The 57,671-nt window shown below is 27.7% G+C and carries 59 protein-coding genes, 1 other RNA gene, 2 pseudogenes and 1 riboswitch (2 of these 63 cut by a window edge); of the genes and pseudogenes, 48 read left to right on the forward strand and 14 right to left on the reverse strand.

Features of this window, described 5'->3' with window-relative positions:
• On the forward strand, positions 1–832 hold the 3' portion of the coding sequence (locus tag BN1865_RS09460) for an L-lactate dehydrogenase (protein ID WP_050637014.1). The gene continues 122 nt to the left of window position 1, outside the view; only the last 832 of its 954 coding nucleotides appear in the window; its start codon lies off the left edge, out of view; the stop codon is at positions 830–832.
• Between the two features lie 11 nt (positions 833–843).
• Here BN1865_RS09460 and BN1865_RS09465 read toward each other — a convergent pair whose 3' ends face one another.
• Positions 844–2,031: a C40 family peptidase gene (locus BN1865_RS09465; protein WP_050637015.1), complete on the reverse strand. Its 1,188-nt coding sequence runs from the start codon at positions 2,029–2,031 to the stop codon at positions 844–846.
• 60 nt (positions 2,032–2,091) lie between these two features.
• Positions 2,092–3,015, reverse strand: coding sequence for an NAD(P)-dependent oxidoreductase (locus BN1865_RS09470; protein ID WP_050637016.1), 924 nt, complete (start codon positions 3,013–3,015; stop codon positions 2,092–2,094).
• A gap of 104 nt (positions 3,016–3,119) precedes the next feature.
• Here BN1865_RS09470 and BN1865_RS09475 point away from each other — a divergent pair, with 104 nt between their 5' ends.
• Positions 3,120–4,133, forward strand: coding sequence for a glycoside hydrolase family 25 protein (locus BN1865_RS09475; protein ID WP_050637017.1), 1,014 nt, complete (start codon positions 3,120–3,122; stop codon positions 4,131–4,133).
• A 173-nt stretch (positions 4,134–4,306) separates the two neighbouring features.
• Positions 4,307–5,188 carry a YitT family protein gene (locus tag BN1865_RS09480; RefSeq protein ID WP_050637018.1) on the forward strand — a complete coding sequence of 294 codons (882 nt, stop codon included), beginning with the start codon at positions 4,307–4,309 and terminating at the stop codon, positions 5,186–5,188.
• Positions 5,189–5,199: 11 nt separating this feature from the next.
• Here the strand turns inward: BN1865_RS09480 and BN1865_RS09485 are convergent, their stop codons facing one another.
• From BN1865_RS09485 to BN1865_RS09520, 8 genes are all read right to left on the reverse strand, one after another.
• Positions 5,200–5,949, reverse strand: coding sequence for a nucleotidyltransferase domain-containing protein (locus BN1865_RS09485; protein WP_050637019.1), 750 nt, complete (start codon positions 5,947–5,949; stop codon positions 5,200–5,202).
• Positions 5,950–5,962: 13 nt separating this feature from the next.
• Complete coding sequence (locus BN1865_RS09490) at positions 5,963–7,180, reverse strand: RNA-splicing ligase RtcB (protein WP_050637020.1); 1,218 nt, start codon at positions 7,178–7,180, stop codon at positions 5,963–5,965.
• Between the two features lie 77 nt (positions 7,181–7,257).
• Entirely contained in the window at positions 7,258–8,151 is an 894-nt protein-coding gene (locus tag BN1865_RS09495; protein WP_050637021.1) for a WYL domain-containing protein, read from the reverse strand.
• Positions 8,151–9,383, reverse strand: coding sequence for a WYL domain-containing protein (locus BN1865_RS09500; RefSeq protein ID WP_050637022.1), 1,233 nt, complete (start codon positions 9,381–9,383; stop codon positions 8,151–8,153). The genes BN1865_RS09495 and BN1865_RS09500 overlap by 1 nt, the downstream gene beginning before the upstream one ends.
• A gap of 150 nt (positions 9,384–9,533) precedes the next feature.
• A complete protein-coding gene (locus tag BN1865_RS09505; RefSeq protein ID WP_050637023.1) occupies positions 9,534–10,046 on the reverse strand; it encodes a ferritin-like domain-containing protein in 513 nt (170 codons plus the stop codon).
• 40 nt (positions 10,047–10,086) lie between these two features.
• Positions 10,087–10,596 (reverse strand): GNAT family N-acetyltransferase, encoded by a 510-nt coding sequence (locus BN1865_RS09510; RefSeq protein WP_050637024.1) that lies wholly within the window; start codon positions 10,594–10,596, stop codon positions 10,087–10,089.
• Complete coding sequence (locus BN1865_RS09515) at positions 10,586–11,095, reverse strand: GNAT family N-acetyltransferase (RefSeq protein ID WP_050637025.1); 510 nt, start codon at positions 11,093–11,095, stop codon at positions 10,586–10,588. Before BN1865_RS09515 ends, BN1865_RS09510 begins: the two co-directional genes overlap by 11 nt.
• An 11-nt stretch (positions 11,096–11,106) precedes the next feature.
• Positions 11,107–12,027 (reverse strand): aldo/keto reductase, encoded by a 921-nt coding sequence (locus BN1865_RS09520; protein WP_050637026.1) that lies wholly within the window; start codon positions 12,025–12,027, stop codon positions 11,107–11,109.
• A gap of 87 nt (positions 12,028–12,114) precedes the next feature.
• Here BN1865_RS09520 and BN1865_RS09525 point away from each other — a divergent pair, with 87 nt between their 5' ends.
• From BN1865_RS09525 to BN1865_RS09570, 10 genes are all read left to right on the forward strand, one after another.
• On the forward strand, positions 12,115–12,321 hold the full coding sequence (locus BN1865_RS09525; RefSeq protein ID WP_050637027.1) for a DUF1146 domain-containing protein: 207 nt from the start codon (positions 12,115–12,117) through the stop codon (positions 12,319–12,321).
• Between the two features lie 27 nt (positions 12,322–12,348).
• Entirely contained in the window at positions 12,349–13,254 is a 906-nt protein-coding gene (gene spoIID, locus BN1865_RS09530; RefSeq protein WP_050637028.1) for a stage II sporulation protein D, read from the forward strand.
• Positions 13,255–13,285: 31 nt separating this feature from the next.
• Complete coding sequence (locus BN1865_RS09535; RefSeq protein WP_050637029.1) at positions 13,286–13,921, forward strand: M23 family metallopeptidase; 636 nt, start codon at positions 13,286–13,288, stop codon at positions 13,919–13,921.
• Positions 13,922–14,426: 505 nt separating this feature from the next.
• Positions 14,427–17,567, forward strand: a complete 3,141-nt coding sequence (locus tag BN1865_RS09540) for a carboxypeptidase regulatory-like domain-containing protein (protein WP_050637030.1) — start codon at positions 14,427–14,429, stop codon at positions 17,565–17,567.
• 50 nt (positions 17,568–17,617) lie between these two features.
• Complete coding sequence (locus BN1865_RS09545) at positions 17,618–17,809, forward strand: hypothetical protein (RefSeq protein ID WP_050637031.1); 192 nt, start codon at positions 17,618–17,620, stop codon at positions 17,807–17,809.
• 224 nt (positions 17,810–18,033) lie between these two features.
• Positions 18,034–19,023 carry a rod shape-determining protein gene (locus tag BN1865_RS09550; protein ID WP_050637032.1) on the forward strand — a complete coding sequence of 330 codons (990 nt, stop codon included), beginning with the start codon at positions 18,034–18,036 and terminating at the stop codon, positions 19,021–19,023.
• A 112-nt stretch (positions 19,024–19,135) separates the two neighbouring features.
• The gene (locus tag BN1865_RS09555; RefSeq protein WP_050637033.1) at positions 19,136–19,915 is read left to right on the forward strand and encodes an HAD-IIB family hydrolase; all 780 of its coding nucleotides are present in this window, start codon (positions 19,136–19,138) and stop codon (positions 19,913–19,915) included.
• 1 nt (position 19,916) lies between these two features.
• Positions 19,917–20,705 carry a Cof-type HAD-IIB family hydrolase gene (locus BN1865_RS09560; protein ID WP_050637034.1) on the forward strand — a complete coding sequence of 263 codons (789 nt, stop codon included), beginning with the start codon at positions 19,917–19,919 and terminating at the stop codon, positions 20,703–20,705.
• 73 nt (positions 20,706–20,778) lie between these two features.
• Positions 20,779–21,174, forward strand: a complete 396-nt coding sequence (locus BN1865_RS09565; protein ID WP_017144022.1) for a hypothetical protein — start codon at positions 20,779–20,781, stop codon at positions 21,172–21,174.
• Positions 21,171–21,875 carry a DNA/RNA non-specific endonuclease gene (locus BN1865_RS09570; protein WP_050637035.1) on the forward strand — a complete coding sequence of 235 codons (705 nt, stop codon included), beginning with the start codon at positions 21,171–21,173 and terminating at the stop codon, positions 21,873–21,875. The genes BN1865_RS09565 and BN1865_RS09570 overlap by 4 nt, the downstream gene beginning before the upstream one ends.
• A gap of 34 nt (positions 21,876–21,909) precedes the next feature.
• Here the strand turns inward: BN1865_RS09570 and BN1865_RS09575 are convergent, their stop codons facing one another.
• Positions 21,910–23,061, reverse strand: coding sequence for a DUF871 domain-containing protein (locus BN1865_RS09575; RefSeq protein ID WP_050637036.1), 1,152 nt, complete (start codon positions 23,059–23,061; stop codon positions 21,910–21,912).
• A 124-nt stretch (positions 23,062–23,185) separates the two neighbouring features.
• Between BN1865_RS09575 and BN1865_RS09580 the strand changes: the two genes are divergently transcribed.
• The 13 genes and pseudogenes from BN1865_RS09580 (at position 23,186) to BN1865_RS18410 (ending at position 33,719) form a co-directional block, all read left to right on the forward strand.
• Positions 23,186–24,889: an MraY family glycosyltransferase gene (locus tag BN1865_RS09580; protein WP_050637037.1), complete on the forward strand. Its 1,704-nt coding sequence runs from the start codon at positions 23,186–23,188 to the stop codon at positions 24,887–24,889.
• A 1-nt stretch (position 24,890) separates the two neighbouring features.
• Positions 24,891–25,253, forward strand: coding sequence for a fluoride efflux transporter CrcB (gene crcB, locus BN1865_RS09585; RefSeq protein ID WP_198527268.1), 363 nt, complete (start codon positions 24,891–24,893; stop codon positions 25,251–25,253).
• Positions 25,254–25,326: 73 nt separating this feature from the next.
• Positions 25,327–25,508: riboswitch (cobalamin riboswitch) on the forward strand.
• Between the two features lie 80 nt (positions 25,509–25,588).
• A complete protein-coding gene (locus tag BN1865_RS09590) occupies positions 25,589–26,671 on the forward strand; it encodes a prenyltransferase/squalene oxidase repeat-containing protein (RefSeq protein ID WP_050637038.1) in 1,083 nt (360 codons plus the stop codon).
• Positions 26,664–27,323, forward strand: coding sequence for a DUF4430 domain-containing protein (locus BN1865_RS09595; protein ID WP_050637039.1), 660 nt, complete (start codon positions 26,664–26,666; stop codon positions 27,321–27,323). Before BN1865_RS09590 ends, BN1865_RS09595 begins: the two co-directional genes overlap by 8 nt.
• Positions 27,316–27,846: a hypothetical protein gene (locus BN1865_RS09600; protein WP_232780366.1), complete on the forward strand. Its 531-nt coding sequence runs from the start codon at positions 27,316–27,318 to the stop codon at positions 27,844–27,846. The genes BN1865_RS09595 and BN1865_RS09600 overlap by 8 nt, the downstream gene beginning before the upstream one ends.
• Before the next feature lie 80 nt (positions 27,847–27,926).
• Complete coding sequence (gene secG, locus BN1865_RS09605) at positions 27,927–28,148, forward strand: preprotein translocase subunit SecG (RefSeq protein WP_050637040.1); 222 nt, start codon at positions 27,927–27,929, stop codon at positions 28,146–28,148.
• 65 nt (positions 28,149–28,213) lie between these two features.
• Positions 28,214–30,421: a ribonuclease R gene (gene rnr, locus BN1865_RS09610; RefSeq protein WP_050637041.1), complete on the forward strand. Its 2,208-nt coding sequence runs from the start codon at positions 28,214–28,216 to the stop codon at positions 30,419–30,421.
• 15 nt (positions 30,422–30,436) lie between these two features.
• Positions 30,437–30,883, forward strand: a complete 447-nt coding sequence (gene smpB / locus BN1865_RS09615; protein WP_050637042.1) for an SsrA-binding protein SmpB — start codon at positions 30,437–30,439, stop codon at positions 30,881–30,883.
• A gap of 1 nt (position 30,884) precedes the next feature.
• Positions 30,885–31,236, forward strand: a transfer-messenger RNA (tmRNA) gene (ssrA, locus tag BN1865_RS18045).
• 284 nt (positions 31,237–31,520) lie between these two features.
• A complete protein-coding gene (locus BN1865_RS09620) occupies positions 31,521–31,841 on the forward strand; it encodes a PadR family transcriptional regulator (RefSeq protein ID WP_050637043.1) in 321 nt (106 codons plus the stop codon).
• Between the two features lie 2 nt (positions 31,842–31,843).
• Complete coding sequence (locus BN1865_RS09625) at positions 31,844–32,449, forward strand: DUF2812 domain-containing protein (protein WP_102134067.1); 606 nt, start codon at positions 31,844–31,846, stop codon at positions 32,447–32,449.
• 765 nt (positions 32,450–33,214) lie between these two features.
• A pseudogene (locus BN1865_RS09630) lies at positions 33,215–33,613 on the forward strand (type IV secretory system conjugative DNA transfer family protein); the annotation flags it as partial.
• The gene (locus BN1865_RS18410) at positions 33,606–33,719 is read left to right on the forward strand and encodes a helix-turn-helix domain-containing protein (protein WP_157844111.1); all 114 of its coding nucleotides are present in this window, start codon (positions 33,606–33,608) and stop codon (positions 33,717–33,719) included. The pseudogene BN1865_RS09630 and the gene BN1865_RS18410, both read left to right, overlap by 8 nt.
• 232 nt (positions 33,720–33,951) lie before the next feature.
• Here the strand turns inward: BN1865_RS18410 and BN1865_RS09635 are convergent, their stop codons facing one another.
• From BN1865_RS09635 to BN1865_RS09645, 3 genes are all read right to left on the reverse strand, one after another.
• A complete protein-coding gene (locus BN1865_RS09635) occupies positions 33,952–34,377 on the reverse strand; it encodes a hypothetical protein (protein WP_050637045.1) in 426 nt (141 codons plus the stop codon).
• A 123-nt stretch (positions 34,378–34,500) separates the two neighbouring features.
• The gene (locus tag BN1865_RS09640; RefSeq protein ID WP_050637046.1) at positions 34,501–35,034 is read right to left on the reverse strand and encodes an accessory gene regulator B family protein; all 534 of its coding nucleotides are present in this window, start codon (positions 35,032–35,034) and stop codon (positions 34,501–34,503) included.
• Positions 35,015–35,311, reverse strand: a complete 297-nt coding sequence (locus BN1865_RS09645; protein WP_050637047.1) for a helix-turn-helix domain-containing protein — start codon at positions 35,309–35,311, stop codon at positions 35,015–35,017. The genes BN1865_RS09640 and BN1865_RS09645 overlap by 20 nt, the downstream gene beginning before the upstream one ends.
• Before the next feature lie 170 nt (positions 35,312–35,481).
• Between BN1865_RS09645 and BN1865_RS19105 the strand changes: the two genes are divergently transcribed.
• The 22 genes and pseudogenes from BN1865_RS19105 to BN1865_RS09740 form a co-directional block, all read left to right on the forward strand.
• Positions 35,482–35,595, forward strand: a complete 114-nt coding sequence (locus tag BN1865_RS19105; protein WP_082189958.1) for an AgrD family cyclic lactone autoinducer peptide — start codon at positions 35,482–35,484, stop codon at positions 35,593–35,595.
• A 94-nt stretch (positions 35,596–35,689) separates the two neighbouring features.
• Complete coding sequence (locus tag BN1865_RS09650; RefSeq protein WP_050637048.1) at positions 35,690–36,391, forward strand: LytR/AlgR family response regulator transcription factor; 702 nt, start codon at positions 35,690–35,692, stop codon at positions 36,389–36,391.
• A 530-nt stretch (positions 36,392–36,921) separates the two neighbouring features.
• Positions 36,922–37,614, forward strand: a complete 693-nt coding sequence (locus BN1865_RS09655) for a hypothetical protein (protein ID WP_198527269.1) — start codon at positions 36,922–36,924, stop codon at positions 37,612–37,614.
• 211 nt (positions 37,615–37,825) lie between these two features.
• A complete protein-coding gene (locus tag BN1865_RS09660) occupies positions 37,826–38,020 on the forward strand; it encodes a hypothetical protein (RefSeq protein WP_050637050.1) in 195 nt (64 codons plus the stop codon).
• Positions 38,021–38,100: 80 nt separating this feature from the next.
• A complete protein-coding gene (locus tag BN1865_RS09665) occupies positions 38,101–38,856 on the forward strand; it encodes a flavodoxin family protein (RefSeq protein ID WP_157844113.1) in 756 nt (251 codons plus the stop codon).
• The gene (locus BN1865_RS09670; RefSeq protein WP_050637052.1) at positions 38,840–41,701 is read left to right on the forward strand and encodes a thiopeptide-type bacteriocin biosynthesis protein; all 2,862 of its coding nucleotides are present in this window, start codon (positions 38,840–38,842) and stop codon (positions 41,699–41,701) included. The genes BN1865_RS09665 and BN1865_RS09670 overlap by 17 nt, the downstream gene beginning before the upstream one ends.
• A gap of 12 nt (positions 41,702–41,713) precedes the next feature.
• A complete protein-coding gene (locus BN1865_RS09675) occupies positions 41,714–43,015 on the forward strand; it encodes a glycosyltransferase (RefSeq protein ID WP_050637053.1) in 1,302 nt (433 codons plus the stop codon).
• Positions 43,008–44,051: a lanthionine synthetase LanC family protein gene (locus BN1865_RS09680; protein ID WP_050637054.1), complete on the forward strand. Its 1,044-nt coding sequence runs from the start codon at positions 43,008–43,010 to the stop codon at positions 44,049–44,051. The genes BN1865_RS09675 and BN1865_RS09680 overlap by 8 nt, the downstream gene beginning before the upstream one ends.
• 16 nt (positions 44,052–44,067) lie before the next feature.
• Entirely contained in the window at positions 44,068–45,828 is a 1,761-nt protein-coding gene (locus BN1865_RS09685) for an ABC transporter ATP-binding protein (RefSeq protein WP_050637055.1), read from the forward strand.
• Between the two features lie 270 nt (positions 45,829–46,098).
• Positions 46,099–46,563 carry a sigma-70 family RNA polymerase sigma factor gene (locus tag BN1865_RS09690; protein ID WP_157844114.1) on the forward strand — a complete coding sequence of 155 codons (465 nt, stop codon included), beginning with the start codon at positions 46,099–46,101 and terminating at the stop codon, positions 46,561–46,563.
• Positions 46,564–47,021: 458 nt separating this feature from the next.
• On the forward strand, positions 47,022–48,344 hold the full coding sequence (locus BN1865_RS09695) for a replication-associated recombination protein A (protein WP_050637057.1): 1,323 nt from the start codon (positions 47,022–47,024) through the stop codon (positions 48,342–48,344).
• A gap of 165 nt (positions 48,345–48,509) precedes the next feature.
• Positions 48,510–48,644, forward strand: a complete 135-nt coding sequence (locus tag BN1865_RS18945; protein ID WP_255351758.1) for a hypothetical protein — start codon at positions 48,510–48,512, stop codon at positions 48,642–48,644.
• A gap of 320 nt (positions 48,645–48,964) precedes the next feature.
• Complete coding sequence (gene fic / locus BN1865_RS09700) at positions 48,965–49,570, forward strand: protein adenylyltransferase Fic (protein WP_102134071.1); 606 nt, start codon at positions 48,965–48,967, stop codon at positions 49,568–49,570.
• A gap of 274 nt (positions 49,571–49,844) precedes the next feature.
• Positions 49,845–50,435, forward strand: coding sequence for a hypothetical protein (locus BN1865_RS09705; protein ID WP_050637058.1), 591 nt, complete (start codon positions 49,845–49,847; stop codon positions 50,433–50,435).
• A 565-nt stretch (positions 50,436–51,000) separates the two neighbouring features.
• Complete coding sequence (locus BN1865_RS09710) at positions 51,001–51,609, forward strand: helix-turn-helix domain-containing protein (RefSeq protein WP_050637059.1); 609 nt, start codon at positions 51,001–51,003, stop codon at positions 51,607–51,609.
• 183 nt (positions 51,610–51,792) lie between these two features.
• Positions 51,793–52,503 (forward strand): ABC transporter ATP-binding protein, encoded by a 711-nt coding sequence (locus tag BN1865_RS09715; RefSeq protein WP_050637060.1) that lies wholly within the window; start codon positions 51,793–51,795, stop codon positions 52,501–52,503.
• Between the two features lie 152 nt (positions 52,504–52,655).
• Entirely contained in the window at positions 52,656–53,801 is a 1,146-nt protein-coding gene (locus tag BN1865_RS09720; RefSeq protein WP_157844115.1) for a hypothetical protein, read from the forward strand.
• Positions 53,802–53,989: 188 nt separating this feature from the next.
• The gene (locus BN1865_RS09725; protein ID WP_050637062.1) at positions 53,990–54,316 is read left to right on the forward strand and encodes a Fic family protein; all 327 of its coding nucleotides are present in this window, start codon (positions 53,990–53,992) and stop codon (positions 54,314–54,316) included.
• Positions 54,291–54,512: pseudogene (locus BN1865_RS19110) on the forward strand (Fic family protein); the annotation flags it as partial. The gene BN1865_RS09725 and the pseudogene BN1865_RS19110, both read left to right, overlap by 26 nt.
• A 3-nt stretch (positions 54,513–54,515) precedes the next feature.
• The gene (locus BN1865_RS18730; protein ID WP_232780367.1) at positions 54,516–54,734 is read left to right on the forward strand and encodes a hypothetical protein; all 219 of its coding nucleotides are present in this window, start codon (positions 54,516–54,518) and stop codon (positions 54,732–54,734) included.
• A gap of 437 nt (positions 54,735–55,171) precedes the next feature.
• Positions 55,172–57,136: an ATP-binding cassette domain-containing protein gene (locus BN1865_RS09735; protein ID WP_050637064.1), complete on the forward strand. Its 1,965-nt coding sequence runs from the start codon at positions 55,172–55,174 to the stop codon at positions 57,134–57,136.
• Positions 57,133–57,671, forward strand: the start of a protein-coding gene (locus BN1865_RS09740; RefSeq protein WP_050637065.1) for an ATP-binding cassette domain-containing protein. It continues 1,228 nt past the right edge of the window; only the first 539 of its 1,767 coding nucleotides appear in the window; its start codon is at positions 57,133–57,135; its stop codon lies off the right edge, out of view. Before BN1865_RS09735 ends, BN1865_RS09740 begins: the two co-directional genes overlap by 4 nt.

Below are 57,671 nucleotides of genomic sequence, written 5' to 3' on the forward strand. Positions count from 1 at the left end.
AGCTAAAGGGGAAGCAATGGATCTTAATCATGGGATACCATATAGTAGACATAAGATAAAAGTGAAAGCGGGAACATATAAAGAGTGTAGAGATAGTGATATTGTTGTTATATGTGCAGGAGCAAATCAAAAAGAGGGACAAACAAGATTAGAATTAACACAAATCAATGCAAGAATTATGAAAGATATTTCATTAAAAGTGAAAGGCAGTGGATTTCAAGGGATTGTTATTGTAGCAAGTAATCCAGTTGATATCATGAGTTATGTAGCATATAAAGTTATGGGAATTGATAAAAGTAGAGTGATTGGAAGTGGAACTTTATTAGATACTGCTAGAATGAGATATCTTCTTAGTGAATATTTAGATGTATCAAGTGATGATATTGAAGCTTATATTTTAGGTGAACATGGGGATTCTTCATTTATTTCATGGATGAATACTTATGTTGGATGTAAAACATTGATTGAATATGTTGATGAAAAGAAATTGGATATGCATGATTTGAATGATATCTATAATGATGTAAAAAATGCTGCTTATGAAATTATTGAAAGAAAAAAAGCAACTTATTATGGAATTGGTTTATCTTTAAATAAACTTGTTTTATCAATATTTGATGATACTCATAAAATCTTATGTGTAAGTGCTTATTTAGATCATGAGTATAAACATAAAGATATTTATATGGGTGTTCCATGTGTTATTGGTAGAGATGGAATTAAAGAAATTATTGAGCTGCCATTGAATGGTGTGGATCAGGCAAAGTTTGATGAAAGTTATGAAATATTAAGAAAAGTAAAGCGAGAAGTAAAAAAAGATTTAGGACTTTAATCCTAAATCTTTTAGTATAATCTTCTATAATTATAAACATAACGTGACCAATATCCATCAAGTTGTGCAGTTTTAACACATTGATTTGGATATTGTCCAACAGTACCAGAACCTTGACCAGCAGCATGAACGAAACTTCCACCACCGATATAAATTCCAATATGAGCAACACCACTACCATAACTAAATGTAATAACATCACCAGGCTGTAACTGTGATTTTGAAATAGCTTTACCACTACGAGAATAACCAGCAGCAGTTGTTCTAGTTATACCTACACCAGCTGTTTTATGTGCCCAATAAACAAGACCAGAACAGTCAAAATATGTTGGTCCACTTGCTCCCCACCAGTAACGTGCACCTTGTTTTGAAAGCGCCTGTTTTGCAATAGCATTACCGACTTCAGATGATCCAGCAACAAATGAACCACCGCCACCACCACCGCTTGGAGCTTGTGACATTAATTCAGTTAAAGCAGCATCTATTTTCTTTTGAGCATCAGATACTTTTTTAGCTTCTTTTTGATTATCAGCAATTTCTTGTTGTTGTGAAGCTTTAAGATTAACAAGTTTTTCTTGTAAATCAACTTGTGCATTCTTTTGAGATTGTAAAGCAGCTTTTGCATTAAGTAATGTTTGCTTTTGGGAATCTAAATTCTTCTTTTGTGTTGTTAAATCATCTACTAATTCTTTTTCATATGAAGTAATATCATTAACACTCGTTAAACGAGAAAAGAATGTTGTAAAATCTTCAGCACCAAATAAGAAGTCAACTAACCAATTAGAATTATATGTTGATTGCATAACATATAATCGTTCTTGCATAAGTTTTTCTTTTTTTGTAATATCTTTTTCAATATTATTAATTGAAGAAAGTAAGTAATTGATTTCTTTTTCTTTAGAATCAATTTGTGAATTGATTGTAGATATTTTAGAAGAAACAGCACTAATATCATTATTCGTTTCTGTTAATTCTTTTTTTGTTTCACTTATTTCTTTTTTTAGATTGCTATTCTTTTTACTTAAATATTCATTAAATTGCTGACAAACCTTCTTATTTGAATTTGTCAAAGAAGAAGAACACAATTTTATGTACTTTGATTCATTGCCTTCAAAATCAACAGCATTAACATGATTGTTAGGAACACTCATAGCAAATACTGAACAGAAGGTTAAGAGACTTATTAATATTTTTTTCATTTTATCACCTCTGCCAAAATATTATAACATAAATAATGAGTAATGAGCCACCAATATTTGTTAAAACAATAAATCTTCCCACATTTCCCCATTATTATACCTATTAATAGATTGAATTACTGCATTTCCAACTCTTAAAAGTGCTTCATCTGTAGAACCACCAATATGTGGCGTATAAATAACATTATCTAAATGAATAAGTGGATATGTTGCATCAACAGGTTCATTCTCTAAAACATCTAATGCAGCTCCCGCAATTCTTTTCTCTTTTAAAAAAGTATAAAGATCATGTTCATCAATAAGTGCACCTCTAGCAGTATTAATAAGATAGGCAGTTGGTTTCATTAATGATAATTGCTTAGCTGTAATCATATGATATGTTTCAGGAGTTAAAGATGTACCTAAAGATATAAAATTAGCTTTTTGAAAGACTTCTTCCATTGTTTTACAATGTTCAATATGAAGATCATTTGCTTTAGTGAAAGTTAAAGAACGAGAATATCCAATAACTTTCATTTGAAAACCATCACGAAGAATTTGAGCAGCTTTTAGTGCTATCTGTCCAGTTCCAACTAACCCCAATGTTTTCCCAGTAATTTCATGACCTAAGTATTTTATTGGAGCCACTTCATGTATTTGATCTGTTAAATAATCATGTTGCAATTGTGTTGTTTGACGAGATAACTGTAAAATCATTGTTACAATTAATTCAGCAACACTTAAAGCATTTTGACCAGGAGTATTGCAGAGATGAATATGTTTGGATTTTAAATATTCTACATCCACATCATCATATCCAGTCCCATGAATAACAACTAACTCTAAAGCAACACATTGATCAATAAAATGACGATCAATTTTTAAATTACGACTAATCACAATTTGACACTCGGATAAATAGTCCTTATTATCAATAACCTCATATTCTTCAATTAACTTTTGATATGCTTTTTCATGAATTGGTTCACATAAAAAGACTTTCATGAATATCACCCCACTAACATATATTATAAAGTGTCTTAAAATTGTGTCAAATGTAAAGACATTATTTGAAAAGAAACATATAGTATCTTGAAGGAGGTGAATTCATGGTAAGAGATGGTGTAGATGTGTCACAGTATCAGGGAGAAATCAATTGGGAACTTGCTAAAAAGCATATTGATTTTGCAATTCTAAGATGTGGCTATGGACAAGATATACCTGGACAAGATGATCCTACGTTTAAAAGAAATGCAGATGAATGTACAAGATTAGGCATTCCTTTTGGTGTTTATCTTTATTCATATGCAACAAATGAAAGAGATGCTCTATCAGAAGCAAGACATGTTCTCAGATTAGTTGCTAATTACAAAATGGAATATCCAGTGTATCTTGATTTAGAAGATCCACGTGTAGGAAGATTATCAAATGATCAAATCGAAAGAAATGCTCGTGTGTGGGCAGATGAAATGGCCAGACATAATTATTTTCCAGGATTTTATGCATCATATTATTGGTGGAGAACAAAATTAACAGGAGCATTTTTTACAAGATATACAAAATGGGTTGCAAGATATGCAGATGAATTAGGTGCAGAAGGTTTTGATATGTGGCAATATACTGATAAAGGATTTGTTGAAGGAATTAATGCACCTGTTGATCGTAATTATGCATATCGTGATTTTCCAGCTGAAATTAGAGAAGGCGGATTTAACAATTTTGAAAAAGAAGAACCAGAAGTGCCAACAGATGAATATCAAGTAGGCGATCATGTGACTTTTGATCATGTTTATATTTCTTCAGATAGCAGTATACCATTGATTCCTTATATGAATCATGGAACAATCACAAGAATTGTTAGAGATGCAAGAAACCCATATTTGATTGGTAATGGTTTAGGATGGGTTAATGATGAAAGTATTACAGGGACAATGAAATATTTATCAAATCCAACTTATCGTGGTGATTCATTAGTTGATGCTTTAACACAAATTGGTGTTGATGCTTCATTCTCATCGCGTCGAGAACTTGCAAAGAAAAATGGTATCAACGATTATACGGGAAGTGCTAGACAGAATTTAGAATTATTACGTTTATTAAAAGATGGAAAGTTGAGACAATAAGAAGTTGATTTAATCAACTTCTTTTTCATTTAATGTTTTTATGTTTAAACAATTTAATTTTGTATAAATATACGTAAAAAAACGTTAATAAAATTATAGAAAATATTAATAAAAAAGATATTGTATTCATGTTTATACAAGCGTATAATAAGTGCGTATTTTAGGAGGGGACTATGGTTTACGCAAAAACAAAAGAAAAAGAAGAATGGCAAAAGCATGTGACATCGCTTATATGTGTTTTGATTGCTTCTTTGATTATGTCAGTCAATATCAAGTCATTTGTTCGTGCTGGCAATTTAATTCCAGGGGGATTTACTGGATTATCATTATTAATTCAAAGATCTACTAGTGTATTTTGGGGAATAAGCTTACCTTATTCTATCATAAATATTGCTTTAAATGCTTTACCAGCTTTTATTGGTTTTAAAATGATTGGTAAAAAGTTTACCAGTTATTCTGTGATTATGATTATACTTAATTCATTTCTTGTTGATATGATACCAGTGACACCTATTACATATGATCCATTATTAGTTTCTGTTTTTGGTGGAATCTTAAATGGTATTGCTATTGTTATTGCATTATATGGAAAAGCATCAAGTGGAGGAACAGATTTTATAGCTGTTTATCTATCAAATAAATTAAAAAAACCTTCATGGAACTTTGTTTTTGGTATTAATGTTGTTATTTTATTAACTGCTGGAATGTTATTTGGTTTTGAAGAAGCAATGTATTCAATTATATTTCAATTTGTTTCTACTCAAATTATAGAAAGATTCCATCAAAGAGATCAAAAAGTTACATTATTTATTGTTACAAATGAACCAGATCATTTAGAACAAGAATTAATGAACTATACTCATCATGGAGTCACACATATAGAGGGGAAAGGTTGTTATTTAAAAGAAAATAAAGCTATGTTATATACTGTTGTTGGAGCTGATGAAGTCAAAGATGTTATTCATCTGGTAAAAGAATTGGATCCACAAGTCTTTATAAATATTGTTAAATCAGAAGGGATTACAGGTCGTTTTTATCAAGAACCGATAGAATAAAAGAAACATCGTTAGGATGTTTCTTTTAAAATATGCAAAAACATAGAATTTAAATCTTCTTGATTGACTTCATTAAAATCATATTGATCATCAAGATGCTGTTTAATAAAGTGTAATTGTTCTTCAATATAAGTATTCATTTTACTGAAATCTTCAGAAACATAAGTTTCTTCTTTTGACTTTTTTGTATTCATCATTTTATGAATAAGTTCATGATAAGTTGGATCTAATTGTGCTTCTACAAGTTGCATGAATGGTACAGGTGGAAGTGTCTGAGATCGAATAATCCATAAACAACATAGCATCGTACGTAAAACATAAAAATATTTTTTACTAGTGAGGAATTGAGAGTCATAATGATTGAAAGTCATATAATAGTAATGTTTAATGAGTTTTGATAATTGAACAGTACTATCAAAAAATGGAAGCAAGTCATTCCATAAAGGTAATGCGTAATAAACGATAGGTGAATGAATCCATTCATAAAGGGTAGGGTTAGATTTTTGAGCAAGTTTTAAAACTTTTTGAATATCCCAACCACTAATATCAAAAATACTGTTTAATTCATATTCAATAACATCTTTTTTAGGAAAAAGACTAAGATAATCTTTTTCTTTTCTTACATAGATGAAGCGGACATCATAATCACTATCTTGTGACTCAAAACCCCAAGCACGACTTCCTGATTCTACTGCATAAAGGATAGTTACATCTTCTTTTTTCTCAATATCTTTAAGTTTTTGTAAAATGATATCTTTCATATTTCATCATCTCCTATGCTTTAAAATTATATATAGGTTTTATAATATTGACTATTGTAACAGTATCATCAATATTATGAATAATATCATCTATTGACTTATAAGCCATAGGACATTCATCTAATGTTCCTTCAGAAATAGATGTAGAATAAATGCCTTTCATTTGTTCTTTAAATTCATCTAAAGTAAATTTCTCTTTTGCTGTTGTACGGCTATATAATCTACCAGCACCATGTGGGGCAGATTCATTCCATTCTGGATTACCTTTACCAATACATATTAAACTTCCATCTCGCATATTAATAGGAATTAATAATTTCTCATTTTGCTTAGCAGAAACAGCACCTTTTCTAATAATATGCTGAAGAGGATCAATATAATTATGAATTGTTTCAAAATATGATAATTCTTCTAAAGAAATATTATATAAATGTTTTAATATTGTACTTGCAATCATATAACGATTAAGAGTAGCAAATTCTTGACAGATATACATATCATGTAAATATTTATCTTTATATTGACCTTCTAAATAACAAAGGTTTTTAGGTAAATCAATGCCTTTTGCTGTAAAGTCAGCTCTTAATTGCTTTAAAGCATTTTGTATTTCATTTCTTCTTCCTTGTTCTTTATATTCTTTAATTAATTGCTCCTGTTTTTCAAATAATTCATCTTTACCACTTAATAAATCAAAAGCAAGATTTTGATAATAATCAGCCACTTGTTTTCCTAAATTACGGCTTCCTGTATGAATAACAAGGTAATGGTTCCCTTGATTATCAATATCAACTTCTATAAAGTGATTTCCACCGCCAAGAGTCCCAATACTTCTCTCCATTCTCTTAGAATCTTTTAATGATCGAAAACAGTGTAAATCTCTTAATTGATCAAAGCGTGTCATTCTACCAGGATGAACTGATGTTCCACATGGAACAAATTGTCTAATGATTTTATCTAAAGCTGGCAAATCTATTTCACGTTTTCCTAATTCTACTGTTAACATACCGCATCCTATATCCACACCAACGATATTAGGAATGACTTTATCTTTAAGATCAGCAGTAAAACCTATAACACACCCTTTACCAGCATGAACATCAGGCATAATTCTTATTTTAGCACCACTTGTAAATGGTTGGTTACATAATGTTTGAATTTGTTCATAAGCACTTTCTTCTATAATATCAGTAAAAATTCTCGCTTTTGCATATAAGCCATTAATTTCTTTCATAAACAAAACCCCTTTCTTAATGACCCCTTTATTATATTGTGTATAAAAAGATAAATCTTGGAAAAAAAGTTGCGAACTTAACGAAGTCCACAACTTTTTTGCTGAGTTAGGCGTTCTTTAAAAAGATTTACAAAAGATTCAGGTCCAATAACTTTTACATAAGGACCAAAAGAAAGAATTCGTATTAAGACTTCTGTTTCATCATCACTTTGATAGAAAATTGTTATTTTATATTTTTTATCATCAATTTGTTCAGCATTTTTTTGCATATCTGCAAAATGTGTCATAACACGATCCAAACAATTCCTTTCATCAAAAAGTTCAATAGTCAAATAATTTTGAAGATGTTGTTTAGGAAAATGAAATATATCAGAAAATGTGTCTAATAATTCAATAGACTTTATTTTACTAATATTTAAAGTTTTGTGAAAACGATTATCTAATGTTAATAATCTGAATTTATCATTTTTTAAAGAATATTCAATTTGATAAGGTATACAAACAATATCTTTATTTAAATAAGAAATAAGAACCTTTCTTTTATTTTCAATAGCTTTTAAAAGAAGATGAAAATGTTTTTGATATGTTTTGTCATCATATGGATCACCATCAGCATATTGATCATATATTTTATAATCCTCCAAAGTAAATAAAGGTTCTTCATCAATATGTGGAAATTGAATTGAAAAAAGTTTAAATCTAGGATCAAGACTCATTGATTTTAGCCATCTTTTCTCTAAAATAGTGAGTGGCATTGTTGGAGAATGCTGGAGCGGTGTTTGTAGAGACTGTGTTATAACTTGCCAATTTTCATCTTTAATAGCAGGAATAATATGTAAAGGACTTTCTTGGAAGGCATATTTGTGGATGATTTCTAACATTTTCTCTTCAGTTAATTTATGCTCAAGAGCAAGTTCAATCATTTTGTGAACTGATTGATAATAGCAACCATATATTTCATGAAACAGCATTATTCATCAACTCCTTCTATATTATACATTTGATACATTTTTAAAAGATCATTCTTAAACTCATTTTCAATTGTCCGATTTGAAAAATGTAATTCAGTTATTCGACAAATAAAAGTTCTTATCCAAGGAATCATCTCTAATGTATCATAAACATCAGCAACAAAACGATAATGACAATCATCAATTTGAATAATATCTCCACATCTTTTTTCTCTTAATAATCTTTGATAAATATATGATTCATATTTTTGAATAAAAATAACAAATTCAACATGTTCTAACTTCTTTCGAGGATAACATTGAATAGACCATATATGCTTTTCAATTTGTTGTAGTTTTTGTCTATGTTCCTGAAATGTAGGCTGAATATCTTGTAATATAATATCAGTCATAAAATCAATGCGATAACTTTTGATTGTCTTAAAATGAAAAGAATAAGCCAAAAGATGTGTGCGTCCTGTTTGTGAACTTATGTATATTCGTAAAGGAATCACATGAAACGTATGTTGAAGCTGGGAATGAGGATTTTGACTTTGAATAAGAATATCTCTACGTTGTTGCATGGCATCAAATAATTGATATATGATTTCACTATCAATAGCATCAGCAATATAATGATGTTTAAAACGAAAAATATGTTGATGGGGAATTTTGTTGAGAAGATAGTAACCAATAACCCCAAGAATACCTATTTCAGAATAAAATGAGAGAGCCTGCTTATAGTCGTCTAAATCTATAGAAACAGCTCTTTGATATACATTTTGTTTCCCAGATTTGTTTTTTTGAATCAAACCTAATTGAGTATATTCATTCAATTTCTTTCTTAATGTTGATTCATCAAAAATAAGAGGATGTTGAAAATCTTCTAAATAAATATCGATTTGATTCAAGATATCTTGAAGAGATAATTCTATTGATGGAGTGTACAATATATCAAAAATCATAAAATGCAAAGTTATATCTTTAGCTGTAAAACTTTTTGATTGAAAAGCAGCATATAAAGGATTATGAGAAATCCGACGACTATCAATAGATAAGAAAATAACTTTAGAAGATTGATATTCAAAGGACATATAATCTTTTAAATAACTTTCAAGACGTCTTCTCTCATTATCATAAGAACGCTTGCTGTTATGATACAGATCATCTCTACTTTTAAAACCATAGATATAAAATTCGTGCATATAAGTTCTTATTTTTTCAAAATGTTTAATTAATTCATGATAAGCCATCTTTTTCAACCTCGCTATGTTAAATTATAACATACTCAAAAGAAAAGACATATGTATCTTTGTAAGTTCTTATATGATACTACATGGAAATGAACATAAAGACAGCATAAGATGTACTGTCTTTATGTTTTTTAGTAATAAAAATAAGGATTATTGATGAAAACGAGAATTGTATTCATTCAGAAATTTTTCAAATATTTGAATGTGTAATTGTTCATCAAGTATGATACGTTGAAGAACATTTTGAATAACAGGTTCATCAATACAAGATATTTGATATTGATAGATATCAATAGTATTTTGTTCTTGAATAATTGCATTTTCTAACATTGTTTGAATTTGTCGTGGATAGACATTATATCCAGGTGACCAATATTCTAAAAAGTCATTTTGACAATCCCATAGGCGAGGATCAATACCTAGTTTACAGCACATTTTTGCAAAAATATCTAAATGATGCATTTCTACAATACTTATTTCATGCATAGCTATAGAAAGATCTTTCCAGCTATTTTCCATAATAACGTTGTTATAAAAGTAAAGACTGACTGCATTCATTTCTGAATGTAATCCACCTACATTAGATAGTATCATTTGTCCATAATGAATATTGATATCTAGTTGATCAATAGATGGATAAGGTTTATCGACGTAATATTTCATATATAAAAACCTCCATATTCATAAATATGAAGGTTAAATTCTATTTATTCAATATTTTTTCAAAACCTATTCGTGGTGCACCACTAGCCAAAGTAATTGTACCACAAGCTATAAAGTCATGCTTTGTTAAAAAACGTTGCATTGACTGATTATCCATGTGAGTATCAATTCTTATACTCTTAATATTATTGTGAAAACATTGACTAGTTACATAATCTAATAATTGATTGGCTAGATTTTGTCCTTTCATTGTTTCATCAACAACAATTCTATGAATAATTGCATAGCGTTGTTGAGAAGTCAACCATTGTCCTTGAATGACAGCATAGCAAGGATCATCTTCTATAGCAAAATACATTGTACCAACAATTTTATCATCATTAATAAGAACATAACTATGTTGTTTATGTATGTCATCCAAAATAGTTTCACTATTTGGATAACCGTCCTGCCATTGATCAATATTATTTTCTTTAAAATAATTTTGAGCTTGATGAACCAGCACCATAATATCTTTAACATCAGTACAGGTAGATTTTCTAATTTTCATAATCATTCTCCCTTAAACCATATAAAATTAAATCATGATATTTCCCATCTTTAAAAACATGATTTTTTAAGTATCCTTCTTTTACAAAATGATTATGTTCTAATACTTGTGCAGAAGCAATATTTTCAGCATAAACTTCAGCACAAATCTTTGTAATAGGATAGTAATCAAATAAGTAACGACATAACATATGCACAACTTTACTCATAATACCAAGTCCCCAATAATGACTATTCAACCAATAACCAATATCACAATTCTTCATATAGATATCTTTATGAAACGTAACACCCACACAACCCACACAAATATCATTAACAACAATTCCAAAATCGACAGCACGATTTGTTAGTGAATGTGTAATAAAAGACATTGCATGATCAAGTGTATAGGGATAAGGAAAAGAGTTTCTTAAATATTGATGAATATGCGAATCATTAGCAGCATTCGCTAACTCACATGGATCAATATCAGCAAGACTTTTTAATTCAATTTTCATTATTTCCTCCTTTAAGGAAGAGGTTTTTCACTCGCAAGATACAGATCATACCATTGTTGACGTGTTAATTGTACATCACAAGCCTGAGAACTTTCTTTTAAGTGAGCAGGAGATGTTGTACCAACAATTGGTTGCATACATGCAGGATGACGCAATAGCCATGCAATAGCAATTGCACTCTTCGTTACATGATATTCATCAGCAAGCTCTTGCATGACATCATTTAATTTTTGATAATCAGGATTATCTAAGAATGTTCCTTCTGCCCAAGATGCCTGAACAACACTCCAAGGCTGAATAGTGATATCTTTAAGACGACAATAATCTAAAACACCACCATCTTTATCTTGAGCCCAAGCTTCTTTCATATTCATATTTAAACCAGAATCAATCATAACAGAATGAACAATAGATAATTGTAACTGATTAATAATAATAGGATGTTTTGTGTACTTTTGTAATAATTCTATTTGTAAAGGGGTGTGGTTAGAAACACCAAAATATTTAACTAGACCAGCATCATATAGTTCGTCAAAGGCTTCAGCAACTTCCTTTGGATCACATAGTGCATCAGGTCTATGTAACAATAGAATATCAACATAATCAGTATGAAGTCTATCAAGTGAAGCTTTCACACTCTTTATGATATGTTCCTTTGAAAAATCATATCTTTTTCCAGGAACAATAGCACATTTTGTTTGAATAATCATTTTTTCACGTAATTCAGGATGACGTTGGAGCACTTCACCAAAAACAGCTTCAGATTTTCCAGCACCATAAATATCAGCATGATCAAAGAAATTAATCCCTTCATCAAGAGCAGCATAAATCAGTTTTTCAACATCATCAACACTCTTATCAGCAATTCTCATGCAACCTAAAGCAATTCTAGAAACAGTTAAATCAGTATGTGGTAATTGATAATATAACATAAATATTTCCTCCTTGTTGTTATTGTACTAAATAATCGCTATAATGTAAAAGATAAATCATTATGATTTCAACAAAGGAGTGAGAATATGGTATATCATATTGTAAATGTAGTTGTCTATGTAATATCAATTGCTATGGCAATGTTTGGATTAAGTTGTTTTCGATTTGAAAATTATATAAAACCAACCAAAATTAGAGAATTTTATTTATTTTATATTGTTGCTTCAGTAGCACTAGGATATCTATTTGCATCGTTTATTTTATCATTTGGGACACTCAGTTTTCAGTTATAATTAAAGAAGTTAAGCATATATTGTATTATGAAAACAATATATACAAAACTTCTTTTTGTTTGTGTTTTGATATTAATGATTGGATGTTTGCATTATCAAGAAGCAATTACATATTTACAATCTCATTATCAATCACAAAACAAACAATCAGATTATACAGTGACGGTCAAAACAAAATCTAAAACACTGAAAGTTCCTCTTGAAGATTATGTTGTTGGTGTTGTTGCAGGAGAAATGCCAGTGAGTTTTGAGGTAGAAGCACTAAAAGCTCAAGTCGTGGCAGCAAGAACTTTTGTATTATCAAGGAAGCTGAAAGTTGATAATACAACAAATTCGCAAGTTTATTTAACAGATGAACAAATGAAAAAAAATTGGGGTGACAATTATCAAAAAAATAAAGCAAAAATAGAAAAAGCTGTTAAAGAAACAAGTTATGAAGTTATGACATATCAGGGAGAATATATTTCAGCTATGTTTTTTTCAAGCAGTAATGGGAAAACTGTTAATTGCGAGGATTATTTTACAGGTGAAGTTGCTTATTTAAAATCTGTTGATAGTCATTGGGATGTCAGTATTGATCCAACAAATGAAAGAAAAAAGACATTTACAAAACAAGAACTTGCAAAAGCATTTGGTGTAACATCACCTAATATTGAAATAACCTCATATACATCTAGTGGTTATGTTAAAAATGTCATTGTTAATGGAAAAACATATACAGGAAGAGAAGTGAGAGAAAAATTATCTTTAGCATCTTCATGTTTTCAAATTTCATTAAGCTCAAAAGGCTATACCTTTACAACCAAAGGAAGTGGACATGGTGTAGGTATGAGTCAATATGGTGCTCAGGCAATGGCTAAGGAAAATAAAAATTATAAAGATATTTTAAATCATTATTATCAAAATATTGAAATTAGAAGTATAGAGTCTTAACTTTTGTTCATACTTAGATTGAGGTGAAAGTATGAAAAAAAGATCTTTTAAATACAAAAAAGCCCTAGGGATTACCTTGGCTCTTGCATTATTTTTAGGTGGTATTGGTGTTGTTCAAAAAGTTTTAGATAACCATACGAGTGATTTTGAAGATGAATCAGTTGTTAAAGTAGAAGAAAAGAAAAAAACAACAGAAGAAACTGAAAAGAAAACAATTGAAAATTTAAAATCGCCAGTTAAAGATGGTATCGGTATTGTTAGATATTATTATAATAAAGATGATGATGCCCCAAAACAAGAACAATCACTTATCTTATTTGAAGGTGTTTATAGACCTAATCAAGGAGTTGATTATGCTAATAAAAATGAAACATTTGATGTATTAGCATCAATCAGTGGAACAGTCACTAAAAAAACAAATGATCCTGTTCTTGGATGGGTTGTAACAATTACCAATAGTGATAAAATATCAACAACTTATGAATCATTATCTAGTGTTTCTGTTGAAATGAATAAAACAGTTAAACAAGGTGATGTAATTGGTAAAAGTGGAGAAAATGTATATGAAGCAGATTTGAAAAATCATTTACATTTTATTTTACAAAAAGATGATCAATTATTTAATCCAGAGAAATATATTGGTCAACCTCTCAATACAATTAAATAAGTGATAAAATAGTGGTGATACAAATATCATCACTATTTTACATATTTTAACAATAAGGAATTATAACATTGTATTTTTTATGATGTTTTGATATACTATACATGTACTGTATAGGTCAAGATGAGACTCTTATAAAGTTTGATTTGGCCTGTAAATAAAATTCAAATTCGTATACCTATACTATTTGGTACTAGCTATTTATTGCATAATAAGTAGCTTTTTTTGTGCTTTAATGCTTCTATAGACAGGTTTGTCATGCAGTTTGTTAAAGTATGCATTTATGAATTTTATTGGAGAATTTAAAAATAATGACGCAATGTTTTGCAAGATTCAACAAAATGATTAGATAATTTTGACTTATATGAGATTATGTAATTTTTTCTAATCAGAAATATTGTCTATCAGGATTTTGTAATGTGTCTTTATGACTTAAAGGGGATGATAGAACAAAGTATATTTTTAAAATAAATCTTATTGATAAGATAGAAAGGATGATTATTAAAAAATGGGAAAATTAAAGAGTAAAAGAAAATGGATTAAAGTTTTAGGCTCAGTAGGTCTTTCGTTATTAATGACAATGGGAATAATGAATACAAGTGTTGTTAATGTCAATGCTTTGACTATGACTGAAGTGTTAGTTGGAAAAAAGGTCACATTCTATGTTAATGAAAGTATTAATGTTTTTGATGCATTAAAAGCAACAGATGAAAGATTAGGACATCTGGATACAGGATGTTTTACAAATTTAACATTAAATTATTCTACGTCAGGAAGGGATTATTATAGTATATCTGGTAAGCTTGTTACAGGTATAAAATCAGGGACTACAACGATTCTTATTTCAGGTGCTGCAAATTGTGGGCAGTATCAGATTTATGAAACCTTTCAGAACACAGCTATTACTATTGAAATAAAAAAACGTGATGGTACAAAACCAACTGGTTTTATAGTTAATGATTCAACTAAGAATGGAAAAGAAGGAAGTATAACGGGATTAAATCCTTTAATTGTTTATGAATATAAAAATGTTGACAATATAGGCTCCTCATATATTAAAATTCCTGCTGGTACAACAAGTATAAATTTACCTAAAGGACATTATAATTTAAGAGTAGCAGAAACTGATACAACAAATGCAAGTAAGGCAGAAAGCATAACGATTAAAGAACCAGCCCAGACACCAGATATCCCAACAGTCACACAAAGAACAGATACAGCTATCAAAATTGCTGGTAAAACTGGTGAAGTATATTCAATAGATGGTGGTCAAACATGGGTTAATAATCCAGTTTTCCAAAATCTAACAGCAGATACTGAATATACAGTTCTTGCTAAGAAATTGGGTGTTGAAAATGAATATACAACAGACAGTGAGACAAGTCGCCTCGTTGTAAAGACAAAAGCAAGTACAAATTCAGTAGCACAGGCTATGGAACCAGAGGTTTTGTCATATAATGATACAACAATTAAGATTAAAGCCAATGCAGATGAAGAGTATTCAATTGATGGTGGTCAAACATGGAATAAAACAGGTGAATTTAAAAATCTATCTCCAAACCAATCTTACAATGTTGTAGCAAGAAAAGCTGAAACAGATAGTGCAATGGCAGGACCAGTTTCAAATGCAAAAACAATCAAAACGAAAATATCTTCAAATGATGTGCCTGCTCCAGTCAATACTCCAGTATTAAAAGCAACAGATCAATCAGTTGAAGTGATGAATCCAGATTCAAAAAATGAATATTCTATTGATAATGGAAAGACATGGATAAAACCAACAGGTAATCAAGTTATCTTTACAGGTTTAGAAGAAGGAAAGAAATACAGCGTTTTAGCAAGAACCGCAGAAACAGATACAGCCATGCCTAGTACTGCAACAAAGGCTACTGATATTACAACTTTATGTCATTTGACAGGAAATATATCAGCAAAAAATTACCCAGTTTCAATGAAGATTTTAGATTCAAAAACAGGCGAAGTTATCCAAGAAATAGAAACTGATAACCAAGGAAATTATAGTACATTACTACCTAAAGGTGATTATAAGATTGTAGCTGATTCTAATGGTGAAAGTTTAATCACTGATATTCAATTGGAACCTAATGATACTGATAAAAACTTAGTATTACAACAAGGAGCTTTGATTAGTGGAACTGTTTATGATGATGAAGGAAATCCTATTGCAAATGCAAAAGTTGTTATTGAAACGCCAAAAGGAAATATAGAATTAACAACAGATCAACAAGGCAACTATTATACAGATGCTATTGAAGATGGTAAATATCAATCATATATTTATACAACTCAAGGAATACCTCAATCTACAGCAACTACTGTGGAAGTAAAACAAGGACAAATGACAACTGCATCTGGAACGGAATTAAAACCAGGACTTATCACTAAAGGTGAGATAGTTGCAGATACTAATGGAGATGGAAAGTTAGATCCAATTCAAAATGGAAAAGTTGAATTAATAGATAAAAATGGCAAGATTTTTGAAACTACAACTGATGCAAATGGTTCTTATATATTACCATCAGTTGCACCAGGAACTTATCAATTAAAAGTAACTGACTCAAAAACAGGAGCAGTTATCGAAAGAACCATTCAAATTGGTAATGATAATTCAACAGCATTAGGAACAACTCCTGAAAAGATTGATGGAACTGTAGAAATCAATGCAGAAAAATTTATTCAAAATAATTTAACTGATGCAAATCAAAACGTTATTACAAAGTCTACAGGTGAAAATTATAAGATAATTTTAGATGCTCAAGATGCATGGAATGAATTAACACAACAAGAAAAAGATGAAACAAATAAGATTCTCGTTAATAAATATAATGGTTTGACATATCCTGAATTATTAAAGCAAGCGGAGTCTATTCAAACACAAGTTCAAAATTTTATTAAAGATCATATGTCATTAAATGATCAAACAATAACAGAAGTCAATAAAGATACATATGCTACAATCATTTCAGCTAAAGATGCATGGGATAAATTAAGCGAAGATGAAAAACAAGCAGCTAATGATGCATTGAAAGTAGCAGGTGCTACACAAACATATGAAGAAATGTTAGCACAAGCAGTAGCTGTTAAAGAAGTAGGTAATCAATTTATTAAAGATCATATGACATTAAATGGTCAAACAGTAACAGAAGTCAATAAAGATACATATGCTACAATCCTTTCAGCTAAAGATGCATGGGATAAATTAAGCGAAGATGAAAAACAAGCAGCTAATGATGCACTGAAAGTAGCAGGTGCTACACAAACATATGAACAAATGTTAGCAGCAACAAAGGCAAAAGTTAATCAATCTGCAATAGATTTTATTAATAAATATGTAAGTGATAAGAATAAAAACATTTATAAAGAAGCTAATAAATCTAATTATATGCAAATTCTATCAGGTAGTGATGTATGGAGTAAGTTAAGCGAATCAGAAAAAGATGCGATTAATGCTATACTCATTCATGCTGGTAGTAAAAATTATGAAGATTTATTAAAGCAAGCTAATGTTGTAAAAAAATCTGTTCAAACAAATGATAACACGAACATTGTACCTTTATATGCTTTATTGGCAGTATCTCTATTATTAGGAAGTTATATTATAGGAAAGAGAAAAAAAGAAAATGATTAGATGAAATGCCAAGAGATTTTCTCTTGGTATTTCTGTATAGGAAGAGAATAATGAAATCGAGTGATAAAATATATTTAATACTAAACAATGATGAAACACAATATCAAAATAAAAGACAGGAATCAATGATCTATAAGCAATTAGAAAGATTTGTTGAACAAGCTAGATATGTTGACTGCAAAGTTGCGGTTTATGAATTAAAAGAGATTGTTCCAATGAATATACTAAAAAAAAGAATATAAAAGAAGAAAAGGAATATTTTTTATTCTATTAATAAATGAATAATCTATTTAATCTTGTTAAAAATATTGAATAAATAATAAAAAAATATAATTTAAATTAAGTGATATTATGGGTTAATTTGTGAAGGCGATAAAGGAAGAAAATATGTTGAAATAGTGATTATTTTTTTCTTGTATTTAATGTGAAAAATGATACAATAGAAATGCTTATAGGAGGAATGTTTATGAAATTATCAAAAGAAATTGGTATTGACTTAGGAACAGCTAACATTCTTATTTATGTTAAAGGTGAAGGTATTGTTGTGAATGAACCTTCAGTTGTAACTATCAATACTGAAACAAATAGACCAATCGCTGTAGGTGAAGAAGCAAGAGATATGCTTGGGAAAACGCCAGGTAAATTTCAAGCTATTCGTCCTCTTAAAGATGGTGTTATCGCAGATTTTCAAATTACAGAAATATTATTGACTCATTTTATTAATAAATTAAACTTAAAAGGTGTATTCTCTAGACCAACAATTTTAATTTGTTGTCCATCAAATATCACATCAATTGAAAAGAGTGCTATTCAGGATGTGGCTTTAAGATGTGGAGCAAAAAGAGTTTATATTGAAGAAGAACCTAAAGTGGCAGCTATTGGAGCTGGTTTAGATATTTCTAAACCATCTGGTAATATGGTTGTTGATATTGGTGGGGGAACTACAGATGTAGCTGTTCTTTCATTAGGAGATATCGTTACAAGTACTTCATTAAAAGTTGCTGGAGATAGAATGGATTCTGAATTAATTAAATTTGTAAAAGATAAATACAAATTATTAATTGGTGATCGTACAGCAGAAGAAATTAAAGTGACTATTGGTACTGCTTATGGAGCTTCTGCAAATGATGTTATGGATGTAAGAGGTAGAGACTTAGTTACAGGATTACCACATACAATCCAATTAAATGCTTTAGAAACACAAGAAGCTTTACAAGAATGTTGTACAACAATCTTAAGAGCTACAAAACAAGTATTAGAACAAACACCACCTGAATTATCAGCTGATATTGTTAATAAAGGTGTATTCTTAACTGGAGGTGGAGCTTTGCTTCACAATTTAGATAAATATTTAGAAGAAGGTTTAGGAGTTCCTGTATTTGTTGCTGACAATGCATTAGATTGTGTTGCTGAAGGTTGCGGAATTATGTTAGAAAACACACAATATTTAAAATAAGAATTGAGTTATCTCATAATGGGATAACTTTTTTTGATTCTTGTTTTCTTTTCCTGTAAATTTAAACATTTGTTTTTATTTTCTGTTAGAATAATGTTCGGAGGTTGAGAATATGGGTAATAAGAAGTATTTTTTCTTTGATATAGATGGAACATTAGCAGTTGGAACACCTGGTGATCAATATGTTCCTGAATCAGCAAAGTTAGCTTTAAAGAAATTAGAGGAACAAGGTCATTTTTTAGCAATCGCTACAGGGAGAAGCTATGCAATGGCTAAAGACCATATGAAAGAATTAGGTTTTGAAAATATGGTTAGTGATGGTGGTAATGGAATTACGATTAACGGAAAATTAGTCGAAATTAAACCATTAGATTATGATAAATGTATTGCTTTAATTGATGAGTGTAAAGAAAAAGGTTTTATCTGGGCTATTTCACCAGATAATGAAACAAGAAGATTAGCACCAGATGATCGTTTTTATGATTTTACACATGATATTTATATGGATACAGTTGTTAAAGAAGATTTGGATCCAAGAGATTATGATGAAATTTATAAAGTCTATGTTGCTTGTTATAGTCCAGAAGAACAACAATTAGAAGCATTAAAAGATTTACCATGGTGTCGTTTTCATAAAGAATATTTATTTGTTGAACCAGGGGATAAATCAATAGGTATTAAAGCAATTGTTGATCATTTTGGTGGTGACTATAGTGATGTTGTTGTTTTTGGTGATGAAAAGAATGATTTAAGTATGTTTACTGATGAGTGGACATCAATTGCAATGGGAAATGCTATTGATGCATTGAAAGAAAAAGCAACATATATTACAACTGATGCAGATGATGATGGTATTTATAATGCTTGTAAGCATTTTGGATGGATAGATTAATATGGATAAGAAGATTATATTTTTTGATATAGATGGAACATTATATGCTCCAGAGTTAGGCGGAATTAGTAAACGAGTCAAAGAAGCAATTAAAAAGACTCAGGAAAAAGGTCATTTATGTTTTATAGCAAGTGGAAGACCATATGGATATATTGCTGAAAATGTCAAAGAAGTTGGCTTTGATGGTTATGTACTAGCTAATGGAGCAAATATAAAATATCAGGGTCAAGATTTAGAAACGCGTTATATGGATGTAGAAGCAGTCAAAACATTATGTCTAAAACTCAAAGAAAAAAATATTGAGTATGTTTTACAAACATCTCAATTATGTTACTTAAGTAAAAAGTGTACAGCCTTACTAGAGTTTTATAAAAAATGTAATATTGATTTTCATAATTTCTGTTTTGAATATGATGAAGAAGAAATTATGAAAAAGACAGTAAAAATAGAAGTGTGGGTAAAAGATGAAAAAGAATTAGAATATGCTGTATCTTGTTATGGAAGTTTTAATTATGAATTACATCCTGATCATCATAGTATGGAAGTCTATGCAAAAGATGTCTCTAAAGCAACAGGTATTTTAGATGTCCTTAAAGAATTAAATATTCCTTTAGAGAATAGTTATTGCTTTGGCGATGGACCAAATGATGTAGAAATGTTTGAAACAGTTGCTCACCCAATTGCGATGGGGAATGCATTAGATATTATTAAGGAAAGAGCAGAAGTGATTTGTTTAAGTGTTCTTGAGGATGGAGTTTATTTTCAATTAAAAGACTTATTTGACTTATAGTTAAATAAGTCTTTTAATTGATTGAATAAAGGAGTCAAACATTGTAAAATAATAAATCAAAGTAGGTGAGATAATGAAAATTATTGCATGTGTAGATAATGATATGGGTTTAATGTTTCATCAAAGAAGGCAAACACAAGATCGTATTGTGAGAGAGAATATAAAAGCATTAAAAGAAAGAATCTATATGAATGAATATTCTTATCAATTATATAAAGATACTTTAGATGATGTGATTGTTGATAATGATTTTATAAAACATGGAGAAAATCATTATTGTTTGATTGAGAATGTCAGTGTTAAGGATTGTGATATTGATGAAATGATATTATATAGATGGAATACGATTTATCCATGTGATTATTATTTAGATATTGATTTATCAAAATTTCAATTGGTTAAACAGGAAATGTTTAAGGGATCATCCCATGAAGTGACAAAAGAGATTTATCGAAAGGAAAAAGGATGAAAAAGAAAGATAAAAAAAGATTAATTCAATTAGTTATTGCAGGATTGATTGTTGTAGGTGGATATATTACAACAGAATATCGGAGTGATGATTTTCATTCTCCAATGAAGATAGAAAGTGATGATATTGAAACCTATAGTGGTAAGCCATATGTTGTTGTCAATGACAATGAACCCTATTTTACAAAAGATGACCTGACAACAAAATCTTTTGAAAGATATAGTGAGTTAGATGAATTAGGAAGATGTGGAGTGGCTTATGCAAATGTATCTGAAAAGACGATGCCAACAGAAAAAAGAGGATCAATTGGACAAGTCAAACCAAGTGGCTGGCAAACAGTGAAGTATGATTTTGTTGATGGGAAATATTTGTATAATCGATGTCATCTGATTGGTTATCAGCTGACTGGTGAAAATGCTAATGAAAAGAATTTAATTACAGGAACAAGATATATGAATACCCAAGGAATGTTACCTTTTGAAAATCAGATTGCTGATTATGTGAAAGAGACAGGCAATCATGTTTTATATCGTGTGACACCTATCTATGAAGATGATAATCTGGTTGCTGATGGTGTTTTAATGGAAGCAATGTCAGTTGAAGATCAGGGGTTAGATATTGAGTTTAATGTTTTTGTCTATAATGTACAGCCTGGCGTTACAATTAACTATAAAAATGGTGAAAGTCATATTACAAAATAGGTCTGAGATAAAAAATCTCAGACCTATATATTTTCTATTTTAAAATTTTAAAATGATGTCCTGGTTTAATGAATTCTAATAACATTAATTCTTCAGGTTTAATAGTTGCAACTAAGTTACGTTCACCATCATTTGGAATTTCAGTAAGTACGATTTCTAATTCTCCTCGATAATGAGCAAGATTATCATTAACAATCAAGACATCTCCACGAGTAAACATTTTCTTACCTGGATCTCTATAAGGGATTGATTGAGATTCAACATCTGAACTCATACCACCAGAGATTGGACCATCTTGAACACTCTTTTGTTCTTTAAACCAAACTCTAGGCATTGATGAACGAAGCATGAATGTAGAATGATCATAACGATCCCAATGTGGAGCATAATCATACATAATCATTTTTTCATTATCAGAAATACCTTCAGCTTCATCTACTTTAATTTCAATGGCTTGTAAATTAACTTTTGATAAAGCTTCTAATTCTTCATCACTTGCTGGATAATTTCCAATTAAAACATCATCAACATCTCCAGTAGCTAATAAATAACGTGCTTGTAAATCAATTGGTAAACCACGCATAATTTCAACTGTAGGTAAACCACAGAATACTTGCCATGGTCCAATTGTATTTTCATTGTTTGATGAAACAAAAGCAGCAGTGTGTAAATTCAATTCTTTCCAATAACGGTTATATTCCATAAATAAATCAAAATCTAACCCACTATAACGTTCTGGGAAGAAGTTATGGCACATAATGATTTGATCTTTATTACCACCATTATTAATTAATAACTCTACACCCATATCCATACTTGCATTAAATTCAATCTTAATATTATATGGATTACGAGTTAACTGAATATCACCTTGAGTCCCAAAGTTACCATCCATTCTAATAATATCAAGTCCTAAATCAGCAAATGGTTTTAAATTTCCAGGTGTTGCTCCAATTAAATCAAATACAGCAGGATTTGTATCAGCAGCAACCTCAAATCCTAAATCATGAGCTTTTGTCATAAATTCCTTAAATTCAACCAAATAAGTTTCTCTTTGATCTTCAGGAATAGATAAGAAACATGTAAAAATTCTGCTATATCCCAACTTAGCAGCTTTCTCCATGTAAGCGTATACCTCTTCTTTTGGTGATTTGTCTGGGTATACAGAAATACCTAATTTATGCATATTCGTTTTCCTCCTTGTACGTTCACATTATACCATTAATCATAGAAATAATTAAGGGTAAAAAAGATTTTCTATAAATTTCCTTCAATTTGTAATATAATACTTACAAGAAAGGAGCATGGATATGAGTTTAGAAATATGTTTATCTTTTGTTGTAACATTTATTATAAGCCTAATGCTTGTTCCCATTGTTAGTAAAATATCAAAAAAACTTGGTATCATTGCTCATACAAACCGACGAACAATCCATAAAGGAATTATTGCCAGAACTGGTGGTTATGCCATCTATGCAAGTTTTTTGATTGGGACAATGATTTTTTTGAAAACTGATACTCAAATTAATGCTATATTGATTGGTGGATTTATTATTTTTCTCACTGGTTTTTATGATGATATTCATGATTTATCTCCAAAACTAAAAATGCTTGGACAGATTATTGCTGCACTGGTTGTTATTTGTTATGGAGATATTGCCTTAAAAGGATTTACTTTACCATTTTTACCTGCTTTTATTTCCCAGGCAATTGCAATCTTTGTAACAATTGGATGGATTGTAGGAATTAGTAATGCTGTTAATTTGATTGATGGATTAGATGGACTTTGTGGTGGAATATCTATTATTGTACTTGTCACTATTTCATTAACATCTTTAACATATGGACGTACCGATATTTCTTCATTATCATTATTGTTAGCTGGTGCTATTGGAGGTTTTCTGGTTTATAATTTTCATCCAGCATCAATATTTCTAGGTGATTGTGGTGCCCTTTTCATAGGTTATATGATAGCAGTGATTTCATTGTTAGGCTTTGGTTATAAGAGTTCTTCTTTCTTTACCTTAGGAGCACCCATTGTGGTTTTAATGGTACCTATTATGGATACATTAATAGCTATTATTAGGCGTAAAGTCCATCATAAAAGTTTCAGTGAAGCAGATAAAGGACATTTACATCATAAATTAATGTTCTCATTAGAATTAGGACAAACGAAGAGTGTTTTAATTTTATATGCTGTTACGATTCTATTTTCACTTTGTTCTTACATTTATTTATTTGATAAAATTGCAGCAACCATTCTCTTTTTAACATTAATGTTATTATTTGAGGTTTTTGTTGAAGCAACAAATATGATTGATCGAAAATACAAACCGGTTTTAACAATTATGAATATATTTATAAAGAGTGAATATTTACCTTCTATTAAGGATACAAAACCTTATCGTAAAATTGTTAAACGTGCGAAAAAGAAATATGCTGTTATTTTTGTTGTGATATTAGCTATTGTATTTTCACTCGTATTTGTGATTAATAAAGAAGATAAAAAACAAACAATAAAAAGACCTGTTACAGTTGAATATACGCAAAGTCAAAAAGAAACAGCATTAATGAGTAATATATATAATCAATTAGAAACAGCAATTACAAGAAATAATAAAAATGATATAAGACAATTAGTTGCAGCTTATTTTGTTGCTGATTATTTTACACTTTCCAATAAATCTGAAAATGAAATTGGTGGTATTGATTATTTCTATAAAGATAAAAAAGATGATTTTACAGCTTATGCTAAAAATGGTTACTACAAAGATGCTAATACAATGATTCAAAATCATACCAATACTCAAGAAGTTATACAATATGATGTTCTATCTAATGAATTATCTAGCAATAAGGCTTTGGTTGGATTAGAAGATTATAGTTATTATGATGTGAAGATTCAAATCACATTCCAACAAAATAATAGTATTTTAAATACAATAGAGTATACAACAACAGTGACATTGATTGAAAAAGATCAAAGATTTAGTGTTGTTGCTATGGAAGAATAGTGTGAAAGATATATTATTAGTTGGTTTAGGTGGTGGAATAGGAGCCATCCTAAGATATTTATTGAGTTTAGTATCAATAAAATTAGAGTTTCCATTGATAACTTTTATAACAAATATTGTAGGGGCTATTTTCATTGGTATCATTGTTGGAATATTTGAGAGAAATCAGATTTCTGAATCTTTCCTTTTATTTTTTAAGACTGGAGTTTGTGGAGGTTTTACAACATTCTCAACATTTTCATTGGAGTCATTATCATTATTAGAAGACAAGAAATATGGAATCGCAAGTGTTTATATTGGATTGAGTGTGTTATGTTGTATTTTAGGTGTAATGATTGGAAAGTATATAAGTCGATATATATAGGGAACACATTTTGTGTTCCTTTTGTGTGAAAAGACTATCTAAATGTAGTTTTTTATTATATAATAGGCGCGTAAAAGTTTATAAATTTGTTGGTTAAAATATAATTTTATATTTTATGAAATTGGAATCAGGTGTAAAACCTGAGCTGTCCCGCAGCCGTAAGATGGAGTTAAAGCAAGAATGTCACTGGGAAACTGGGAAGACGCTAAGACGTTGAAATCGAGCCGGAATACAAGCCAACATCTGAGAATACACTTTACGGAGTATAAAGTCGTTCTAGTATGAATTTAGGAGAATATCCTATTTTTTGTCTAGACTTCAACAAGGAGGACAAAATGAAGAAAATTTTTACAAGTTTTATTGTTGTGGCAATGATGGTTTTATGTGGATTAAGTCCAGTTAAGGGCTTGTCATATGATGAAAGCTATCAAGCTACAAAAGATTATTATGCAAAGAAAACAGAGTTACAGGGAGCTTCAGAAGTGACTGCTTATGCATCTTTAGGATTAGATGCGAGTCATGTCAAAATGGACAATGTCATTAATACTGATTATGCTTCATCAATTGCACAAACAGTTATTTCTTTAGTATTACATGGTGATGATCCAAGAAATTATAAAGATATCAATTATGTAGAAATGCTAGAAAAATGTGTTCAAGAAAATGGTGCTTTTGATAAAACAAAACAAGAGGCATTTGCGAATTATCAAATATATGGAGTTTATGCTTTATATATCGTTAATTCTCAAAAATTAGAGATAGCTGCAAACTATCTGGCATCATTGCAAAGCCAAACTGGTGCATTTGGATCAAGTTGGGGAGAAAGTGTTGATATTACAGCATGGAGTATTGAAGCTTTAAGTTTAGCTAATAAAACAAAATATCAATCTGTTATTGATAAAGCGATTGCTTATATGAATTTATCACTTGATGGAGAAGCTGGATATAAAGACAGTTATTCTGGTGTTAATGTTAATACACAAGCATGTGCTTTAATCGGATTATTGGCTTATGATGCCCAAGGTGTTAAAAACGGAAAATATAATCAGGAACAATTCAACCCTTATGATGTCTTATTAAGATACCAAAATAGTAATGGAAGTTTCTGGTATAGTGAACAAGGTGAAGAGAATTATTATGCAACAACACAAGCAGCACAAGCTGTTGGTTATTATTATAATGGTTCTGTTTATGCAAAAGCACATGAACTTTATTTGAAGTTAATCAATAAAACAGAAGAAGAGAAAACTGATGAAACCAAACCAGTGACACCACCTAAAGAAGATATGAAAGATCAAAATCAATACAATAAAAGAAAAGTTGTGGAAACAGCAGATTCTTCAGATATATTATTATATTCAGGATTAATGATGATGAGTGCATTTGTTATCTTGAAAGGAAAGAGAAGATTTGAATAAAACAAAAAAATATACAATTATATTTATTATTGTATGTTTTGTATTTATAGGTGGAATGGGTATATGGAATACCCATTTTCCATCTCAACCAAAAGAAGAAATCACTCATCAAGAAACAACAGTATCAAATGAAATAAATTCTCAAAAAGAAGAAACACAACAAGATAAAACACAAACATCAAATGATACAACAAAACAAGAACAAACACAAAAAAAGACACAGTCTCAGACTCAAAAAGAGACAACTCAGAAAACACAAGACAATTCAAAAACAGAAACAACAAAAACACCTGAAAATAAAACTCAATCTTCACAAGATAATGAAAGTCAGCCAGAACAAAAAAGTTATGCTGAAATAACTATTACTGGAATAGATTCAACAATTGTTCAAGATAAAGTGAGTATAGAAGATAATCAAAGTGTTTATGATGTTTTAAAAACAATAACGAATCAAAAAGGAATAGAATTAAAAACAAATGGATTTGGTCCAACGATTTATATCGTTGGTATTCATGGTTTAAATGAATTTGATAATGGACCACGCTCAGGCTGGAAATATAAAGTGAATGGAAAATATCCAAGTCAAAGTGCAGGATCTTATAAAGTTAAAGATGGTGATCATATTGAATGGATCTATACAACAAATGGGTAAAGTCAAAGAAATAAGTTTAATAGGTATATTGGCAGCAGTAAATATTGCTTCACGAATAGCATTACAGGGATTACCTAATATTAAGCCGGTGACATCAATTATTATTATTTCAGTTATGATTTTTGGATTGGCTTTTGGAATAAAGCTAACCATTGTGACAACATTAGTTTCTAATATTTATTTAGGAATGGGAATTTGGACATTTTTTCAGATATTAGCATGGATAGTCATATGCCTGCTTATTCAGATAGTGATAGATTTCTTTAAAAAGTTCAACAAAGAACCGCATTTGATAGTCATGGCTATATTTGCTTTTATGATGGGATATGTGTTTGGATTCATTGTTTCAATGGAAAAACTTGTTGTTGGAGGACCATCGCTGTTTATTGTTTATTATCTTGCTGGATTATTTTTTGATACTTTGCATGCTGTTGGGAATTTCTTCTTTTATCTTATATGTGCACCACTACTTATGCGCATATTTGCTAAAGAGCGAAGAATGCTTTCAAAAATGAGTCAATAGAAAAGTATTGTATTTTTAATGATGTTGTGGTATCATAGCAATGCTAGTGTATAAAAGTTTAAAGAAAAGGAGGTACTACAATGATTTTGAATATATTATTAATGATTGTTTCAGTTGCTCTCATTATTGTATGCCTTATGCAAAGCGGGAAATCAGATGGTATCGTTAATGCCTTAACTGGTCAAAGTTCTAATCTTTTTGCTCATCAAAAAGAAAGAGGAGCAGATTTGGTACTTTCTCGATTAACTGTTGGACTTGCAGTTGCATTCTTTGTTATTGCAATTCTTATTAGAATGGGTTAAACAAATAGGGCACAATGTGTCCTATTTTTATTTCAAATGGGTAAAATATTGAAGGAGGTGAAGTTATGAAAGAAAAAATACTTGAATTATTAAAAGATCAGACTTATACAAGAAGAAAGATTGATGAACTTGCTGAATATTTTCATATGACTTCAACAGAGAACTATGTTCAATTTATTAAATTATTGAATAGTATGGAAGATGAAGGGTTGATTATCAGAAGTCAGTATCATGATTATTATTTAATTAATCAATTACAATTTTATAAAGGTGTTATTAATTTAAATAAAAAAGGTTTTGCTTTTGTAAAAGTTGATGAAGAAAGAGAATTTTATATTAATGAATCAAATATGAAAGATGCTTACAATAAAGATGTAGTGCTGATTGAAAAGATTCGTTCACATGGGAGTAAAGAAGAGGCGCGTGTTGTTCGTGTTTTAGAACGTGGACAAATGCGTTATGTAGGTGAAGTAAAAAGAGGCAAGAGAGATTTTTATGTTGCTGTTGATGATAGTAAATTTAACAAACAAATTTTTGTTGATAGTGCTCATATGCATGGAGCAGTAGTTGGACATAAGGTTGTTGTTGAAATTAAAACTTTTAAACCACAGATTAAAGGTAATATTATCAAAATCATTGGACATAGAAATGATCCAGGTGTAGATATTTTATCAATTGTTCATGCTCATGATGTAGATATAGAGTTTCCTGAAGATGTTTATAAACAAATTGATGATATTTCAGATGAGATTGATCCAAGTGATATTAAAAATAGGGTTGATTTAAGAAATGAATTAATTGTAACAATTGATGGTGATGATGCTAAGGATCTTGATGATGCGATTTCATTAAAGAAATTAGCAAATGGAAACTATCAATTAGGTGTTCATATTGCTGATGTTTCTTATTATGTTACAGAAGGATCACCTTTAGATAAAGAAGCAGTTAAAAGAGGAACATCAATTTATTTAGTAGATAGAGTTATTCCAATGTTACCACATAAGTTATCAAATGGTATTTGTTCATTAAATCCTCATACAGACCGTTATACAATCAGTTGTATTATGGAAGTGGATAAAAATGGTGAAGTTATTAATCATGATATTATTCCATCAGTTATTCATTCAAGTTATCGTATGACTTATCATAATGTCAATGCTATATTAGATGGTGATATGCCATTACAAAGACAGTATGAAGAAGTTGTTCCATTGTTTTTCTTAATGCAGGAATTAGCAGATTTATTTATGCAGAAAAAAGCAGAAAGAGGAGCTATTAATTTTGATGTGAATGAAGCGAAGGTTTTGGTTGATGATAAAGGAAAACCAACTGATGTAGTTTTAAGAACAAGAGGAGCTTCAGATAAAATTATTGAAGAATTCATGTTAAAAGCCAATGAAACAGTAGCCCAACATTTTAAATGGATGGATTTACCTTTTATTTATCGTGTTCATGAACAGCCAAAACTCAAGAAACTGCAACAGTTTGCTACTATTGTAAAACCATTAGGATATACAATTAAAGGTTCATTAGAACATATTTATCCAAATGAATTAAATCATATTATAGAAGCATCAATTGGAACAGAAGAACATACTGTTATTTCAACATTATTATTAAGATGTATGCAAAAGGCACGTTATGATCGACAATGTTTAGGACATTTTGGATTAGCTGATGAATATTATACACATTTTACATCGCCAATTCGTCGTTATCCTGATTTACTTGTTCATAGATGTATTAGAACTTTCTTGTTTGAACATCAATTAGATGAAACAGCACATTTTGAGGAAGTTATTCCTTATTTGGCAGAACAATCATCTTTTAGAGAAAGAGAATCAATTGATATTGAACGTGAAGTTGATGATATGAAGATGGCTGAATATATGGAAGGTCATATTGGTGAAGAATTTGAAGGTGTTATATCATCAATTACTCAATTTGGATTTTTTGTTGAATTACCAAATACAATTGATGGACTTGTTCATATGACAGAATTAACTGATGATTTCTATCATTATGATGATAAGAATATCATGTTAGTTGGAGAAAGAACTGGAAAAACTTTTAAATTATCTGATAAAGTGAAAGTAAAGGTTATAGGAGCAAGTAAAAAAGAGAGAACTGTTGATTTTGAAATTGTGGGAATGAAACCAAGATTAAAAAAATCAAAAATTGTTCACTTAAACGACAAAAAAGTAAAGACAAATCGTAAGAAAAAAGGTAAAATAAATAAGCCAAGAAGTTTTGCAAGAAAAAAGAAAAGATAGAAAGGAGGGATATGCATGAAAATAGTTGCACAGAATAAGAAAGCATACCATGATTTCTTTATACTTGATACATTTGAAGCAGGTATAGAGTTACAAGGGACTGAAATTAAATCTGTTCGTAAAGGGAGCGTCAATTTAAAAGATTCATTTATTCGTATTAAAAATGATGAAGCCTATATAGAAAACATGCATATTGCTCCTTATGAACAGGGCAATCGATTTAATCATGAACCACTTCGAACAAGAAAACTTTTATTGCATAAAAAAGAAATTAAAAAATTGCAAAAAGAAGTGAAAGAAAGTGGATTAACGATTGTTCCTACAAAACTTTATTTTAATACAGCAAAACTAAAAGTAGAAATTGCTTTGGCAAGAGGTAAGAAGTTATACGATAAACGTCAAGATCTGAAAGAAAAAGATTCAAAACGTGATATTGAAAGAGCATTGAAAAATGCTTACTAATGGGGGCGTCTTGGATTCGACAGGGGTCAGTTTGAATGAAATTGCAGCCGTGGACACACGTTACATGTAAAAACAAATATCTGGAAACAGACAAACTAATTACGCTTTCGCATAGTCGACATAGACATGAAAGCTGCCACTATTTAGCGTGCCTATAGCTAGATAACTGGTAACATAACTCATAGGATAAGGAGATAAGGAGTCTGGACTTATGTCACGAAAATCAACAGAATCGCTAAGCGAAAGATTGCTTGTGGATCGTAACTTAGTTAAACTCATTCTACAAGATAAGCTGTAGACGTTTCATATGGGACGGCTTTTGGACGCGGGTTCGATTCCCGCCGCCTCCACCAGAAAGATGAAGTGATTTGGATGTCATCGAAAAAACAACGATGAAATCAACACTTTTTATATAAATTGAATATTAGCAAAAAGCTCTATTTTGATGGATGTCACCACTAAAAATAGGGCTTTTTTGTAAAAGAGATGAGGTGAAATGGATGTCATTAAATAAAAATTAATAGAATAAATATATTTATTAAGTTTACTCATTCTCATATATGAGAATTGATTTGACATATATTACGGTTAGTGATGTAATTTTATTACAGTAAACGTAATATATGGAGGTGGGATTTTGAGAGATAATGTAAAAGGTGGTGCGTTGACGGAAGTTACTTTTTTTATTTTATTATCTTTATATGTTCCAAAACACGGGTATGCAATAATGCAATTTGTTGAAAAAGAAACAAATGGCCGTCTACGATTGGGAGCCGGTTCGTTATATGGAGCAATTAATTCTTTACTTGATAAGAAGTGGATTGAATCTTTAAGTGATGATAATGCACGAAAAAAAGAATATGTTATTACACCTTTGGGTAAAGAAATAACAAAACAGGAAATAAAAAGAATTAATGAAATAGTTAAAATTGCAACTAGAATTGTGGAGGAAAGTTAATTATGAAAAAATGTATACGATATTTTTGTGGATCTGTAAAAGCACAAGAAAAGTGGTTGAATTCAATGTCAGAGAAAGGCTATCGTCTAAAATACACAGGAAAACTTATTTATAAGTTTGAAGAATGTGAGAGTAATAAATATATATATTGTGTAGATTTTGTTGCACATAAGTCAAATAAAGAATTAAAAAACTATAAACAGTTTTTAGAAAATATTGGATATAGGGTCATGAATAAAAATGCCAATTTAAACTTGTCAGCAGGGAAAATACGTTTACGTTTTTATGGAGATAGATATGGAAAAATTGCAACATCACCTGGTAATTACAATAAAGAACTTTTGATAGTAGAAAAGGAAAATGACAACAAGCCCTTTGAACTCCATACAACAATAGAAGATAAAATATCTTACTATAAAATACAGCGAAATGCCTATTTAACAATATTGTTGCTTATATCTTTTATTTTTCTGGCAAATTATATAATGAGTAGCTTAACGGTTAATAATATAGGTATCTTACTTATAATCATATTATCCAGTATTCCAACTATTTTGATACAAAGGGAAATAAATATTTTAAGAAAACAATCAAATTTAAATGAGTAGAAAGATGAGGTGATTTAAATGTCCACTTTTTATATAAATTGAATATTGGTAAAATGATTTATTTTGATGGATGTCTCCATATAACATGATAAATGGGACATGCAGTTTGATGTCATTAAAATGTATGAGTTACTGGACTCTACATATATAATTAGTATAAAGTTAATGAAGATGATATTATGAAATTCAAGATAAATAAAAATTGCAATAGAGCGGTTATTGAGAATTAGATAAATAGCTATTAGCAAATTAATAGAAAACTTGAAATAAGTTTGGATGAAGCTGAGAAAGTTAAGTTTTTATTTAATAAATATGTTGAATATGAAGAACATCCACTTTTAGAATTAATTAAAATTGAAATAGCATCTGCATTAGAAAAGAAGGTATAGTTGCCATATAAAGAAGAAAAACAAAAAATTATATATATTAAAAGAATTAAGAAATCTATAAATAATGGTTTCTTAAAAAAATCATATTTTTTAATTTATTTAGTATTTGACTTTCATTTATGTATAAACTATAAGGTAAGTGAGAAAAGGAATAGCTGATAAGCTGTTATGCCTTGGATTTGCTAAGTAGAATAACTACCTCACAGTTTACCAGCGCATGAGGTAGTTATTTTTTTGCTTTAAATTCCTTACCTATAATGACAAGAAGCAATTTGACAATTATTCCTACGACAGTCATAACAAATGCCAAACAAGTTAGCATCACCATAACCGTTTCATATGGATAAAATAGTTTCTTTGTGGATTTGCACCAAATTCAGAAACAGCAAAAGTTATGTCTGAGAATTTAGGTAATAAAACTGTGCTTAGTGGATTAGTCAGTAAGGGGAAGAATGACCTATCACAGTCACTTCAAATGATGCAAAGACCTTTGATGACAACTGATGAACTTAAATCAATGCCAAAAGGAAATTTTATCTTAATGAAAACAAGAAAAAATCCAATGAAAACAACTTTAAAATTGTTTATTCATTGGAAAATAAAATTTGACAAAGAGTCATATGAAGTTAATGCAAGAAGTCAGAGAGATGTTGAGTATGCAGATATATCACAAATAGAAAGAAGTATAAAATCCCAAACTGACTATCAGAATATAGAAATAAATTTAAAAGATAGTATTAAAAAAGCTAGAAAGTCAGGAATAAAAATTGAATAAAGATACATGGTCATACTATTCATCAATAGGAACAATAGCCAAGGATACAAGTTTAAGTAAACGTACAATTATGAGGCAAATTGCTGTCTTGGAAAAGAAGAATTAATATTGAAAATACATAGAACTCGAAAAAAACAATGGTAATACAAGCAATATGCATTTTTTTAACTAGTTCTTAATATAAGTTACAGAGAAAAAATAAATCTAATTATAATAAGTATATTAAAAGAGAATACAATATATAATTTTTTACTTGAGGATATCATAACATTGAAATAATTAATGAGTAAATAAAAACAAGAGATTTTGAAATCTCCTGTTTAAAGAAGTTTAGCAGTTTATTTATTTGAATAAATTTGCTTGTTTATTTCTTTGATAAAACTGATAAGATCTAATTCGGTTTCAAGAGCCTGATTTAAAATATTATATGGATCATCTATATTTAATGTGGAATTTTGTAAAATTTGTATAAATAATTTTAAATCATCCCTTTGTGTATTGTAGTAGGTAATAGGAATATCGTATTTGTTTTTATCAAAGGTTGTAACTTCAAGAGTAATTTGAGCTGAGTCAAATCTAACACCAGTAGTAAGTCCATAACATACCTTTACTTCCTTGATTTGAGAGTAATTTAAAGTAGTAATCGGATTCTTTCCTTTCATTTTCTCAAATAAACTAAGATACTCATAATAAATCAGTTCGTTGTCTTTATTATTTATTAGACAACCATGTTTTTTAGTGCCCATCAATAAACAATCTATCATTTTATTTCCTCCTTTTTCTAATTTTTGAATAAACTGATATATCTATCCATAAAAAGTATACAAAAAAAGAATAGAAAAATACATTAATATTACATAGAAAGCATAATAGGTGAATGAAAAGCACTATATGTTCTTTTTATTAATAAAATATAATATTTCTACTGTAAGCAATGCAGAAAAAATAGGAATAAAAATTTCATTTTTATTAAAGGTTATAATATAAATAATCAAAAAACAAAAAAAAGTTAAAAGATTAAAGTTTTTCAATTTAATTGATAAAGTATTTTTTTTGGATGGATGAAGATAAATAAATATTAAAATACTAATAATAGAAAAAATTTTTAAAATGGTAAAATATATTTGATTATTTCGCAACAATAAGTTAATTAGCATTATAGATATCATCATTAAAGTACATCTGTAAATTGTTTTTGCATGAAATCCGCCTATTGTAATTCTAAGAAAACCAAATGTTATTAAAAAGAAAAAACCAAATGTGATATCAGAAAATAAATAAGATATAAATAAGATGGTTAAAATAGTAAAAGAATTAAAAATCAAAACTTGAAGACCATATTCCACTATTTCTTTATTATAAATATTTGAATTTGATTTTTTAATTAATAAATCAGAAATATTAGATAATATTTTCTTCAAATTCTTGTTTATCCTTTACTAATATTAGAATTTTATAGTATGTTTGGTCATCAACATCAGTTGTATCAATAAATCTTCTTTCTGAATTACCACATAAATAATCTATGCTAACTTTATATAATCTAGCTAATATTATAAGGTTGTCATAGCTTGGTTTTCTTTCACCTCGTTCATATGCAGAAATTGTACTTCTATCAATTCCTGTGATTTTTTCTACAATGATTTGAGTATAGCCACGATCTTTTCTAATTTTCTTTAGTCTTTTTCCAAATCCCATATTTATCACCAAATTTAGAGTACACTAATAGGTGTCACTCTAGGTAACATTGCCACTAAAAGTAACTTTTTTAACGTTTAATCAATGATATTTGTATTTAATAATTATAAAATAGATAAAAAATAAGTATAGTGCTAGTATAAATATATAAAGAGGAGGTAACTAATATTATGTTTTTTAAATCTATTTGTACTTTCCTAGATAAGTTGGCTAGAACAGCTTGTTACTCACATTCGTTTATTGGATGCTATGAACCAGAAAAGCCAAAAATTTTAGAAAAGTAATATTTGTAAAAAAACATTTCTTAAGAAATGTTTTTTTATCTATATAAAATACTATATATGGTATACTAATTAAATAAGGAGAGGTGATAATAACATGCGAATAATGATTGTTGATGATGATATAGAATTTTCTAGTAATCTATCAAATGAGATTAAAATTTATTTTAATAAACTAGTTGATACAATAGATATGGAAATAATTTCAAAAGATTTTTCTTTAGATATGAAAATAAATGCAGATGTTGTTTTTATTGATATAGATCTAAATGGTAAAAATGGAATTGCTTTAGCTAAATATATAAAAAGTGTTTCACCTAAGACATTGATTATTTTTATTTCATCTAAAGAGGAATTGGTTTTTAATGCATTATCTGTTACAACTTTTCAGTTTATTAGAAAAGCTAAATTTAAAGAGGACAGTATTAGAGTTTTTAAACAATTATATCAATATATACAAGAAAATGAAAAAAAGATTATTTTAGAGATAAATGGAAGAAAAAATGTTATTAAAATTAATGAAATACAATTTATTCTATCGTTTGGTAGGGATTTACTAATAAAAACAATTTTACATGAATATGTTTTAGTTTCAACAATTAAAGAAATTATTGATTTATTAAGAACTAAATCATATTATGATATTGTTCAAATCAGTAGAAATGTTGCTATTAATCTAAATTATATTTCAAATATAGAAGCAAATACTGTTATTTTGCAAGATGAAACATCTCATACAATCGGAAGAATATATAAATCAAATTTGATAAAAAAATATGAGGAGTTTTTATTAAGATGATTTTCTTTGACTTGTTAATGACCGTATTTGAAGATTTCGTAATTTCTTATTTTTTAATATCATTCTTTTTTGAAGAAAAAAGGTTTAGATTATCATCTATATTAACATTTATTTGTGTTATAGAAACATTTATATTGAATAATTATTTCAAGAATAATGAGCTACTCTTTTTTTCATTAGTATTAACATGTATGGCTATGCTTTGTATTATAAAAAGAAAAGTAAATTGGTTTTATTTAGTCATACCGTGTTTATTGATAGGATTATTGTTAGTATCAAATATTACTTCATTTTATATAGTTTCATTATTAACTAACATAAAGATTAATGATATATCAAATAATCTTTATATGCTAGTTTTGACAATTCTTCTCTCACGTTTAATTTTTTTAATAACAAGTATATATTTATACAATAGTTTAAAATCATTAAGAATAAAAAGAGATCAATATGCTTTTATTGAGTATAAATCATTTATAATTTTTATTTTGTGTTTATTTTCTATTGTAACAACAATAGGAGAAAGCATAGTGTATGGTATTTTTGACTATAAAATATACTTATTGTTGATTATAGAATTTTTATTAATGTGTATTTCATCAATTGTTTTATTTATTAATATACAAAACAATTATAAAAATCAATTAAAAATGCAATCAGAAGTAATACAATTAAAATATTCTCGTCAGATGTATTTTGAAACATGTAAATTGTCCTATCAATTATCCCAAGATAAGCATGATTTATATTATTTATTGAAAAAAATTGAAGATGCTATTATTAAAAAAAATAATAATGAAGGACTATATTTGATACAAAATGCAATAGGCCAAATAAATAAAGTTGACATTTCATACACATCTTCGAATCCATTATTTGATTATATGATTACAAAGAAAATAAAAAATTTAAAATTATTTAAGTACGACGTTATATATACTGCAAACATATCTCAAAAGGAACTACTAAATGATTTAACGTTAATAGACAATTTAGAGAGATATATAGATTGTCTAACATTAAATAATACTAAATCAATAGGAAAATATTTAGAAGTTAGTATTTATGAAAAAAATAATTATATAATTTTTGATTTAAGAATTAATAAAAATATGGAACTTTCTAACTCTATATTTAACTTCGAAAATAAGTCAGAACATATATTACAAGAGAGTTTGAACTGTGAAAGCAGTAGCACAGGTATTAAAGTATTAATTAAATAAATTTATTAAAGGTTTAATATAAAAGTGGTTCATAGAAGAACCTAATAAGTTGTTAAACCTTTTTGTATCGTTAATAATGACACATAGAGTAACATAATTGTGCTTTTATTTAAAATAATTGTTGAACATCTACATAAAATGGAAAAATATAAAAATGTTTAATATCATATAGGTACAGTAGTACTACACAAAAAGAAAGGAGGAAATTATTGTGAGTAAGGATTTAAGTAAGGATTTTGATTTAAATGCTGGTGGAGATGACAATAATCCAGAAAATCCAAATGGTCGAAGTGTTATTTCGTGGATTACTGCATCATTAGTTATGTCAACAGGCGATTTAATTTCTGCAATTACACCTGGCTGGACACAAGGCCCTGGATACACGGAAAATGAAGAATGTTGGTAAAATAAAAGTAGTTAGAGCCTGATTATAAATGGAAGTTTATTATTGGGCTCTTTCTTCTATAAGAAAGGATATACATTATGGTGAAGATATATGGATTAATAGGAAGTAATAAAAAAAACGGCACTTGTTATTCTTTAGTAATTGAATTAATTAAACTGATTGAAAGAATTTTCTCTATTAAAGGTATTGAAGTAATATATAAGATTGATTATGTATGTGATTTTAACATTAAGGAATGTAAGGGATGCTGTAATTGTTTTAAAAATGGAAAGTGTATGATTAATGATGATATGGCAAATATTAAAAAAAATATATTAGAAAGTGATCTTCTTATTATTGCTTCACCTGTTTATCTTAATCAAATAACTGGAACATTAAAAAAAGTTTTGGATCGTATTGCATATTGGACACATTTAATGCCTTTAATAGGGAAAAGAGGAATAATAATAACTAATTCTTCATTCAGCGGAAATAAAGAAAGTACAGATTATCTAGAATTAATATTGAATCATTTAGGAGTATCTGTAGATTATGTTTTTAAATATAAAGGCAATGGATTAAACAAAAATCAACAACATTATAATAAAAAGGAACTATTAGTCTATTCAAATATTTTTCAAAATCTAGATTTTAAAATAGATAAAAGAGTAACGCAAATATTTGATACATATTCCAAATGGTATAGCCAACTCATAAAAGAGAATGTTGATATTGACAGTAATAATGAACTTATTTTTTGGAATAAAAATTATTTAGGAAAATCAATAGATGTGGTCCATAAAAAAAATATACAAAATTTAAAAAAGAGGTATAAAAAGAATGAATATAAAAAATGAATTTTATGTAAGATTGCCCTATTTTAATATTTTAGATTATAAAAAATTTTGTAATATGAATTGTGAAGATTTAGTAAATTTTAGCAAAAATAATTTTTTAGAAGGACTATTAATAGAATCATTTGATCTATATAAATCCATAATGGAAGAAAAAGAACCAATAGAAACTTTGTCACATTCTATAAATAAATATTTATTGAGAAGTGCCACAAGAACAACACCACACGGATTAAGTGTAAAAATATTGAAAGGTAGCTTTAATGTAAAGTCTAAAAAAACATTCAATGAAATTAACAACTATAGAGCAATAGAATTGGATTTTGAGTGGTGCCAAGGTGTACTAAAAAAAGTTGAAAATAACAATTTTGAAAAATTGAAAGTTAGATTAAACAGTCATATTGAAATTAACAAAGATACGATCTTTAATGAGTGGATAGACTGCAATTGTGAAAGAAAAGAAGAAAAATTAAATATTGTTATTGATAAAAAAGCTCCATTAGAAAAAATAGTTAATTTATTGAATAATAGATCTATGGAAATAAAAGCAATTAAAAAATATTTGCTAAATGAATATGAATATGCTCAAGAAGAACAAATTAATAAATTTTTAAAGGAGTTGTTAGATAATCAAATTTTATGCTCAGATTTAAGAATAAATATGCTCAGTGTACGAACAATTAATTGGCTTATAGAAAAAATAAGCTTATATGAAGATACAGAGAGTATAATTGATCAACTAAAAAACATATATAATGAACTGGAAAATTATCAAAATGACCTCATCAATCAAGGAAATAAAAAATTAGAGTATATTATAGAATTAATGGAGGCTATTTATTCTTGTAAAAATTATTTATGTATAACTTTATATAATAAGGAAGAAATATTTTTAGAAAATACAGTAAAAGATGATTTAAAAGATTATGTGAATTTTTTGAATGTAATAGCACTCGGAAAAAATAAAGTTGATAATTATTACCATAAGTTTATTGATAAATATGGATTTCAGGCAATAAATATTAAAGAAGTAGTGGATCCAATAAATGGTATAGGACTACCAAAATCAACGGATGTTAAAGATAATATGTACTATCAAAAAATAAAAAATTATATATTTGAAAATAATAGTGATGAAGTTGATATATCTGAAATATTTGGCATACTTCCTCCAGTGGATAATCAATTTGAAGAGTTTGAGTTGGCTTTTAGAATTTATGAAAAAAATAGGAAAAATATCTATGAAGTAACACCAGTTGTTGGAAGTAATCAAATGTATAAGATAATGGGTAGATTTAAAGAAATAGAGAAAATAACATTTTCAAATAGTAGCTATGATAAAGTAGAAGTTATTTATTATCCAAAAATTGAAAAAGTAGGGAATGTACTTAGTTGCTCTACAACAGCTGAATATGTTTTAGATTATGGAAATTCGGATATATCTAATAAACAAGAGATAGGATTAAATGATATATATGTGTTTCCTCTTAAAGGTAATCTTGTTCTTATTAATAAAAACAATGGTAGAAGACTAAAGTTTATTAATACAAATATGACAACATTTAATTTAATGCCAGATATATTGAAAACCTTAATAAATATATCAAATAGATATGAACCAGATCCATTTTCATTAAATCATATATTACAGGATATTTTTAAAGGGTTTACTTTTCAAAAAAAAATAGTATATAAAAATTTTGTCATAAAACCTAAAACATTAGAAATAGATAAAGAAGAAATAAAAAATAAAGATATAATAAATTATATTTTTTCAAGATTACATAAATCAATTCTTTTTTGTGGAATTAGGGATAATTTACTTTTATTAAATTTAAATGTAGAGTCACATAAAGATATTCTAAAAAAAATGATTGATCAATACGAGACAGTTCTGATTCAAGATACAGATATATATGACCATTTAAATAAAAAAAATGAGGAAAATGGAAGTTTTATAAATGAATATATATTTGAATTTTATAATACTAATAAAATTTATGATATACTGCCCAACATTCAATATATGGAGTATCCAGATAACTACGAAAACAGTAATGATATATGGCTAAGTTTTAAACTATATATGTGTACAGCATACATGAATAAATTCATAATTAATCAGTTAATTGAATTTGTAAAAAGTCTTAAGCAAAGTCAGTTAATAATGAAATTTTTCTATATAAGATATTTTGATGATGCTGCACACCTTCGGATTAGATTTTTAGTTAATAAAAAAAATATAGGGGAGCTATTTCAGGTTTGTTATGAATATTTACATTATCAAAAAAGTTTAGGTTATGTTAAAAGATTTGTTTTAGATGAATATATCCCAGAATTAGTAAGATATGGGGGTAAATCAAATATAGCATACATTGAAAATATATTTGACTTATCATCGAAATATTGTATCGATGAAATAAAATATGGAGAGTCAAAAGAAAGATTATATGAAAACTATATATTATTTGTATACTACATTTCCTCTAAAATTAACTATGATTTTAAACTAGTTTTAAATGAGTTTAGTAAGTATATACCATATTATCATAGAAATAATCTTGCTGATTCAGTTAGAAGAAAGATAGTTTTGTTTGAAAAAGGTAAATTACCAATTAATTTATTATTTACTAGTAATGAATTTATTATTATAGAAAAGATAATTGATGAAATAAATCTAATGTTAAAAAATAAAACAATTAATTATGTGGAAGTTCCATCAATGTTAACTAGCCTTTTTCATATGCATTTTAATAGATTGATAGGAATAAACAGATTAATTGAAAATCAATTAAATGGAAACATAGAAAATATTATGTATACAATTAAAAAATTGAAACTATTATAGGAGATAATGAAAATGAAAAAAATAATATTTTTAACTGGATATTCTATTAGCCATATATATCCATTAGAAACAATGATCAAATTTCTAAAAAATAAATATGAATTATATATTATATGTACATATAAGAATAAGTGGTTACCAGAAAAGTGGGGAGTAAATGTAATTATCTATCCAGAAAAATATTGGAAATGTAAGCATGAAAATAAAATAAAATCACAAAGAGAAGATAATGAGTTATTGTATCAAAATGAATCTATACAAGAAAAATATATATCATTTTTGCAAAATGATGCATTATCTACGTTTAATTTTTATGAAGATGTAGTTCAGTTTTTAAAAAAAACCATTAATGAAATTAATCCGTCTGTCGTTTTTAAAGATTCAACAGATATTTATTGGGATGTAATAAGAAAAGAATTTAATTCAATAAAAACTATCGGATTTATAACAAATAATTTATACTCATGGAAATATTTACAAAATAAAGAAATCTTATTGCACTTTCTAGGTATACTAGACATAGAAAAAGAATTAAGTCCTGTATTTATAGATAACTTTAAAGACATTATTGATGATATATATAAACAAATATCTTTACAATTAGGAGAAAGATTTCTTCGAAGCTATTATCAATATGATCCACAAGAGGAAGTAAATATTATTTTTTCAATGCCATTTTTCCAACCAATTGAATCTTTAGAACAAAAATATAATAATTACATAGTGACTCCACAACTTGAAAATTTTACAGTAGAGAGTATAATTCCTCAAAAATTAATAACCTTTATTGGACAAGAAAAAGTTATTTATATTTCCACAGGATCTTTTATAACAAAAAATATAGAATATTATATTAAATTAATTCAACTATTAACTTATGACCAAACTAATAAAATAATAATTTCTGGTGGAAAGCAGACTGATGAAATAAATAAGTACATTTTAGAAAACTCATTAGAAGACAATGCAATTGTATTTCAACATGTACCTCAAAAATATGTTTTATCAAACTGTAAATTGTTTATATCTACAGGGGGATTTAATAGTGTGAAAGAAGCAATATATTTTAAAGTTCCAATGTTAGTCATTCCTATAACTTGTGAGCAAAGATTAAATGGATTAATAATAGAAAAACTAGGAATAGGGCATACGCTATACAAGAGAAATCAGAAAACAATAGATATATTGATTAAAGATTTATTAGATAATGAAAGTTTCTCTCAAAAATTACAGTATTATAGCAATAATATTATAGATAATGATATGAACTATAAATGTTTCAAGGAAATAGAAGAGTGGATAACAAATGAATAAGAAATACGAATTTTCTTATAAAAATTATCAATTCTATATACAAAATCGTGATATCTATGAAGAATTATATACATTACGAGATTTAAATATATTTTACTCATTAATTAATTTAGATAATAGATTTAAAAATACTATTGTAGAGTACGAAAAAAGGATAAAAACTATTGTTAATGAAGTTACGTTAGACTGTTCACTTGGCTCAGGATTGTGTGGGTTAGGATATATGTATCATTTTATGTCAATTACAAATTCTAAATATAAAAATGAAAAAAGTAAAATAGATACTCTTTTAAAAAAATTAGTAGTTACATTTATAGATAGTAATATTCCTATTATTGATTCAACAGGAAATTTTAACATTCTATATGACTATTTTAAAGGTATGTCTGGAATATTTGCATATGTAATACAAACTTCAAATGATTTAAATGTTCAAAGAATGATTATAGATTATTTAATATATGAGATATCTCAAATAGATTATAATGAAATCCATGCTAATTTAGGCATTGCACATGGATTATCATGTTTATTAAATATATTAAGACTAGATAATAATTATTGCTATTCAAAAAATGATATTAATATTATAAAGAAGTTAATGTTAATTATTGAATATAATTTAAGAAATAATTTAAAAAAATCAAAAAGAATTTCCTTGTCTTGGGGCAATGGAGATTTTGGTATAGTGTTTTCAATTTTAAGCATATCTAAAAAAATGAATATAGAAATATCAACTGACTTATATGAACTTATAAAATTCATAATTAATAAGGGAGATAGAATTATATATGAAAAATTAAATCCTTGTAATGGGGTATTTGGATATAAAAGAATGTTACAAATTATTACATTTGATGATAAAGAGATATGGTTACATGATAACCAAGATATAGCAATCATAGGAGACGTTATAGTACATAGTAACCTTAAGGGAAGAGATATTTCCATAATAGATGGTTTGCTCTCAAAAATATTGATTAATAATATTTGCAAAATGCACCTCGATGAATATTATAAGTTATTTATGTTATAGGAAGGAAGTTAATATTATGGATAATATAAAAAAAGTGTTTAGTAGAGTTGGATATATTATAGACTTGGTTAAAAGATATAAGTTTCAACTGGTCATCATTCTTTTATTTGTTAGCATCATCAATTCAATTATTCCATATGCTACAATGATTAATACTCAAATTCTTATTAATAAAATTCAAATGACACAATCATTGGAGAATATTATAGTTAACATAATATTCTATGGTATATTAGGGCTCCTATCAATGATCTTTTTAAATTTATATAACTACATGCTTATAAAATATAGAGAATATTTATATTTACACTTAAATGTATTGATATTAGAGGAAACAAAAAAATTTAAATTGAGTGATTATGAAAATCCAACAGTATATGATTTAATTCAGAGAGCTGAGCAAGATATTGGTATGCGACCATATAATATAATAGTTTCGATATTAAGTTTGTTTAGTGGTGTGATTAATTTCTTTATTGCTATTTTAATTATGACAACATGGCATTGGTGGATAGTAATAGTATTCATGTTTTTGCCGTTTGTTTCATTTAAATACTTTAATAATATAACAAAATATGAATATGAAATTATTTATAATCGTGCACAAAATGAAAGAAAATCATGGTATATATCACATTTATTAACAAAAGATGATTATATAAAAGAAATTAGAAATTTAGGATTGCATGATTATTTAATGAATCGGTTCAAAAAACTCAGAAAATTATTTTTTATACAAAATATTAATATTAATAAGAAAAAAACGTTTTTCACTGCCTTATATGACTTATTAAATTTATTGATTTCCTTTTCTATTGTCATATTAGCAAGTTTTGAAGCAGTGACAGGTGTAATTTTAGTCGGAAATCTTATGACATATATAAATACATCTTCAAAAATTGAGACATCGATTAGAAATATAGTTAATGCAATGTTTAGTCTATATCAAGAGGCAATGTATGTTGATAATATATCTAATTATTTATCATATGATGTGAATAATGATGAAGGAACAACACAAATCTCAACTATTGATACAATTGAGTTTAGAAATGTAAGTTTTAAATACCAAAATCAAAATAAGTATGCACTTAGAGGAATTAATTTGAAAATAAAAAAAGGAGATACTATAGCACTTGTGGGGAAAAATGGATCAGGGAAATCTACCCTAATAAAGATATTATCTGGTCAGTACAGTGATTTTGAAGGTGAGGTATTGATTAACAACATTGATATAAAACAAATAGATAAACAATCTTTATTTAAACAAATAAATATTTTATTTCAGGATTTTAATAAATTCCAATTTACTATTAAAGAAAATATAGGGTTTGGTAATTTGGATGAATTAGACAATTTATCTAAAATAAAAGAATGTGCAAATATATCTGGAGCCAATGAATTTATTGATAAACTTGAAGACGGCTATTTGCAACAAGTTGGATCATGGTTTAATGATGGGGTTCAATTATCTGGTGGTGAGTGGCAAAAATTGGGAATAAGTAGATTACTAATGAAAAATGGTGATTGTTATATTTTAGATGAGCCTACTGCAGCATTAGATCCAGTTTCAGAATATGAATTTTTTATAAGATTGAAAAATAATTTAAATAATAAAATTGGAATTTTTATAACACATAGGTTTATAAATGCAAAATTTGCTACAAAAATTTTGGTTATTGAAGAAGGAGAAATTCGAGAATATGGAACACATGTAGAATTAATTAAATCTGATGGTTTGTATGCAAAAATGTTTAAATTACAAAATGAATTATAAAGCTTTTTGATGCTATATGGTTTGAAATGTTAGTTGCTAATTTGTATAGTAACAGTAAAAAATACTATTTAATATTTATAAAGACTGTCTTAAACAATTATAGTTAAGTTATATGATTTTAAAATATATTTAATTCTGATTAATATTATTAAAATAAAATATTAGAAAACATAAAACCTTTCTCGGATATGGGAGAGGTTTTTTATGCTTTGGATTAGAGCCCCCTTCGTTTTCATTTCAAAAATAGAAATGAAAATGGAGGAAAAAAGAATGAAAAATGATTATAAAAGAAATTACTTCTGGATACGACCAGATGAGTATGGAAATAGAAAATATTACTTCAACATTAAAGGGGATTTTATTGAAGTAGAAAAGGATGTATTTAATGTCTGTTACAATTCATATAAAAAACAGTTAAGGGATCAGAAAAAAGATAATAATGTAGCTTTAGTTAATCTGGAAGATATGAATAAAGATGGTATTGAGTTAATTGACTTTGTTGGTATTGATACTGATTATGTAACTGATTTATATAATCAGGAACGTATTACCCAAATAATGAAATGTATTAATGAACTAGATGAAAAAGATAAAGTGTTAATTACTCATCTTCTTATTAAGGAGAAAACTGAGCGAGAATTAGCTGAGTTGAATAATGTAACTCAACCTGCTATTCATAAGAGAAAAAATCTAATTATAAAAAAGATGAGAGAGAAACTAAAAAATAATTTTTAATAATATAGGAAAGATTATAACCAATAAGTAATTTATGTGGATGTAATCTTTTTTGTAGATGATTTGTTTTTAGAAACTAAAAGAATAAAAAAGCAGATTAACTTGAAATAAATAGGACTGTTGGAAGAAATTTTAAAGTTGAAAATTAGATGAAATGAGAAAAAATATGGAGATGTTTATGACAAACAAGAGATGTTATATTTCAAAACTTTTTATCAGTAAAAACTATCAAGAATGAGAAGCGATTGAATAACTACGAAAAATAGTCGTGCTTGGCATAGAAACACTCTGAAGCAAGTTATAAATCAGGTGGGAGTATTGAAAATAATTTCTTTTCTTGCTTACTAAAACTATAGTTTCTGTGGTATGATGACATCATTACATAATAATGATCAAATATAGAAGTAAGGTTATTATCATGAAATACTTTACTTTTAAATAATGGGAGTGGAAATATAATGGAACAGACATCTTTATTTGAACAACCTACGAGTGAGCCGTTAGCATCTCGTATGCGCCCAACAAAATTAGAAGATTATGTTGGGCAAAAACATTTATTAGGTAAAGGTAAGATATTAAGAAATTTAATTGAAAATGATAAGATTTCATCAATGATATTTTGGGGACCTCCTGGTGTTGGAAAAACAACACTTGCTAGAATTATTGCTCATCATACAAATTGCAGGTTTGTTGATTTTTCTGCAGTAACAGCAGGAATAAAAGAGATCAGAGCAGTAATGCAAGAGGCAGAAGAAAATAGAAGACTAGGTATAAGAACAATTTTATTTATAGATGAGATTCATAGATTTAATAAAGCACAACAAGATGCGTTTTTGCCATTTGTAGAAAAAGGTTCAATTATCTTAATCGGTGCTACAACAGAAAATCCATCATTTGAATTGAATGGGGCTTTATTATCTCGTCTTAGAGTATTAGTACTAAAACAATTAAGTGAAGATGACTTAGTAGAACTTCTTAAAAGAGCTTTGAAGACAGATATTGTATTTAAGAATATACAAATAGAAATGCCAGAAGATACTTTAAAAATTATTGCGGAGTTTTCTAAAGGAGATGCAAGAACTGCCTTAAGTACTCTAGAAATTGTTGTAACAAATGGGAATTTGGAAGATAATTTTATTAAGATAACAAAAGAAACTTTATTAGATTCTATCACAAGAAAATCACTTATATATGACAAAAATGGTGAAGAACATCATCAAGTTATTTCTGCTTTTCATGAATCAATGCGAAATAGTGATGTAAACGCTGCTTTATTTTGGCTTGCAAGAATGTTAGAATCTGGAGAAGATCCGATTTGGATTGCAAGAAGAATAACCGTGTCAGCATCTGTGGATGTAGGATTGGCAGATACGAATGCTTTAAATGTGGCAGTGAATGCTTTTAATGCTACAAAGTTAGTGGGGATGCCAGAGTGCAGTGTGTTTTTAACGGAAGCGGTTATTTATATATGTTTAGCTCCAAAATCTGATAGTTCTTATTTAGCTTATGGAAAGGCAAAAGCTGATGCGATAAAATATGATAAGGAGCCTATACCGTTAAATATCATGGCTGCGTATACAAATTTGCAAAAAGAAATTGGATATGGAAAAGGATTTTTAAATCCACATAAAGCAAAAGAAAAAATAACAGCAATGCAATGTATGCCTGACAGGCTGGTAGGGAAAGAGTATTACACTCCTACAGAGCAAGGTGTTGAAGCACGAATGAAGACAAGATATGAAGCTATAGAGCAATGGAAAAAAAGTCATAATAAAAAATGAGATAACATTTTTTGTTGTAAAAACACTATGCACTCGGTAATTGGTGCTCTTGTTATGAAAATTTATTAAAGCGAATTGTGAATATTTAAGTCAATAAAATGGTGAAGTAGAACACATTAAATTGATAGATAATCTTATTAAAATAGCTAAGTGAAGGATGATTATATGGAGAAAAATTATGACTTTAAGCAAACACTAGTAGAAGAGATATCAGTATTTATTAAGCATATAGTTGTTACAAGAGAGAAACTTCAAGTAACGACAATGGATGAACAATTACAAGAAACTGAATTGAACTAAGTTATGTAGAAAATAGTAAATATATTATTCAATGAGAAGTTATATGTTGAAATATAGCTTCTTACTTTGCAAATAAGATTTGTATATGCAAAGACCCTATGATAAAATCCTTAAAAAGGATAAGGAAAAAATTTAAAATCAATCCTTAATTATTTTTCAATTCCTCATCTAACATTGATTAGATTTATGCACTTCGTTCGATGGGAAAGTAGGTATGTATGCTATCTATTTTACCTCTTCATTCCAGAGCCATTAAATTGTTAATGGTTGAGGTGAAGGTGAAAGGAATTTTTTTGTATATAAGAAAGGAGCAGAATAAAGTGTTAAAAAATAAATTTGGTATAAATAATTCAGCAGAACTTGCTCGAAAAGAAGAACAAATCAGTAAAATTAAAGCAGTAGAATTATTTGAAAACGGATTACTTGATACTTTTGAAGTTGGTACTTTTAAAGGCTTAGCTGAAATACATCATTATCTTTTTAATGATATTTATGATTTTGCTGGGAAAATCAGAGATGTCAATATTGCTAAGGGTGGATTTCGTTTCGCTCCTGTTATGTATTTAGGGGCAGCGTTAGAAAATATTGATAAAATGCCACAATCAAATTTTGATGAAATTATTGAAAAATATGTAGAAATGAATATAGCGCATCCATTTCGAGATGGGAATGGTCGTAGTACAAGAATTTGGTTAGATTGTATTTTAAAGAAAGAATTAAAATATGTCATTGATTGGAATGAAGTCGATAAAGAAGATTATTTGTTGGCTATAGAGCGAAGTCCAATTAAAGATGTTGAAATTAAATTTTTATTAAAGAGAGCATTAACAGATAGGATTGATGATTGTGAAGTGTATATGAAGGGAATTGATGCTAGTTACTATTATGAGGGATATAATATTTATAAGGCAGAATATGTAAAATAATAAGATTTACTTTTTTAATTGGTGAAATAATGGAATAATGATGTATCAAGATACTCCAATTGTATGTTAACTCTTGAAAGATGAAATAATTTGGGTGTCATTAAAAAATAACAATGAAATTAACACTTTTTACATAAAATATGGATATATGTATGTCAATTAATAAAAATGAATAGATATTTTTAGAGTTAAAGAATAAATTGTGTTTTCATTGCATTATGTTAAAATCATTATAAAAGAAAACTTATATCATAAAATAAAAAAGGGGAACAGTATGGGAAATAAGAAGCGCTCATCAACAGATTATGTGTTTATTGCAGGTATATTGTTTTGTTTCTTTTTCTGTTTTCTGATATTAAGATCAAGATTTTTATCAGTGTTTTATTTGTTTCCACTAATTATTTGCGTTTGCTTCCTGATTAAATATATAGGTAATAAAAATGGTGACTATGTTTGGGAAGAAATGAGAAAGTATATCTTAGTAAGTGGGTTTGTTTTCTGTGTATTAAGTTTTACATCAAAATACATTTTTAATAGTTTTGAATTTTTAGCAAGTGGATATGGATATGTAAAGACAGTTGTTTTGAAGATTTCAGATTATGAAAAGATAGATTTTTCAAAGAATATAAAAAATCAGATTGGACATAAAGATAAAATAAATATAAACAGAGACCTTTATATAGTCAAAAAATGTGATGAAAAAGTAACGTTACAATATATTGATGAAATCGTGGGTTTTAAAGAAATGCCTACAAAAAAGAAAAACACTGATAATAAATATGAAGCCAATACAAAGAAATATGGAATAATTTGGTTTACAATCCATTTGAATGATAAATATAATTTAGTAGAAATTCATACTTAGAATTCAAGAATATACACAATGTAAAAATCAAGAATTTTACTAAGCATTTTAACTTGATTTGGTTTATAAGAATATTCAAAAATAAGGAATGACAAGTTTATAGATAATTAATATTATAAATGAGACCTATAAAAGTGATGAACAACCTTATGTAATGGTTTTGGACTCATTTGTTAGTGAAGTGATTATGTCTTAGGCAAGAAAAAATGAGAAGGATAAAAATAAACAAAAAAACAATAATTTGTCAGAATTACAATATTATGGATTAGTAGATGAAAGATGGAAATGAATTGGAACGGTCAATGTTAAAACCATACAGAACGCAATGAAATTATTAGAAACTTGTTTAAACTTCACCCAACAGCTATGGAAAAAGAAATTGCTTATTATGTATTAGAACTAATAAATCTATTTAAACTCAAATCATTTCTTTTTTTGATCAATTGGTAGAATGAATGGACGAAACAAGGATATATCATGGTTGATTTTCTATTTCCTTGTAAAATGTATATAAACGTATTATATTTATATGTAATAATAGTAGTTAAACCAGAAAGGAAATATAATGAAAATCAACGAGGTAGAAAAACGGACAGGTATTACCAGTCACAATATTCGTTTTTATGAAAAAGAGGGACTAATAAATCCGTCCCGTAATCTTTCTAATGGATATAGAGAATATACAGAAACAGATATTAAACGAATAAACTACATTAAGTTATTAAGAATGTTGGATATTTCCATAAAGGATATTAAAGTATGTTTGAATGATGAAGAAAAACTATCTGATATTTTAGAAAAACATCTAAGAAATTTGAAAGAAGAAGAAAATCGAATTAAGGAAAACTTAGTCTTATGTCAAGAAATTGTTGATATGGGAATTGATGATTTGTCTGAAAATATGATAGAACAAATCATTCATGATAAAGAAGCTTATGCAATTAACTTAGAAAAGATAAAAAAGCAAGATAAAATTCAGCATTTATTATTTACTTCCAAACAACTTTTTTGTATTATTGGCTGGCTAATAATAATTATTCTTACAATATATTTTTATATTACAATATGCTTTGCATATATGAATAGATTATCACAAATTATTATATTGTTGCTTGCGATATTCTTATTTGGATATATGTTTAGAATAATATATTTTAACGAAAAAAGAAATTAAAACTAAAAACCAGTATTTCTAAAGTGTTATCATACAAATATTAGTGGAATTATATATTGTGTGTTTCTCAAAGGCGGTTTAAAAATAAACCTGTCTTTTTTGTTTTTTCTCTTGACCTTAACCTTTCTCTAAGGTTTAAGCTGATGATAAAGAAAGCAATTTATGAAAGCGGAGGAAAACATTATGTACTTAGAATTAAATGATGTGAGTTTTTCATATGATGAAATACCTGTCTTAATTGATATTACTTGTGGTATATGCCGTGGAGAAATTACGGGATTGGTTGGAGCCAATGGAACAGGAAAGACCACTACAATTTATAGTATTATCAAAAAGATACAACCACAGAAAGGTGAAATAAAAATAGCTGGGGAAAATATATATTCTTTAAGAGGAGACACATTCCCTGTTACTTATATACCTGATACACCTTTATATTATGAAGAATTGACAGTTATTGAACATTTATATTTTGTAAAGGCTCTATACCCTAAAAGTGAAGCAAATATTGATACATTGATAGAAAAACTTGATTTGAAGGAGCATTTGTATAAAGTACCAGGAATGTTATCCAAAGGAACGTTACAGAAACTGATGATAGCTATTTCACTATTAAGGCAATATGAAATATTTATAGCAGATGAACCTTTTAATGGTCTTGATCCAAGGCAAATGAGTATTTTTAAAGACATTTTAAATGAAATGCGTCAGCAAAATAAAGCCATTTTAATTTCAACACATTTATTAGATATAGCAGAAAACATATGCGATAAATATATATTTTTACATGACGGAAAAGTTCTTGCAATGGGAACAAAAGAAGAATTGATAAAAAAATATAACTTGCCTAATCATTCAAGTTTAGAAAATATATATTTATCCTTGATACATTAAGAAGGTATGCTATGTACGTTTATAAAATGCTATGTATTAATCGCTTTAGAGAATACAAATGCCTCATTCGTAATATGCTATTTCCTTTTCTTTCAATATTACTTGTAATAGGAATTGGTACTTATCAGATGATTATTTATTCTTTTCCTGTTTTGAAAGAAATAGATCAAGTCAATTTTAAAGGATTGTTTTATATACATTTATTCCTATTACTCTATTCCTTTTATCGCTGTTTCATTAAGGTCAAACCATTTCTGATTGTCAAGCCTGCAACATTATATTTATTCGAAGAAAAGAAAATCAAAAAACTATTAATGCTTAAAATGATTGGAAAAATAATCAAGCATTTAATCATTTCTTTCTGTCTTTCTATGATTGTAACTGGTTTTAATTTTAATATAGATTTTTTTGTAATTCTCCTTTTCTTGTTCTGCTTGCAGGAAATCATGGCTTTATTAAGCTGGGAAATCTATCATGATAAAACAAAAAATAACCACATAATAAGAATAATTTGGCTATTTCTCTGCATTACTATTTTCTTATCACACCTTTTATTCTATATAGTGATACTTAGCTTAATGGTATGGTTGATTTTACTAATTCATTCATTATTTGTATTGGATTTAGATATACCAAAATATGAAGCTGAAATGATATTTATGGAAAAAATATTAGTTGCACAGAACCATAATAATACTTTTCTATTAAGTCAATATGCACAGGAGAAAAAATTATTATCTCTTTCACATCAGAATAAAATTATAAATCAAAAATTTATTTCAAAATATCCTTTAATGTGGAAAGCAAAAACATCAATCTTTCGATTGGAAAAAGATAAAATTCTGATAGGAGTTGTCATATTTATGATTACTTTTTTGATATATAAAAGCCCTATATTTTGGACATTTATGTTTTTAGAACAAGATGGAATAAGATACTCTTTACTTATATTTGGTATGCTGATGGTCTTTCAACAAACAGTTCAAAGCATGCTACATCAGTTAGATAGTATTTTGGAAAAGGCAAAAGATGGATTATTTTTACCAGTTTCTGATAAAGAAATAGTGACTCAGTTTACAGTCATTCCTGTTATTGTTATGATTTGCATTCTGGGTATGATAACTCTTATTTTGAAGAGTAGCATAATACAATTCTTTTTAGCTGCAGTCATTTTGAGTATCATAACAATCCTTTTGTTTTATATGCAATTAAAGTACAAAAAGCAATTACCAAAATATTATTTTGTAATAACTATTGTAATTTTAGCAGTGTCCTTTTTAATATCTTATCAATTATGAAATTTTAGATTGATGATACGAGAAGTATCGATTATTTATTAAAACCTATACTATAAAATAGTTGATTGAATTTTAAAAGAATGTGAAGTCTTTAAAATAAGAGTTAAAAATATACAAAGAAATAGTTTTATCTAATTCTTATCAAATAATGGTATAATAAGTAGTAATTAAAGAAAGGTGAAGTAGTCATGATTTTTATAACAGAGGTATTAAAATACTTAAAGGATACACCTAATTCTGCATATGAAAGTGTTAAAACAGAGTTTTTGTATCATTCCAATAAATTAGAGGGTAGTACATTTACAAAAGAAAATTTAGAAAAAAATCTACAGGAAAATATTATTGAGGGAAGTCACAAGATAGATGATGTTTATGAAACGATCAACTCTACTCAACTATTTGATTTTGTAGTTGATACATTAGAAGAACCTCTGTCAAAAAGAATTATGCTTGAATTTCATCGTATGTTAAAAGATAAAACATTCGATCATGAAAGAAGTTTTGCAGGATGTTGAAAAAAATCTCAAATATGATACCAGGTGTGAACTTAAAATTAGCATAGCCTTGGGAAGTAGAATTCAGGATAGGATAGAAGTATTTCTCAAACAATGGGAAGATTCACAAAAAACATTCAAAGATATTATAATATTTCATACTCAATTTGATAATATTCATCCCTATCAAGATGGTAACGGGCGGATAGGAAGATTTATTATGCTAAAACAGTGTGTAGAAAATGATGTGGATCTTATCTTAATTGATGATCAGTATTCAAAAGAATATAAGAAAGCATTGTATATTGCACAATCAAAAAAAGATTACTCAATGTTAAATAATGTATTTAAAAAATGTCAATATTTATTAAAAAAATTAAAATTATTAAAAGAAACAATTGAATATATCTATCAAAATCAAATAGAAATTAATAAATAACTTATGTAATAAAAATGACTTGTGAACGTATCATAAGTCGTTTTATTATCTATTTCTTGTATTGGATATGAGAAATACTTGTATAATATCCAATACGTCAGCTTAATTTGTTTTTAGCTAACTTACTTAGGAAAGTACAAATGGAATAAATGTTATCGTAACAGTTTTCAATGTTGTTATTTTAACTCATTTAAAATAAACATTAGCAATATTAAAGATAGAATTGTCTATAATGAAATAATTGAAAAACATATGATGTGTTCAATGCTTTAAAAATGTATTTTATGTATAAAATATGGAAACGTGAAACTTCTTGTTATAATCTAAATAGGGTTTTGTTCTACTAGAGGATAGTGATATAATAAATTTAAGATAGATAATATTAATACTGAGCTTTAGTTAAAATTGAATAATTAGAAAATGAAGGAGGTATCATTATGTTCTCTATTAAGCAGTTATCTTTTTGTTATCAAGATAAAGTTATTTTTAAGGATGCACAAGTAGAGTTTAATGATACCTCGCTTGTTTGTATTCATGGGAAAAGTGGTTGTGGAAAAACAACATTATTAAAAATACTTATTTTTGATTTATATGCGGATAATGAGATTATTCAATATAATAATGAAACGATAAATAAAGAGATATCACAAGAATTTTTATTTAATCATATAACATATATTGATCAAGAATGTACGTGTTTAAATAATATGACGTTATATCAACATTTTGAATTTTATGCTCAATTATATGGAAAGAGCATAAATGATGAAATCATTCAAGACTATTTAGAGTTAGTTCATTTAAAAGATATTAATCTCAAGAAATATCCAGCATATTTATCAACTGGAGAAAGAAAAAGGTTTATGATAGCATTGGGAATTATGACTGGTAAAAATATTCTTTTGCTTGATGAACCAACAGCCTCATTGGATACTCAGAACAAAATACAATTAATAGATGTTTTGAAAGAACTTTCTAAGAAGTGTTTAATTATTTGTACATCTCATGATGAATATCTTTTAAAGAATGCTGATGAAATATATGAAATTAAAGATCATCAAATAATTGAACAGAAAAGAATTGAATCTTCACATGAACCAGAAATTCATAAATCAAGTCCAAAGAAAGTACATTATTTTAAGTATAAAAATTTAAAACTTAAATTTTTATTTAGTATTCTTATTATTTTGAGTTGTTTATTAAGTTTCTTTATACCTTTTTTAGTAAGTCTAAGCATCGATTTAACAGATGATGTAAACGAAAAACAAAAGTCTGTACAGTCAACAGGTTTGCTTTTTTATAAGTTACCTGATGCAAGAGGAATGCCTTTTAATGAAACTGATTTTTTAACTAAAGATGAATTAAAAGAAGTTTCAGAAGTTTCTGGAATCAGATCAATCCAGCCATATTATTGTCTCTTAGATGGTAAATATAGAGGAGCATATGATTCTATGGAACTGGTATCACAAGATGGACAGAAGCGTGAAAAGAGTTATTATTGGGAAAAATTAAGTCGAAGTTATGGTATAGATTTTTATGCTCAGATTGCTATAATGTCATATTCATCAGATCAAAATATAATGATTGACGGAAAGAAAATAGATGGAATCTATATTGATGAAACTTTTCAAACTATTTTAGGAGAAAAAGTTGAAGGAGCACAGCTCAATTTTAAATTTAAATTACCAGTAAAATTTGAATTAACATCTAATGATAATGTTGGTAAACATTGGAATCAAATATTTGAAGAATATGAACTGTCTTTTGGAATAGATGGTGTCATGCCTAATAAAGTTTATTCAGATGAAAATGGAAATAGTCGTATAAGTGATAATTATGTAAGAATATATATGCCCGTTGAGCAAGTACAGAGTTTACTGGGAAAATATGCTCTGAAGGGAAAACATATATATAATAATCCAATGACGTATCTTGTTTTATGTGAAGATGGTGAAAAGGATAATGTTAAAATGAATATAGAAAAAATAAATGAATTGTATCAAGTTCATTATCAAGTTGAAGGAGTTCAATATTCAGAAACGACAGATTCTTCTTCGCATTATATGGTTTTATTTATGTGTGGTCTTTCTACTTTGAGTTTTATAGTTTTATCTTATTATCATCTTTATTCAAGAAGAAAAGAAATGGTTGTTTTAAAACATATAGGAATAGAAAAGCAAATCAGAAAATATTACATGAAAGATTATATCTATATGAGCATTTTTGGTATTATTTCATCAATTTTGTCATGTGCTGTCTTTATACACACGTTCCAGTTTAAAGAACTCAACATAATGTCAGTTTGCATGTATTGGAGTTTAATGACAGTTATCATTATTATATTTGTTATAGCAGTAGGATATCATGGAATACATGTAATGACAAAGAGGAATCAGATATGATTAAGTTATCAGATATTTGTTTATCATTTGACAATAATATACTTATTGAGAAAAGTGATATGGATATACCATATGGCATTGTGACACTCTTAAAAGGAGAGAGCGGCTGTGGGAAATCTTCCTTATTAATGAATATTGGATTATTGAGTCGACAAGCAAACATGAATTATTATTTTGATGATATAAATATCAATAAAGTTAATGAAAAAACATTATGCAGTATGAAACAAAGTTCAATATCATTTGTTTTTCAAGAGACTTATCTTTTTGAACATTTAAATCTTATTGAAAATATACAGTTTTATGCAAGTTTATCCCATCGAAATGTGGATAATGATTATATTAGGGAACAGCTTGATTTTGTAGGACTTGATTTGGATTTTAATACACGTATCAGTTCTATGTCGGGTGGTGAAAAACAGAGATTAGCTGTTGTTTGTGGTATTTTAAAAGATGCTAAGCTTTTTATATTTGATGAGCCAACAGCATATCTTGATGAAGAAAATAAACAAATTATTATTTCTATTATCAAAAG

Source organism: Candidatus Stoquefichus sp. SB1 (genome assembly GCF_001244545.1).
GTDB lineage: Bacteria > Bacillota_I > Bacilli_A > Erysipelotrichales > Coprobacillaceae > Stoquefichus.

What these genes read in the sequence shown, in the direction of transcription:
- BN1865_RS09465 (WP_050637015.1), bottom strand. Translation starts at nt 2,031, where the DNA reads ATGAAAAAAATATTAATAAGTCTCTTAACCTTCTGTTCAGTATTTGCT.
- BN1865_RS09470 (WP_050637016.1), bottom strand. Translation starts at nt 3,015, where the DNA reads ATGAAAGTCTTTTTATGTGAACCAATTCATGAAAAAGCATATCAAAAG.
- BN1865_RS09475 (WP_050637017.1), top strand. Translation starts at nt 3,120, where the DNA reads ATGGTAAGAGATGGTGTAGATGTGTCACAGTATCAGGGAGAAATCAAT.
- BN1865_RS09480 (WP_050637018.1), top strand. Translation starts at nt 4,307, where the DNA reads ATGGTTTACGCAAAAACAAAAGAAAAAGAAGAATGGCAAAAGCATGTG.
- BN1865_RS09485 (WP_050637019.1), bottom strand. Translation starts at nt 5,949, where the DNA reads ATGAAAGATATCATTTTACAAAAACTTAAAGATATTGAGAAAAAAGAA.
- BN1865_RS09490 (WP_050637020.1), bottom strand. Translation starts at nt 7,180, where the DNA reads ATGAAAGAAATTAATGGCTTATATGCAAAAGCGAGAATTTTTACTGAT.
- BN1865_RS09495 (WP_050637021.1), bottom strand. Translation starts at nt 8,151, where the DNA reads ATGCTGTTTCATGAAATATATGGTTGCTATTATCAATCAGTTCACAAA.
- BN1865_RS09500 (WP_050637022.1), bottom strand. Translation starts at nt 9,383, where the DNA reads ATGGCTTATCATGAATTAATTAAACATTTTGAAAAAATAAGAACTTAT.
- BN1865_RS09505 (WP_050637023.1), bottom strand. Translation starts at nt 10,046, where the DNA reads ATGAAATATTACGTCGATAAACCTTATCCATCTATTGATCAACTAGAT.
- BN1865_RS09510 (WP_050637024.1), bottom strand. Translation starts at nt 10,596, where the DNA reads ATGAAAATTAGAAAATCTACCTGTACTGATGTTAAAGATATTATGGTG.
- BN1865_RS09515 (WP_050637025.1), bottom strand. Translation starts at nt 11,095, where the DNA reads ATGAAAATTGAATTAAAAAGTCTTGCTGATATTGATCCATGTGAGTTA.
- BN1865_RS09520 (WP_050637026.1), bottom strand. Translation starts at nt 12,027, where the DNA reads ATGTTATATTATCAATTACCACATACTGATTTAACTGTTTCTAGAATT.
- BN1865_RS09525 (WP_050637027.1), top strand. Translation starts at nt 12,115, where the DNA reads ATGGTATATCATATTGTAAATGTAGTTGTCTATGTAATATCAATTGCT.
- spoIID (WP_050637028.1), top strand. Translation starts at nt 12,349, where the DNA reads ATGAAAACAATATATACAAAACTTCTTTTTGTTTGTGTTTTGATATTA.
- BN1865_RS09535 (WP_050637029.1), top strand. Translation starts at nt 13,286, where the DNA reads ATGAAAAAAAGATCTTTTAAATACAAAAAAGCCCTAGGGATTACCTTG.
- BN1865_RS09540 (WP_050637030.1), top strand. Translation starts at nt 14,427, where the DNA reads ATGGGAAAATTAAAGAGTAAAAGAAAATGGATTAAAGTTTTAGGCTCA.
- BN1865_RS09545 (WP_050637031.1), top strand. Translation starts at nt 17,618, where the DNA reads ATGAAATCGAGTGATAAAATATATTTAATACTAAACAATGATGAAACA.
- BN1865_RS09550 (WP_050637032.1), top strand. Translation starts at nt 18,034, where the DNA reads ATGAAATTATCAAAAGAAATTGGTATTGACTTAGGAACAGCTAACATT.
- BN1865_RS09555 (WP_050637033.1), top strand. Translation starts at nt 19,136, where the DNA reads ATGGGTAATAAGAAGTATTTTTTCTTTGATATAGATGGAACATTAGCA.
- BN1865_RS09560 (WP_050637034.1), top strand. Translation starts at nt 19,917, where the DNA reads ATGGATAAGAAGATTATATTTTTTGATATAGATGGAACATTATATGCT.
- BN1865_RS09565 (WP_017144022.1), top strand. Translation starts at nt 20,779, where the DNA reads ATGAAAATTATTGCATGTGTAGATAATGATATGGGTTTAATGTTTCAT.
- BN1865_RS09570 (WP_050637035.1), top strand. Translation starts at nt 21,171, where the DNA reads ATGAAAAAGAAAGATAAAAAAAGATTAATTCAATTAGTTATTGCAGGA.
- BN1865_RS09575 (WP_050637036.1), bottom strand. Translation starts at nt 23,061, where the DNA reads ATGCATAAATTAGGTATTTCTGTATACCCAGACAAATCACCAAAAGAA.
- BN1865_RS09580 (WP_050637037.1), top strand. Translation starts at nt 23,186, where the DNA reads ATGAGTTTAGAAATATGTTTATCTTTTGTTGTAACATTTATTATAAGC.
- BN1865_RS09590 (WP_050637038.1), top strand. Translation starts at nt 25,589, where the DNA reads ATGAAGAAAATTTTTACAAGTTTTATTGTTGTGGCAATGATGGTTTTA.
- BN1865_RS09600 (WP_232780366.1), top strand. Translation starts at nt 27,316, where the DNA reads ATGGGTAAAGTCAAAGAAATAAGTTTAATAGGTATATTGGCAGCAGTA.
- secG (WP_050637040.1), top strand. Translation starts at nt 27,927, where the DNA reads ATGATTTTGAATATATTATTAATGATTGTTTCAGTTGCTCTCATTATT.
- rnr (WP_050637041.1), top strand. Translation starts at nt 28,214, where the DNA reads ATGAAAGAAAAAATACTTGAATTATTAAAAGATCAGACTTATACAAGA.
- smpB (WP_050637042.1), top strand. Translation starts at nt 30,437, where the DNA reads ATGAAAATAGTTGCACAGAATAAGAAAGCATACCATGATTTCTTTATA.
- BN1865_RS09625 (WP_102134067.1), top strand. Translation starts at nt 31,844, where the DNA reads ATGAAAAAATGTATACGATATTTTTGTGGATCTGTAAAAGCACAAGAA.
- BN1865_RS09635 (WP_050637045.1), bottom strand. Translation starts at nt 34,377, where the DNA reads ATGATAGATTGTTTATTGATGGGCACTAAAAAACATGGTTGTCTAATA.
- BN1865_RS09645 (WP_050637047.1), bottom strand. Translation starts at nt 35,311, where the DNA reads ATGGGATTTGGAAAAAGACTAAAGAAAATTAGAAAAGATCGTGGCTAT.
- BN1865_RS19105 (WP_082189958.1), top strand. Translation starts at nt 35,482, where the DNA reads ATGTTTTTTAAATCTATTTGTACTTTCCTAGATAAGTTGGCTAGAACA.
- BN1865_RS09650 (WP_050637048.1), top strand. Translation starts at nt 35,690, where the DNA reads ATGCGAATAATGATTGTTGATGATGATATAGAATTTTCTAGTAATCTA.
- BN1865_RS09670 (WP_050637052.1), top strand. Translation starts at nt 38,840, where the DNA reads ATGAATATAAAAAATGAATTTTATGTAAGATTGCCCTATTTTAATATT.
- BN1865_RS09675 (WP_050637053.1), top strand. Translation starts at nt 41,714, where the DNA reads ATGAAAAAAATAATATTTTTAACTGGATATTCTATTAGCCATATATAT.
- BN1865_RS09680 (WP_050637054.1), top strand. Translation starts at nt 43,008, where the DNA reads ATGAATAAGAAATACGAATTTTCTTATAAAAATTATCAATTCTATATA.
- BN1865_RS09685 (WP_050637055.1), top strand. Translation starts at nt 44,068, where the DNA reads ATGGATAATATAAAAAAAGTGTTTAGTAGAGTTGGATATATTATAGAC.
- BN1865_RS09690 (WP_157844114.1), top strand. Translation starts at nt 46,099, where the DNA reads ATGAAAAATGATTATAAAAGAAATTACTTCTGGATACGACCAGATGAG.
- BN1865_RS09695 (WP_050637057.1), top strand. Translation starts at nt 47,022, where the DNA reads ATGGAACAGACATCTTTATTTGAACAACCTACGAGTGAGCCGTTAGCA.
- BN1865_RS18945 (WP_255351758.1), top strand. Translation starts at nt 48,510, where the DNA reads ATGGAGAAAAATTATGACTTTAAGCAAACACTAGTAGAAGAGATATCA.
- BN1865_RS09705 (WP_050637058.1), top strand. Translation starts at nt 49,845, where the DNA reads ATGGGAAATAAGAAGCGCTCATCAACAGATTATGTGTTTATTGCAGGT.
- BN1865_RS09710 (WP_050637059.1), top strand. Translation starts at nt 51,001, where the DNA reads ATGAAAATCAACGAGGTAGAAAAACGGACAGGTATTACCAGTCACAAT.
- BN1865_RS09715 (WP_050637060.1), top strand. Translation starts at nt 51,793, where the DNA reads ATGTACTTAGAATTAAATGATGTGAGTTTTTCATATGATGAAATACCT.
- BN1865_RS09725 (WP_050637062.1), top strand. Translation starts at nt 53,990, where the DNA reads ATGATTTTTATAACAGAGGTATTAAAATACTTAAAGGATACACCTAAT.
- BN1865_RS18730 (WP_232780367.1), top strand. Translation starts at nt 54,516, where the DNA reads ATGCTAAAACAGTGTGTAGAAAATGATGTGGATCTTATCTTAATTGAT.
- BN1865_RS09735 (WP_050637064.1), top strand. Translation starts at nt 55,172, where the DNA reads ATGTTCTCTATTAAGCAGTTATCTTTTTGTTATCAAGATAAAGTTATT.